Consider the following 57,671-nt stretch of genomic DNA (forward strand, 5'->3'; position numbering starts at 1 on the left):
ACAGGCTGATCTCCTGGGGATCGCAGCTTGACACCTGGTTTGCATCGCACGAGAGCATCATCGTGAAACCTCCTGCCTTGAACATAGATGGTTCACTTGAGAACTTTGTTGACGGCGTCCTTTGCCTGTCCGAGCTTCTCCTGCGCCTGGCCAGCCAGTTTCTCGGCCTTGCCTTCTGCCTGAAGCTTGTCGTTGCCAGTGATCTTGCCGGCTGCTTCCTTGATTGTGCCCTTGGCTTGACGGGCGATACCTTCGATACGGTTATTGTCCATGACGAACTCCTTCCATCGTTAGAGGGTGCCGCTGTTGGTAACGGCATGATGGTAAGGTAGTTCGGGAAAATCACAGTTTGCAGAGCAATAGCTACTAGTTGAACTGGTACAAACTGACCTATTTTCGCGTTCGGCTGCGGTTATTTTTCCCTATGGCCGGTAAAACCGCGCTCGCGTGCCCAGATCACGGCGGCGGTGCGGCGGTTGACGCCGATCTTGCCGTAGAGTGAGGCGATATGGTTGCGGATCGTATGCTTGGACAGGTTCAGCCTGTCGCTCATTTCCTTGTCGCTGCATCCATCGCAGATCAGTGACAGGATTTGCTCCTCGCGCTCTGTGAGATCCTTGAGGGAGGCTGAAGACGTTGTGCCGCGGGAGTTCTGACGCAGCCCCGCCAGCCGCTCGACAACCGTCCGGCTGAACCAGGATGTATCGGTCATGACGCTTTCGATCGCTTCAATCAGTTCGTTCTCGGTTCTACGCCGCTCAGTCACGTCCTGTATCGCCCAGATGACGCAGAGCTGATCGTTGATCTCGGCGCGTTCGGCGGAAACGATGCATTCTGCCAAACCGCCACCGGAAAGATTCATGCGCATGTTCTCATCGCGGATGGGAATGTTGTCCTTCAGCCGCCTTTCGAGATCGCGGCGCGCGCCCGCGTCCTCCCACAGCCGCAATTCGCTGGCCGTCTTGCCCACGACTTCGGCCTCGTTGCGTCCGCACAGGACCAGAAACGCGTCATTGACTTCCATCAGAACGAAGTCGTCCAGCCTCGAAATCGCTGCCGGGACAGGCGACAGGCGAAAGGATTTGAAGAAGCGCTCCTCGCTCTGTCGCAGAGCGTTCTGGGCTTTGCGGCGGCCGTCCAGATCGGCGAAGGTGAACAGCATGCACGGTTCTTCGGCAACGGCGATCGTTTCGCCGGCCACGATGACCAGCCTGTCGCCGCCGGGGATGGGAATGAGCGCCTCGCGCTGACGGATGAGCCGGCCATCCTCCAGCTTTTTCAGGGCGTCCTCGCCTGTATCGCACTCGGAAAACAGTCCGAGTTCCTCGACACTGATGCCGATGATCTCTTCACGGCTGAACCCGGTCATCTCAAGGAAACCCTGATTGACGCGGATGAAACGCTTGTCCTCCAGCCGGCATATCAGTCCCGGCGCCGGATTTGCATTGAAGGCGCTCTCGAAGCGCGCCTCCGCCTCAAAACGCGGCGTTTCGTCCCGGATGATCAGGACCAGAACATCGGGTTTTGCGCCAGCATCTTCAAGAACGAGGCCACGCACCGTGTGGACCCAGCACTCCGCTTCATCGCCGCTTGGCGATATCTCTACCGTCACATCTTCGAAGGTCTCGCCCGCCAGAAGCCGTTCAAGCGGATATTGTCCCTCGTCGAGCAGGTGGTTGTTGCGGTATCGAAGCGTGAAATTTCGCCGATAGGCAGCGGCATCCTCCCCAAGCTCAGGCATCGCTTCTATACGGTGCATCTGAAGGGCGGCCTTGTTGGCCCAGGCTATCGTTCCGTCGTTTTCGAGCAGGATCAACCCGTCGCTGAGGCCAGCTATGAGGTTTTGCAACACGAGCCGGTTGATCTTGGGAATGTTTACGCTGTCGTCCATGTTGCCCCCGGTATTTCAATGCTTTGTGCCCGCTATAACGCGCGGTTCCGCCAAGCGTTGCAGGGCAGGCGTGTCGCATGGCCTTCGCGCATGGTTTGCGATGCCGGTTGCTTGCTCTCAGGTCCATTTGAGCTACTATGCGCTGATGGCGGGGAGGCCATTCTACAGGAGGGTTCATGAATTACCGGTCTTTGAAACGGCGTATGGTGTTGAAACTTGCGGCTACGGCTGCTTCTTTTTGCATGATGGGACTGACGGCGAGCGCGCAGGGTTTTCCTGATCGAACGATTACGCTGGTCGTTCCCTTCGCGGCAGGTGGCTCAACCGACGTGGTTGCGCGCGTCATCGCACAGAAAATGGGTGATGAGCTTGGTCACCAGATCGTCGTTGAAAATGTTGCCGGTGCTGGCGGTAATCTCGGTGCCGACCGTGTCGCACGCGCAGAGCCTGACGGTTACACGATCCTCATGGGCACCGTTGCGACCCATGCCTTGAACCCGCTCATTCTCAAGACAAAACCTTACGATCCGCAAAAGGATTTTGCCCCGGTCTCGCTTCTGGTCGTGGTTCCCAATGTGCTTGTTGTCAATCCGAAGCTGAACGTCAACAGCGTCGCGGAATTGATCGCGCTTCTGAAAGCCGAACCCGACAAATATGCCTATGCCTCTTCCGGCAATGGCACGCCGCTGCATCTTTCAGGGGAATTGTTCAAGAGCATGACCGGTGTGAGCATGCAGCACGTTCCCTATAAAGGTGCCGGCCCCGCGCTCAACGATCTTCTCGGCAACCAGATTTCGATCATGTTCGACAATCTGCCGTCGTCGTCCGGCCACATCAAATCCGGCACATTGCGGGCGCTTGGCGTAACGACTGCCGAGCGGGCGTCATCATTCCCGGATCTGCCGACCATTGCCGAAACCGTACCCGGTTATGAAACCTACACGTGGAACGCGCTGTTTGCGCCTGCCGGCACACCGGCCGATGTGGTGGACACACTGAATGCGGCGGCCAAGAAAGCGCTTGCCGATCCTGGTGTGGCGGCCCGCATGGCCGAATTCAGCGCCAAGATCGTCGGTTCTTCGCCCGATGAGCTGAAAAGCCACGTTGCGGCCGAAATCGCCAAATGGGAACCGGTCGTCAAGAACGCAAACGTCCAGATGGATTGACCAGATATGTTCTCGCCGCGCACCGGAGCCTGGGTGCGGCGGGAAGCGCCACCACGCAAAAAAAACGTGGCCGAAGCTTTCATTGGCATCGGCCACGTTCGTTGCCGTCACACCAGCTGATGTGTCGTTTTCGCATCACTTGCCATAAGGTTGCAATTACCCGGTTGGCAACGGCGAACAGCTCAGGTACAAATTTCTCACCGCGTCAGATCGAACATAGGGAGGCGTTGCATGACATCATCATTCATCAAGTTCCTCCCGCGTGGAATGAACCGACACTAGGTCATTTCCATTCGTGGCCCGCCCCGAGCGCGCCCCACATGCGGTTTTGTTTTCCTTCATAGCCCGATTGATCTGACGGGATCATTTTTTGTTTTCCGCCCGGGCTGTGCCATCCAACTTCCGTTTTTGAGGACCGGTTGCCGAACGCATGGCGCCGTGCTGGTTAAAATGTCTCGCAAGAAGCTCGATTTCCGCGCCGATGCCTATCGCCATGTGCTCGGCTTTGTTTTCCACCATTGGACCCACCGGCGGGCATTGGTGGGCTTTATTGTTGTGCTGGTGATTGCCAGCACGCTGGCCGAAGTCATGGTGCCGGTTTTCTCCGGCCAGATCGTCGATGCCATTGCCGGGGGCAACGGGGCTGACCGGGCGCTGCGCGCCTTTGTCGTCGTCGTGGCGCTGGGCTTGACCAGCGTAGTCCTGCGCTGGTTCGTGTTTAACGGCATCATCAGGCTGACGCTGAAAACCATGGCGGATGTGGCGAATAACGGTTTCTACCGGGTGCAGCGGTTCTCAACCGACTGGCACGCCAACAGCTTTGCCGGTTCCACGGTTCGCAAGATCACGCGTGGCATGTGGGCGCTTGATTCACTCAATGACGTGCTTCTTATCGCCCTGTTGCCCTCCATCGTCATGCTGGTGGGCGCCACCGTCGTGCTGGGTAGTTACTGGCCGATCATGGGCTTGATCGTGGGCACGGGGTCGCTGATCTATGTCGGCGTCACCGTGTTGCTCTCCATGGGCTTCGTATCGCCGGCGGCAAGACTTGCAAACGCCTGGGATACCAAGCTTGGTGGCGCGCTGGCAGATGCCGTCAGCTGCAATTCGGTGGTCAAGGCTTTTGGCGCCGAGACCCGCGAAGAGGCGCGGTTGCGCCATGTGCTGGCCAAATGGGACAACCGTACGCGAAGGACATGGAAACGCGGCACGCTGAACGGCACGATCCAGGGCTTCATGATGGTGTCCATGCAGGCCGGTATTCTGGGAACAGGCCTTGTCATGTGGCAGCAGGGACTGGCGACGCCGGGCGACATCACCTTCGTGCTGGCGATGTTCTTCGTCCTGCAGGGCTATCTGCGTGATGTCGGTCAACACATCCGTAATCTGCAACGTGCCGTCAACGACATGGAAGAGTTGGTGTTGCTCGACAAGATGCCTTTGGGTGTCGAAGACAGGCCGGATGCCAGGCCGATCAGGATAGAGAAGGGCGAAATCGTTTTTGACAACGTCACTTTTCAATACGGCGCGCATCCCAGCCCGCTCTATCAGGACTTTTCAGTCACCATCAGGTCGGGTGAGCGTGTGGGGCTGGTCGGGCATTCGGGGTCGGGAAAGACGACATTCGTCAAGCTTATCCAGCGGCTTTACGACGTGAATTCCGGCTCGATCCGCATTGACGGCCAGGACATAGCCAAGGCAAAGCAGGCAGACCTGCGCAGCCAGATCGCCATCGTGCAGCAGGAACCCATCCTGTTCCACCGCACGCTGGCGGAAAACATCGCCTATGGCCGGCCGAGCGCCTCGCGGCGTGAGATCGAGCAGGCGGCGAGGCAGGCAAGCGCCCATGACTTCATCATGTCCCTTCCCAAGGGCTATGAGACGATGGTGGGTGAGCGCGGCGTTAAATTGTCTGGCGGGGAGCGGCAGCGTGTCGCCATTGCCCGTGCCTTCCTCGCGGATGCACCGGTGCTGATTCTGGACGAGGCGACATCGAGCCTCGACAGCGAAAGCGAAGTGCAGATCCAGGAGGCCATGGAGCGCCTGATGGATGGCCGCACCACGCTGGTCATTGCGCACCGGCTTTCCACCGTGCGGGCGCTTGACCGTCTGCTGGTGTTCGACAAGGGCAAGATTGTCGAAGAGGGCGACCACCAGGCGCTGATCCGTCTGAACGACGGCATCTATCGCCGGCTGTTCGAGCGGCAGGCGCTGGAACTGACCAAGGGTCTGGTGGCTTAAAAATGAAACGCCGGGGCAATGCTCCGGCGTTTTCTTTTACGCGGCCTCCCAACAAATGCTCACGGTCGAACACTTAGCTAATCGACGAAGTTTCCCTTGCGTTAGAGCCGTACTACATGATAGTTAGCAATATGACTAAGCATTCGCCCGAACTATCGCTGATCTTTCAGGCTCTGGCCGATCCGACACGCCGGTCTATTCTAACGAAGCTCGCGCAAGGGCCTGCCCGCGTCATGGAATTGTCCGCTCCCACGGGGCTGCGCTTGCCGACCGTGATGCGGCATCTGTCGGTACTGGAGGAGGCGGGGCTTATCCGCACCTCAAAGGATGGGCGGGTGCGCACCTGCGCTATCGTGCCCGAGGCTCTGGAGCCGGTGCGGACATGGCTTGATGAACAGCGGGCCATTTGGGAGAGCCGGCTCGACCGGTTGGAGGCATTTGCAATGCAGGCTGCGAAGGAGCGCACGGAATGATGTCGAAACTCAATCAGGACGGCACCCGTGCTGAACCCCATCTTGGCGATGGCCGCTTTGCAACACTGAGCTTCGAAAGGGTGGTCGCTGTTCCATTGTCGGTCCTCTGGCAAGTGTGGACGTCGCCTGCCGCGCGGGCTGTCTGGGCAGCGCCCACGCCCGCCGTGACCGTGGAGTTTCTGGAAGCCGATACCAGAGTTGGCGGACGCGAAGTTTCGCTCTGCAAGGTCGATGGGCAGCCTGATATTCGCTGCGAATGCGGGTGGCTGGAATTGCAGCCAGCCTTGCGCAGCGTCAATTACGAGGTGGTGTCGTCCGGCGACGTGACGCAGTCTGCGGCGCTGGTGATCGCTGATTTTTCGGCGACGGAGCAGGGCAGTCGCGTTGTCGTAACCGTGCAGCTTTCCTCATTGGCTGCGGATATGCAGGCGGATTACCGGCAGGGCTTCGGTGCCGGTCTTAACAATCTGACCGAGGTGGCCAGACGAACAATGGTGCTGGAGCGAACGATAAGGGCGCCGCGCAACATCGTCTGGAAGGCCTGGATGAATTCCGAGACGCTGCCGCAATGGTGGGGACCGGAAGGGTTTTCGTGTCGCACGAAGAGGATCGATCTGCGAACCGGCGGCGAGTGGGTGTTCGACATGATCGCACCTGACGGCACTGTCTTCCCGAACCATCATCGATATATCGAGGTCAGGCCTGAGGAGAGGATCGGCTACACGCTGCTCTGGGGCGAAAACGGGCCGAAACATGCCGACGCCTGGGCTTCGTTCGAGGATCAGGACGGCGCGACGAAGGTCGTGCTCGGCATGGTGTTCAGCACGGAAGCCGAGTTCCAGGACGCGAAGGGTTTTGGGGCTATCGAACTGGGTCAGCAGACGCTCGGCAAACTGGAACGCCTTGTTTTCGCATCGTAATCGCACCGGGACTGAACTTCGACAGGGGAATGATACCCTCTCGATGTAACTGGATTATCGGCCCCGCGTTCCTGCCCTCACGGTGGTTTTCAGATTGCGTTGACGGCAGAAATCGTAATTTGCATCACCCTGTTTTCACCGTTCCACACACAGCAAAAATTAAGGAGATTGCGACACTGATGTCTCGACTACCTTTTGGAGAGTGATGATGCAGTCACGACGTTGGCGTGTGATAGCCGTGGGGATATTTCTGGCCATAGTCGGCGCCGCGCTGCCCATTGCCGCCATGGCCTGGACGTCCTTGCGTGTCGCCATTCAAAAAGAACTCTTCATTCTCGACCTCGTTGCCGAAAGATCGCTTGTTCGTGCCGGAAATACATTCAGGCAAGCGCAAGGGGCATTGGAAGCAATTGAAACGGCGCACCCTCCCGCATGTTCGGATCAGCATATTGCACAAATGCGGATGGTGACGATCAACGTCCCCTCAATCGAGGAGATTGGCTATTTCGAAAACGGCTTCATCAAATGCACCTCCTGGGGCCGCGCCGCTGGCGACGTAGCCAAATCCCATGTCGACTACGTCACACCGGACGGTCTTGAAGTGACGTTGCGTATCCAACCCGGCATCAGCCACGGCGACCAGATGACGAGCCTGCATCTCGGCCACCACAACGGGCTCGTCGCACCTTCGAGATTTGCTGATATTGTGCTGCGGGACGGGATGTCTCTCGCGATCCTCAACGATAAAGCTGCGGTCATCAGCACGCAGAACCTTCCCGATACAGGGGTTCTGGCCACGTTGCCGACAAAAGAGGGGCAGGGCACGACGGACGCATGGCTTTATTCGGTGGTAAAGGAGAACGCGCTTACGGCGGTGGTTCTCGAGCCAAGGGCGGCGTTGCGAACGAGGCTGGTACGGGAGTTGACTATCCTTTTGCCCATCGGCGCATTCATTGCGCTCTTTATCGTCGGCATCGTCATCTGGATGTCGCGCAAGCGGTTGTCGCCGGAAACGGAACTGGAAATCGCAGTCCAGAACCGTGAATTCATCGTCCACTATCAACCGATCATCGAACTCAAGACCAATATATGCGTGGGCGCCGAAGCGCTTGTCCGCTGGCGGCGGCCTGATGGCACGCTGGTGAGGCCAGACCTCTTCATTCCGCTGGCGGAAGAAACAGGGCTGATAGAGCCCATCACCGATCAGGTCGTTGAAGCCATTATTGCAGATCTTGGTACCATGCTCGTTGGGGATCGCAGCGCACATATCGCCATCAATCTCTGCGCCGAAGATGTAAAATCAGGCCGGATACTAGACTTCATCGATCAACGCCTTGTCCGCGCGGATATACGCAAGGAGCAGATATGGCTTGAAGCGACCGAGCGCGGTTTCATCGACATTGACGCGGCGCGCGTGACGCTGGACAGAGCACGCAAGGCCGGGCATTCCGTGGCAATTGACGATTTCGGAACCGGCTATTCCAGCCTTCAGTATTTGCAGGGACTGCCGTTGGACGCCCTGAAAATCGATAAGTCCTTCGTTGATACGATCGGCAGGAACACGGCAACCAGCACCGTGACGCTCCATATTATCGAGATGGCGCGCGAGCTTGGACTGTTTTCCGTTGCGGAAGGTATCGAGAGGCCGGAGCAGGCGGCCTATCTGCGGGAACATGGTGTGGATTTTGGTCAGGGCTGGCTGTTTTCCAAGCCGCTTCCAGCCGAGGAATTCATCGCCTTTCACCGTCGGAACAAGTCGACATACGGCTCCGCTCCCGAGGTCATTCAGGTCGCGTCGGTCTAGGTTGAGCGAGACCTGAGCGTCTTGACGCTACCCGTCGCTATCCGGCCAATTCTTCCGTAATGACTTCGAACCGCTTCAGGATAGCCGGCCCGAAGGCTGTGGACAGGGCGACATCCGTCGCATCTCGTCCTGTTGCCATCAAGATGCGTCCGATGCGGGGCCTGTTGTGACGGGCATCGACGGTATACCAGCGGCCGCTGAGATAGACCTCGAACCAGGCGCTGAAATCCATCGGGTTGGAGTCTTTCGGCACGCCGATATCACCGAGATAGCCGGTGCAATAGCGAGCGGGGATATTCATGCAACGGCAGAGTGTGATCGCAAGATGTGCGAAATCGCGGCAAACCCCGGTCCGGTCGATGAAGCCGCCATATGCGGTCCTGAGCGGATCGGCTTTCTCGTAGTTGAAGACAATATGGGAATGCACAAAATCGAGGATCGCCTGCACACGGGGCCAGCCGAGCGGTGTTGCCGAGAAGTTTTTCCAGGCGAAGTCCGCCAGGCGGTCGGTATCGCAGTAACGGCTGCCTAGCAGGAAAACTAGAACATCGTCTGGTAAATCCTTGATATCGTGCTGGAAAGCGTTTTCAGGAACCGGATCTGGCAGGCCGCCGTCATATATGTCGAACCGCGTCGAGATCGTCGTCACACCTGGCGGTGCGGTTATGCGGCTGCAGGCGTTCCCGAAGATATCCATATAACCCCAGGCCTCGATCGGCCTGTCGAATGTCAGCACCTGTTCGGAGAGCAGATCTGCGCGCCGGCTGGGGTGGAGATTGAGAACAAGCAGCATTGCCGTCTCATTCTCGCATTCATAAGCAATATCGAACCCGGCGCGAATCTTCATTCAGTACATCCTTTATGAGCCATCTTGATGTTGTTCACGCTGAAACGCTTTCACGTCGGGCGGGCGGTCATGCATCATCAAGGCGCGGCATTGTAGCCGCGCCCGCCTGTGATTTCACTTTACCGGCGGTGAAGCCTTGCCGAGTTTTACGGAAGGTTCCCGTCCCCAGACACGCAGCTTGCCAAGGTTCGACACGAAGCCAGCGAGGCCTTCCTCACCTGGGAGGATAATCGTGCCCTCGTCAAGATCGCCTGCGATACCCGCCTTTTCCAGCAATGGCAGCGCCGACTGGTCGTAACCTATGAACTTGCAGTGCTGGAAAGCATCGGCCACGAAGTCACGCGCCGTCGCCTCGTTGACCAGATCGTCTATCCCCTCGGCAGAAGTCAACAGTGCAACTGCATCGAAGAGAACCGATGGCCCGCCGTCGATCATGTGATGGGCCTCAATCCAGCTCCCGTCTGAGGCGGTGACGCCACCGACCTTCGGGGCTATCAATTCGCAGACGGCTTTTTCCTTGGTAATCGCCGACATCAGGCCGTTCAGTAATTTGGCGTCGACACCATCGGTGACGACTATACCAAGCTTGCGGCCTTCGAAGCGTTTCGGACCACGCTCAACGATGCTGAGCGCTGGCGAGGGTTCCAGATCCTGACGTGTCGGCATAGCCGCATCCGCCGGCTTCGGCATGGACTTGAAACCTAGCTTCTGCGCGACGGTGTTTGCCAGCGTCTCGTCGATGTTCATGAGATGCGACACCATGCGCTCGCGGATCACGGCTGTTTCCACCTTGCTCAGTTCAAATGTCAGGGCTGCCGCGATGTGACGCTGTTCGGGCGGGGTCTGGCTGATATAGAACTGTCTTGCCTGGCTGTAGTGGTCGGCAAAGCTCTCGGGGCGCAGCCGCGCCTTGATCCCCTGTTCTTCTGCCGGAAAATGACGATAGCCCCGGCTCGGCGACTCTCTCGGGCCTTCACCGAACGAGTTCGGCTGGTAATTCACCCTGCCAACAGGATTGCGCATGGCCATGTGGCCATCCTGCTGGAAATGCGCGAAGGGACACTTCGGTGCATTGATCGGCAGATGGGTGAAGTTTGGCCCGCCAAGGCGTTTCAGCTGGGTGTCGAGATAGGAAAAGTTGCGACCCTGCAACAGCGGATCATTGCTGAAGTCGATACCCGGCGGCACGTTCTGCGTCATGAACGCAACCTGCTCGGTCTCGGCAAAGAAGTTGTCGGGCATACGGTCGAGCACCAGTCGTCCGACCGGCTGCGGCTTCAGGATTTCCTCGGGGATGATCTTTGTCGGATCGAGCACGTCGAAATCGAAGCTGTCGGCAAACTCCTGATCGAAGAGCTGCACCTGCAGTTCCCATTCCGGGAAATTGCCGGACTGGATCGCCTGCCACAGATCGCGGCGATGGAAATCGGGATCGGCGCCATTGATCTTGACCGCCTCGTTCCAGGCGACCGATTGAAGCCCGAGCTTCGGCTTCCAGTGGAACTTGACGAAGGTCGATTGATCCTTTGCGTTCACAAGACGGAAGGTATGAACGCCGAAACCCTCCATGAAGCGGAAAGACCGCGGTATCGTACGATCCGACATGGCCCACATGACCATGTGCATGCTTTCCGGCGTCAGGCTGATGAAGTCCCAGAAATTATCATGGGCCGTCTGCGCCTGCGGAAAAGCCCGGTCAGGTTCCTGCTTGGCGGCGTGGATCAGGTCGGGAAACTTGATGGCGTCCTGAATAAAGAAGACAGGAATATTATTGCCGACGAGATCCCAGTTGCCTTCCTGTGTGTAGAGCTTCACTGCGAAACCGCGCACGTCGCGCGCAAGGTCAGCTGAGCCCTTGTTGCCCGCAACCGTCGAGAAACGGACGAAGGCTGGTGTCTTTTCGCCGGCGCGCTGCAGGAAATCCGCCTTTGTGTATGCGGAGAAGGACTCGTAAGTTTCGAAGAAGCCATGCGCGCCGTAACCGCGCGCATGCACGACGCGCTCGGGAATGCGCTCGTGGTCGAAATGGAAGATCTTTTCGCGGAAATGGAAATCATCAACGACGAGCGGCCCGCGCGGCCCGACCCTTAGAGAATTTTGGTCGTCCGCGACCGGCCCCCCTTGAGCGGTCGTCAGCACCGGCGCGTCGTTTTCGGCTGTCTGATGCAGCTCGCCGCCAGCACCGCGCTCCAGCTTCTGGTCATGGATCGTCACGGTTTCGGTCTTGTCGCTTGGTGATGTGGATGTGGTCTTGGCCATGGTGTGGCTCCTGAAATTGGAAGGGGCCTATCCGACCCGGAAATGAAAAAGCCGCCCTAAAAGGCGGCCTAAGCTTGGAAGGGTCCCCGCACGGTCTTCGGCAGAGCCTTCAGCACTTGCTGTTCGGCGAGACAGATGTCCTTGAGCGTATCGAGGAACAGGTCATGCAATGTAGTTTCCGCAGGCATGTGGGAATCCGATCAACTTTGAATGATGTACTTGGACAACCCCTGAGTGGAGACGATGTTCCTGCTCCCGGAAAAGAATTCACATTCCGGTCCGCGGTGGCATCACAGCGATGCCAGTAACCGGTTGAATAGGCGGACGTTCCTCATCCGGCAGAGATAGTTCGGTGGCGCTTCGACGATGATGGAACGGCAAGGCCTGCAAATTCTATTTTCAGATTGGCGGAACCATGAGGCCCGACATGTTGTTTCCCTGTCGAGCCTGCACTGAAGGCTACAACGAGGAAAAATCATGAAAAAGCTTCTTTTAGCCGCCGCGCTTCTCGGCGCGTCGACCCTTGGCGCCTTCGCTCAGACGTCCACCGCTCCAGCCACCGATGGCAGCAAGCCTGCCGTCGCTACGCCAGACACCAAGAATGCGACTGCGCCTGTGGAAGGCGCAAACAGCTTTACCGAGGAACAGGCGAATAAACGCCTTATGGACGCCGGATATGCCGAGGTGACCGGTCTTACGCTCAACGACAAGGGCGTGTGGCAAGCCAAGGCCTCGAAGGACGGCAAGTCCGTAAACGTGGCGCTCGACTATCAGGGCAATATTGTCGCTAACTAATTCAATCTTTGGGAGAATCCTATGAAGACCGTTACCGGACTTTTCGACGACTACTCCGATGCCAGCGCCGCCGTTACTGCACTGGAACAACGCGGCGTGCCGTCTAAAGATATCAGCATTGTTTCCAACAATGCAGACGAACGCCATGGCAATGATACAAAAGCTGCCGAAGGCGCAGGCACGGGTGCCGGCATCGGCGCTGCCGTCGGTGGTGTTGGCGGCCTGTTGACAGGCCTTGGCATCATGGCAATTCCCGGCGTCGGACCGGTGGTTGCGGCAGGCTGGCTTGCCGCGACGGCGGCAGGCGCTGTTGCCGGTGCCGTTGCAGGCGGTGCCGCCGGCGGCCTTATCGGCGCGCTGACGGACGCCGGCGTTTCCGAAGACCATGCCCATGTTTACGCAGAAGGCGTTCGCCGGGGTGGCACGCTCGTGACCGCGAAGGTCGAGGACAGCCTTTACACGGACGCCGAGGAAGTCCTGCGCCAGTCCAACTGGGTTGATCCGGACAAGCGGCGCGCGGCCTATGCCGAAGACGGTTGGTCACGGTTTGACGACACGCTCGATCCTTATGAGCCCACTGAAATCGAACAGGAACGTCTGCGTTACAGACGCTAAGCGTTAGAAACAGGGAAGGTCGGCATGTGCCGGCCTTCTCTTTGATAGCCTCGGGGCAGGTGAAAGTGCCGGTCATTGCAACAGCTGGATGGTCGATCCCCAAGACTGTGGCGCAGCGTTTTCCCGAAACGGGAAGTGGGCTTAGCCGATATGCTGCCGTATTCGACGGCGTCGAGATCAACTCCACCTTTTATCGCCACCACCGGCCAACGACGTTCGAGCGTTGGGCAAATTCGGTGCCCGATGACTTCCGCTTCGCCGTGAAGCTGCCGCGCGAGATCACGCATGAGCGCCGGTTGCGGGAAATCGGACAAGTCTTCAAGGCATTTGTTGGGGAACTTGCGGCGCTGGATGGCAAGCTTGGACCCTTATTGTGCCAGTTGCCGCCCAATCTCGCATTTGATGTCTCCGACGCGGAGGCCGCGTTTGATACTATGCGTCAGACCTTTCCCGGCATGCTGGTACTCGAACCGCGTCACACAAGTTGGGCTACGCATTCAGCGCAAGAGGTTCTGCAACGCTATGCCATTGATCGTGTGCTGGCCGATCCTGCACCGGTCTGGCCGGCCAGTGATTTCTCCGAGCCGCCCAAATATGTGCGGCTGCACGGCGCTCCCCGGATTTATTATTCCGAATACAGCGCCGCCGAAATCCTCTCGTTTAGAAAACGCCTTTCCGCCGAATCCTGGTGCGTTTTCGACAATACCGCCTCCGGTGCCGCAATAAAGAACGCGCTGGCAATGCTCGACGATTGCGCAACCACTAGACGGTGCGCAGACTGAAATCATGTTTCAACAGCTGGCAAAAGCGCATGAAGGCGTGACGCCTTAAAGCTGCCTTCGTGCAGTGCCGATCGCGATAACAGGGCCGGTCGCCTGACCAGTTGGTGATCCACCGAAGGGTTCCACGCTGATAGCGAAGGTCGTGCCTTCCGAAATGTTGCTACGCATATCCGCCGGGATAATGAGATCGCCATTCGTTCCGGGCTGGAAGACACCGAGCGAGCGGGTCTTGCCGCCATCCATCACAAGCCACAATTCCAGTGATTTCTCATCGGCCTTGCCGGTCGCAACCGGTATAATGTGCATCCTGCCGGTCTCTGCATCATAGGATGCAAGCAGGTTGACCTGGCTGTCCGTTGTCGAAAGTTCGGCTACCAGCGGAGCTGTGCCCTGCCATTTTTCGGGAAATGCGGCGTAAACGATCGCTGCCACGGCAGTCGCGCTCGTGACGACCGATATCCATCGCCAGAAGGATGCGGAACTCCACAGGCTGCCATTGGCGTTGCTGGTCTTGCTGCCGAACAGGCGTTCTTCAATGCGAGCGAGAATGGCCGCACTCGGCGCCTGTTCTTCGTAATCCACGTTGAAGTCTGAAAATTCGCTTTCCCAACGGTGGACCAGCTGCGCGAAGACCCTGTCGTCCTGCATGCGCCGCTCGACCTCACGACGCTTTTCAAACGGCAGCACGCCGAGCACATATTCGCCAGCGAGGATTTCGTCGCGCGAATGCATGCCCTCGCTGTTTTCGCTCGTGGTCATCGCTGCATGCACTCTCTGAGTTTGAGAAGGCTTCGCCGCAGCCAGGTTCTGACCGTGTTGAGTGGCACCCGCAATTCTTTGGCGAGTTCGATATAGCTCAGCCCTTCGATATAGGCACGACGCACCGCCTGCGCATGAACGGTTTCAAGTTCCTGCATGCAATTGTCGATCCTGCGACCCTCATCGGCCAGAACGACCTGCTGCTCCGGATTGCGGATGCTGTCATCGGCAAGGTCATAGGCTTCGTCAATGTCGTCGCCCACGGGTTTGCGAGCCCGGATCGTATCGATCGCATGGTTTCGGGCGATTGCGGCGAGCCACGTCGACGGTGTGCCGGCGCTTGCTGCAAATGTGAGGGCTCGTTGCCAGATCTTGATATAGACTTCCTGAAGCGCTTCTTCGGCTTCGGTCCTGTCACGCAGGATTTTCAGGCAGATCGCATAAAGCTTCGGGCTGGTGGCTTGATAGAGGGAAACGAATGCCGAGCGATCGCCCATGCCGACGCGGTTTATGAGCGTTGCTATCTCTGTACCCTGCATTCGAACATCCCTTCTTGCGCCTCCTATATAGGGTTGTCCTTTGTGGGAAGGCAAGGCATGCGCGAAATGAAGTTCACGTCTTCCCGGCCAAAAATTGGCCGGGTGGAAGCAGGCGGCAGGGATGGTCGCTGTCATAACACACCTGCCGGATTTTGCAGTGGACCGACCAGCCGTACGGTGACGAGGTAGCCGATGATGGCAGCGGCTGCGGACACGAAGGTGCCCCACAGAAGATCAGCGATGGTCAACGTCGTGGACCAGCTTTTCAACGTTGCCTGATTGGTGAGATCATATGTGGCATAGGCCATGAAGCCGACGGCTGCACCATAAAGCAACGCGGTCGTCCACTGGCCTGATATGAGGGCCGGACGAACCGCAAGAAAGGTCAGTCCGGCCGCGTAGATGAGATAAAAGATGATCGCCGGGGCCAGTCGGAAGTTCTCAGCCAGAAGATCGCCGATCGCCGGGCGATAAAGCCGCGACGCCATGGTGCTTAGCCAGATGAAGTCGATCACCAGAAAGGCGATGAGGGTGAAGAAGTAGGCTGAGATATAGGTCTTCATCGGTTTGTCCTTTCCAGAGTCTAGTTGATGCGGGCCCAGGTAATGCCTTTGCACAGGAGACCAGCGACGATGCAGCCCTTGGTGGTCATGCTGTTGCCATCAACCGTCACGGTTATCTTGTAGGATTTGTCGCGTTGCGGATCGAAGGCAGTACCCGAATAGACGCCTGTTTCATCTGGCTTTATGGTCATGATCAGCCGGTCACCGGTCTTTTCCTCGGGCGTGCCCGGTTTGATCCAGGTATTGGTGGCGCATATATTGTCGCCACACGGCGCGATCAGCACTTTCGCGTTGCCGTCACCGCGCGCCCAGTTTCCGTCGATGTCGGCTGCTCCGGCACCAGAGGCCGCAAGCATCGGACCCAGGACGGATGCGATTATCAAGGGATTGATTTTCATCGTCTTTCTCCGCAGTTGTTGCCCCGCTTTATTTGTGCTCGATCGTGTAGAAGCCAACATTGATGGTTCCCTCGGTAAAGCCGGCTTCGCAGTAGCAAAGGTAATAATCCCAGAGCCGCCTGAAGCGATCATCGAAACCCAGCAGCGAGATTGTCTGCCAGCGCGCATGGAAACGCTGGCGCCATTCCGCCAGCGTGCGGGCATAGGACTGGCCGAAAAGCTCGGTATCGTTGAGGCTCAGACCCGCTCTGCCGATTGCTCTTTCAAGGGCTTCGTCAGATGGCAGGAAGCCGCCCGGAAAGATGTATTTCTGGATGAAGTCAGCATTTCGCCGGTAATTATCGAACCGGGCAGGTTCAATGGAGATGATTTGCAGCACCGCGCGCCCGCCGGGTTTCAGGCAGCGCTTCAGTGTTTCGAAATAGCTCGGCCAATAGGCCTCACCGACCGCTTCGAACATCTCGACGGAAACGATGCGGTCGAACTTGCCTTCGACATCGCGGTAGTCCTCGAGCCTGAGATCGATATGCTCAGCCTTGTCGGTTTTCTCCGCTGCCGCCTTTGCCCAATTCAACTGAGATGGCGAAAGGGTGAGGCCGGTAACGTTGGCATCCGCCTGGGTCGCGAGGTGGATTGCAAGCGCGCCCCAGCCGCAGCCAATCTCCAATACGCTCTCACCGCCGCTCAATTGCAGCTTGTCGACGATGCGGTTGAGTTTTTTGAGTTGGGCCGCCTCAAGCGTTGGCGTCGTATCGTCGAAAATCGCCGACGAATAGAGCATCGAGGAATCGAGCCATTGCCGGTAGAATTCGTTGCCGAGATCGTAATGGGCCTCGATGTTGCGGCGGCTGCCGCGCTTTGTATTGGCGTTCAGCCGGTGGCCAAGGCGATTGATGAGGCGCATGGGCAGGCTACCGCGCGTCGATCCCCCGAAAGCGTCGTTGTTCTGTGCCGCAAAACGGATCAGGGCGGTCAGATCCGGTGTGGACCAGTCGTCTTCGATGTAACCCTCGGCAAAACCGATGTCGCCATTGAGGATGAGCCGCCGTAGCGCGCGCCAGCGATGGAGAACAAGCGTCGCCTCGGTGCCCTCATGTTCCCCGGATTTCTCAATCACGCCGCCACCGGGAAGCATGACGCGCAGTCTGCCTTTGGAGACGTTGTTCAAGAGCTTGGCCATGAGCCAGCCTTCGGGACCGGTGCGTTGCCGCATCTGCGTGTTTTCCAGCGATAGTTCGTTGAGATTGTCAAACGGGGTCATGAAGTTTGGCCTCGATTTGCGATGGTGATGGGTGAATGAAGGAGACAGGGGCAGAAGGTGGACGCGGTCGTTTTCTCAACCGCACACCCTTGAGCCATATTTTAAGTGCTTCCCAATGGATGCCGGCAACAACCTTGAGGGTAAGAAAGGGGATGCTGACAAACGCCTTCAGCAGCGCGCCATCGGTCAGCTCGACACGCCGCGCCAGATGCCTTGCAGTCAGGACTGGCCCCTCGTCGTCAAATGTATCGATAACGATCTTCAGCTTGTCGCCGGGTGGAATGACCCGGAATACATAACGGAGATCCATGTCCATGAAGGGCGAGACATAGAAGGCCTTGTCGCAGCGCTGGACGATCTCGGCCGCACCTTCGGTCTCCACCGGGATAAGGTAGGAATGCCGCTCGCCGAACGTATTGTCGACTTCCCAGAGAATGGCTTTGAGAGACCCGTTCCGGCCGTGGCAGAAAAACACGCTGAGTGGATTGAAGGCCCAGCCAAGGATGCGCGGCATGGTGAGCAGACGGATCGGACCACCATCGACGGTCATGCCTGCGGCCGTCATGGCGTTTTCGATCTGGTTGCGCAATTCCATCTTGCTCCCGTCGCCGCGGTCCCGGCGGTGAAAGGAAAACAGGTTGAAACGATCGACGGAGAACAGCCGCAGCTTACGGTCAAGCGCATCAAGTTCATCAAGGTCGAGAAGCAGCGAGTAAATGCGATAGGCGAGCCGGTGCGCTTTCGGCTTGAAGCGCGCATGCATGACATGTCCGGGAAAAAGGGCGGAGGAGAAATGAGACGTCATGGGATCGCCTCAACGAGTTTGATCGTTCTTTTCCGCGAAGCCAAATTCAGACGGACGATCCGGCCGCTATCATCGGTAACCTTCCAGGGCCTTGACAGGCCGCCCAGATCCTCGGCGACGGCAAGCCCTGCCTGAATGCCGTCTTCATGAAAACCCGAGCCAAAATAGGCGCCGCAGAACCAGGTGTTTCTCAAACCCTGCAAGGCCCACAGTTCCTGCCTCATCTGCTCGGTGCCGGCATCAAAAACAGGATGGTGGTAGGTTTCCTCGGTGATGATTTTTCCCTTTTCCGGTTCGCGCGTCGGGTTCAGCGTTACGAAGGTGTCAGGGATTGCACCCAGAGGCTGAAGCTTGTTCATCCAGTAGGTGATGCTCGGCTGCCCCGTTTCAATGCGTGTATCGGCCACATAGTTCCAGCTTGACCAGGCGGTGCGCCTGCGGGGCATGAAACTGCTGTCCGTGTGCAGTACCGCCCTGTTTTTCGTATAGCCAAACGCGCCGAGAATGCGCCGTTCGGCTTGCGTCGCGTCCGTCAGCATCTCCAGCGCCTGATCTGCGTGTGTGGCAATCACCACATCGTCGAACCGTTCGAATTCGCCGTTAGTGTTGGCGATCTCGACCCCGTCCGCCAGGCGGTGGATGCGCGTCACAGGTGTCGAGAGCCGAATGCGATCGGCGAATGGCGCAGTGAGTCGTTTCACATATTCCTGGCTGCCGCCAACAACGGTGCGCCAGACGGGCCGGTTGCGCAGCAACAGCAGGCCGTGATTGCTGCAGAACTTCACGAAATGTGCTGCCGGGTAACGGCCGACTTCCATGGCCGGGGTAGACCATATGGCTGCTGCCATCGGGTAAAGATGATCGTTGCGAAAGGCGTCGCCATAGTTGTTTTGAGAAAGATACTCATCGAGCGACATGTCGCCCATCATCGGCAGATCGCGCGGGGCATTGCGATAAAAGCGCAAGAGGTCGGCAAGCATTGCCCAGAAGCGCGGTCTGACGGCATTTCTCTTTTGCGCCAAAAGGCCAAAGCCAGAGCCGCCGGAATATTCGAAACCGCCATCATCCAGTGAAACGGCAAAGGACATGTCGGATGCCGCGGTCGTCACTCCCAGCGTTTTGAAAAGTGCCGTCAGATTGGGATACGTCACCTCATTATAGACGATGAACCCCGTATCGACAGACACCACACCTTGTTCAGTTTTGAACGTCACGGTGTTGCTGTGGCCGCCGACGCGGTCCGCAGCCTCGAAAACCGTGACATCATGCCGTTTCGACAAAAGCCAGGCCGCAGACAGACCGGAAATGCCTGTTCCGATCACGGCGATGTTTCGCCGGCTGTCTTTTCTTTTGGCTTCGGTATCGAACATGGTTCCTCGCTATTGCATTCACAATTCAGTTTTACGGCCTGAGACAGATACGAGGGAGCGGATCGATAAGTTTCAGCGGCACACAAATTTTTCAGAATTTTGTCAGGCGCCTGAAACTCTTTTGCCGTCTCGCCCGTAGTTGCCACTAGAAACTTGGTCTGAAGTCCTTCGAATACAGTGAGCGGAATGGTGATGATGTCTGTTGTGGTGGCCCTTGCCGTGCTGATGTCGCTTCTGATGGCAGCAGCCTGGGCGTTGCAGCGTTACACAGGATCGAGTGGCTGGATTGACACCGTCTGGTCTGCGAGTGTCGGGCTCGGCGGCGTGGTTGCCGTCTTGTTTTCCGATGGAGATAGCTGGCGCCGGGGAGCGGTTCTCTTTCTTGTATTGGTGTGGTCGCTGCGGCTCGCTGGACACATCGGCATGCGGACGAGGGGAGGTGGCGAAGATCCACGTTACGCGAAGCTTATAGAAGAATGGGGCAGCAATGCCTCGTTGCGGCTTTTCGCTTTTCTCCAGATCCAGGCCGTTGCCGCCTTTGTGCTGGTTCTCGCCGTCTATCTTGCCGCCAGCAATCCTTTGCCATTTCCAAGCATTATCGATGTGATAGCGTTGATCGTCGCGGCTGGTGCGCTTGTCGGCGAAGCGACCTCCGATGCACAGCTTTCACAGTTCAGAAAAACCCCGGAGGCCAAAACTGGCGTTTGCGAGACTGGTCTGTGGCGTTATTCGCGTCATCCCAACTACTTTTTCGAGTGGCTTTTCTGGTGCGGCTTTCCGTTGTTGGCCATCCATGCGCAGCCGTGGTCATGGCTGTCGCTTGCTGCGCCAGCCATGATGTACTGGCTGCTCGTGCACGTCTCCGGCATTCCCCCGCTCGAAGAACACATGCTGAAATCACGCGGAGAGAAATTCCGCGCCCTGCAAAACCGCGTCAACGCCTTCTTTCCGGGGCCACGCAAGAATGAGGACACGCCATGAACATGCTCGCATTCGCCATCAATGCTGCCGAACGCGCACCGCTGAGTGACAATATGACGCTTGCCGGCATCGACATGCTCTGCGCCCGTACCAAACGGCGACTTGCCGGCGTTCCGGCGGCGGAAGAAAATGCTTTTGTGTCTGATATGGCGAAATTTCCCGTCGCCACGCACACCGACGAGGCGAACAGGCAGCACTACGAGGTGCCGGCTGAATTCTTTGCAATCGTCCTTGGCGCGCAAAGAAAATATTCCTGCTGCTTTTATTCCAATGCTCAGACAACGCTGGATGAGGCTGAAACATTGGCGCTGGAAGAGACCGTTTCCCATGCGCGATTGCAGGACGGGATGAATATTCTCGAACTCGGCTGTGGCTGGGGTTCGCTCTCCCTTTATATGGCCGGCCGGTTTCCCAATGCGCGGATTACGTCCGTTTCAAATTCGGCTTCGCAGCGCGAATATATAACCAAACGTGCAAATGAGCGTGGCCTGTCGAACCTCTCGGTGGTGACGGCCGATATGAATGATTTCACCACTGACGAGCGTTTCGACCGTGTCGTATCGGTGGAAATGTTCGAGCACATGTCGAACTGGCAGGCATTGTTCGAGCGCGTCCGCTCGTGGCTGACGCCCGAGGGCAAGTTTTTCCTCCACGTCTTCAATCACCGGGATCGATCCTATCGTTTCGATCATGGCAACCGGGCAGACTGGATCGCGCAGCATTTCTTCACCGGCGGCATCATGCCTGCCTTCGATCTTCCTCACCGTTTCCCGGCGCAGTTCACCGTGGAACAGGAGTGGCGCTGGTCGGGATCGCATTATCGCCGGACGGCCCTCGACTGGCTTGGAAATTTCGACCGGGAGATCGACCGTATCCGACCGATCCTGCAGCGGGTCTATGGCAACGATGCGCGCTTGTGGGAACGTCGTTGGAGACTGTTCTTCCTCGCGACGGCAGGTCTTTTCGGGCACGAAGACGGCAAGGTCTGGGGCGTTGGACACTACCTCATGGCGCGCGTCTAGATCGCTGCAAACACGCGCATGCGAACCCAATCCGGCGCCGCTTCGCCCTTCGTCGCGATGCGGCGAAGGTGTGTCCTCGGTTGGCGCAGGCCGCTGAGGCCGGCGAAGCGGGAAAAATGGATATGCGATTGATTGTGCATGATTTGATCGTGCAAAATTTGTGTATTTCATTCCTGTTTGCTTAACCCCGTTTTTTGAAATCTGCGAAGTTCGGCGACCTCGTCTAGCTTCCGTTCGGCTTTTGCATCAAGGAGCGGGCTCGCCCCGTAGTCCAAGCCAAGGGTCAGCATGCCTTTTCAGAAAACAAAAGACCGAGAGGAATATTCGCAGCATCTTCTTCTCCTGTGTCGAGTTGCAGCCTGGATGGGCGTGGCGCTGGCGACTGGCTGGTTCGTGTTTTTCATTCTCACAGAAAGATGGGGCATTGCGCTCAGTCTCCTCATTCTGGGGGTTGCGATCGTGCCGTGCTGGCTGACTTGCCTGGTGGGCCACTTTTCCCTCGGACTCATCCTGGCTCAGAGCGCCTGCATCCTTTTCGTCTGCTGGTATTCCGTCGCTATCGATGTCTCCGACGATACCGTACCGAGGACGACGCATCTCTACCTGCTCGTCATCATCTTCGTCGGCTACATGAATTTTCAACGCCAGCGTTCCGCCGCCCAGTTTCAGGTCATCGCGGCAAGTCTCGCGGCCTTTGTTTATTTCTGCGCGTCCGCCGCGCGGTTTTCGTTCAGTACTCCCATGCCGCAGGATGTGCGCAGCATCAGCGCCTGGTTCAACAGCGTTTTCGCAGCGTTGATGCTGTGTGGCGGTGTCGCCGCCATGCAGGCGCAGTTTCGCAGTCATACGAAAAAAGCCCTGGAACTGCGCTCCGCGCTTTCGAATGGCCAGTTTGAACTTTTCTATCAAGCGCAGGTCCGCGCAGACGGCACGCTGCTTGGCGCAGAGGCGCTGTTGCGGTGGAACCACCCGAAACGGGGATACATCCCGCCAGCCGATTTCATCGCGCTTGCGCAGCAAACCGGTTTCATGCCGACAATCGGCGCTTGGGTCATTGCCGAAGCCTGCAAGACACTTGCGAGATGGCAGGAGAACCCGGCAACCCAGAATCTCACCTTGTCGATCAACATCACTGCCGATCATTTCGTCGACGCGGGATTTTCCGGGCAGCTTCTTGATGCCGCCTCGTCTCAGGGCATCAAGCCACAGCTTCTAAAGCTGGAGCTGACCGAGAGCGTTTTCCTATTCGACATAGAGGCAGCAATCGCGAAAATGAAGCTCCTTGATCGTTCCGGCTTTACGATTTCACTCGACGATTTCGGCACTGGCTACTCCTCACTAAGCTACCTGCGGCAATTGCCGCTCAAACAGATCAAGATTGATCGCAGCTTCGTGACGGGGGTGACCGAAAGCGGGCGTATGGCGACAATCACGCGAAACATCGTCCAGATGGGGCACGACCTTTCACTGGAAGTTCTGGCCGAAGGCGTGGAGACCGAGGCGGAGCTGCGGATGATGCTGTCCTACGGCTGCCGATTGTTTCAGGGCTATCTTTTTGCGAGGCCGACGAGCCTCGTCGAATTCGAGCAATATGCCGCCCGTCCTTCGTCCTGACCGGACGTTTTGCGATAGGCTGAGGCATCCGGATCGAATTCAGTGGCGTGCCTGCCGGCAGATCCGGGCGTCGAACAATGTACCATTCGTCGGGTAGAGCTATCTTGCCCGTCAGGATCGCAACCGATCCGCATCATTTCGTTGGTTCGCATGATCCCAGTAGCACTACCCTCCGTCGAAACGCTGCTTTTGCTTGCCTTCCTTCTTGCCACGACACTGGTCTGGGGTATCTGGACAGTGGTGTTGGTTGCACGATACGCAGGAGGCCGCTGGGCGCGCCCGATGATGCTGCCCTATGGTCTGGCGACCGCCATTGCGATTTTTACACTTTGGCAGTTCGGTAATTTTTATCTCCAGATGCGTGCCTATGACAGGGAAATGGCGTCTAGCTATCGCCCGGAGCTTGGGGAGCCGGTGCGCCTTGGCCAGATCGACATGCCCAAAGGCACGAAACTTGAACTGGCCGTGGCCGACACCAGGGAATCCTTCAACCGCGCGGTCTTCCCCCATCCCGTGCGGGTCGCGAATGTCGATGCCGTCGAGATCGCCCGCTATATCGCGATAAAAACCAACGGGAATTATGAGACCGTCGGCTTTGTTCCGGAGACGATGCGGGTGACGGGAAACGGCGTGACCCTGCAAAGTGGCTGGCGCTGCGATGCGGCACAACCGGTGGAGTTCGACCTGAAGGCTGACGGGGATGTATCCGCTTTCAGCCGATGTGTCCTTGCCGACGGGAATATCGTCGACGGCATTGTCTTGCCGAAGGGCACGTTTCTGCGTGCCTCCTCCGGCAATGTCTATACTGACGGTTTCGTTGATTCCGACAGGTGGGTTCTCGAAACGCCCACGGGCCAGGCTATCCGCATTGATGATTTCGCTCTTGAGGATGTCACGCTCGCCCTTGATGGCGAAAGAAAACTCTATGAAATCCGAAGCGCGGTTTTGTCGAAGGAAGCAACAGCGGGCGCGCTCCACTTCGCAGCCGGTAGTGGAATTCGCCTCAATCCCCGGCACATCCGGACTGATTATCCCGGTGCATGGTTGATAACACCATCTCCTGCGTCCACCGGTTCTGAACCGGTGTCGCCTCGGTCAAGCGTGCTGAACAGAGGCGGAGAGCTTCTGGCCACCCTTTCCGACTAGCGCATTGGTGGACCAGATACTCTGAACGATCTCGATGGAGGTCTCTCTTGCGATCAGGTGCCCGCGACCCCAGATATCGCGCATTATTGAAAGTGCGCATAAATGAACCCTGAGACCTACCTACCGATAAAGACCGACCGGCTGATCCTTCGTAAATTCCAGGCCGCTGATCTCGCCTCATACGCCGATTACCACACGCGCGATGACGTCTACCGTTTCCTCTATGCCGCACCGCCTTCGGATGACGCGGTGAAAACGCAATTCGCAGCGCTGCTCGAGGCTCCGTTTGAAGAGGACGGCGATACGTTGCGACTTGCCGTTACGCGCAGTGACGATGACACGTTGATCGGCGAAGTCCTGCTTAAAATTGCGAGCAAGGCAGCTTTGCAGGCGGAAGTCGGTTATGTCTTCAATCCTGATTTCTCAGGTAAGGGATATGCGACGGAAGCCGTCCGGGCCATGATAAGCCTCGGCTTCGAGACGCTCGGATATCACCGGATTTTCGCGCGGCTGGATGCCCTGAACCACGGATCGATCGGCGTTGTTGAACGCCTTGGCCTGCGGAAAGAAGCGCATTTGATCGAGAATGACCGGTTTGCCGGCGCCTGGGGGGACGAATTCATCTATGCCACCCTGAAGAGGGAGTGGGCGTCTAGCCCGTGACCTTGCGCAGGTGATGATTATGTCGGGTTTGAAGGAAATTGTCGGTGTCTCAACTGGTCTTGATCCTCGGCGATCAATTATCTTTCTCCCTATCTTCGCTGGATGGGGTCGACAAGACGCGCGACACGATCCTGCTTTGCGAGGTAATGGCGGAGGCTACCTATGTCGGCCATCACAAAAAGAAGATCGCCTTCATCTTTTCCGCCATGCGCCACTTCGCCGAGGAACTGCGTGGCGAAGGATACCGGGTTCGCTACACGCGCATTGATGATCGCGACAATGCGGGCTCCTTCTCCGGCGAGGTGCAGCGGGCGTTAAACGACCTGACCCCTTCCAGGATTTGCGTCACCGAGGCTGGAGAATGGCGCGTCAAGTCAGAGATCGAGCGCTTCGCCAGTACCTTCAATATCGAGGTCGATATCCGCCCTGATCGGCGCTTTCTTGCCAGCCACGACGAGTTCGAGCGCTGGGCGGCCGGGCGCAAAAGCCTGACGATGGAATATTTCTACCGGGAAATGCGTCGCAAGACTGGCCTGTTGATGAATGGCGAAGAGCCGGTCGGTGGACGCTGGAATTTTGACTCGGAAAACCGCAGCCCCGCCAAGCCGGACCTGCTGAGGCCAAGACACCCGGTCTTCGCACCGGACAGGATAACAAGGGATGTCATCGACACCGTCGAGCGGCTGTTTCCCGACAATTTCGGCAAGCTTGAGAACTTTGGTTTCGCCGTCACCCGCGCCGATGCCGAGCGGGCGCTCAGTGCCTTCATAAACGATTTCCTGATGAATTTCGGCGCCACGCAGGATGCCATGCTGCAGGATGACCCGTATCTCAACCACTCGCTTCTGTCTTTTTACATCAATTGCGGGCTGCTGGATGCGCTGGAGGTCTGCAGGGCGGTGGAGCGCGCCTACTACGAGGGCGCGGCACCGCTCAATGCCGTCGAGGGTTTCATTCGCCAGATCATCGGCTGGCGGGAATATATGCGTGGCATCTACTGGTTTGCCGGGCCTGACTATGTCGACAGCAATTTCTTCAAAAACGACAGGCCGCTGCCGGGCTTTTACTGGACGGGCAAAACCCACATGAACTGCATGGCGACCGTTATTACGGAAACCATCGAAAATGCCTATGCTCACCACATCCAGCGCCTGATGATCACGGGAAACTTTGCCCTTCTCGCCGGCATTGATCCGAAGGCCGTTCATCAATGGTATCTCGAGGTCTATGCGGATGCCTATGAATGGGTTGAGCTGCCGAATGTGATCGGCATGAGCCAGTTCGCCGATGGCGGCTTTCTCGGAACAAAGCCCTATGCCGCAAGTGGCAACTACATCAATCGCATGTCGGACTATTGCAGTAGTTGCCGCTATGATCCCAAGGAGCGTCTCGGTGACAAGGCCTGTCCATTCAACGCGCTATACTGGGATTTTCTGGCCCGCAACCGTGAAAAGCTGAAATCCAACCATCGGCTGGCGCAGCCCTATGCCACATGGTACCGGATGAGCGAAGACGTCCGCCATGATATCAGGGCAAAGGCGGCTCTGTTTTTGAACCGCCTGAGCTGACGCGGCTCTTTCTCTGTTTTTGCCGACGGCGGGATACCCGATCAGAGCTGTCGCTGCGCATGTCTCAGTCATGACGCGGCTCGTAAAACCAGCTCCGCGTGGTACCGACAGCGCCGCCGGTCCATGCGGCAATAGTGCCAATGATGAGAGCGGCGAAGGCGAGCTATCGGAAACGACGTGAAGCCTGCCGCGTTTCTCAGCTTACTTTAAACTATCACTTACCAGCCGTAGCTGAATGTCAGGCCGCTGCCGTTGTCTCCGTTCTGCTCCACGTTGGTTTCGGTGTTCCGCCCATACTGGAAAATGCCATAGGCATTGTTATTGCCGTTTTGCTGCAGCGTTGCGGAATGGCCGTTGCCCCGCTGCCGGATAAAGCCGAGATTGCCGCGACCGTTCTGGGCGATGCCTGCCGCATTTCCCCGGCCCAATTGCCGGATGTCTGCGTCTTTCAGATCGCGATAAAGCGAGTAGGCGCGCAGCCCGGTTGAGAACAGATCCCCATCCCCGGAATTGCCGGGCGCGAGGTCAAAGGAAATGCGGCCACCGGCATGGGCGGGAGCCGTAAATCCGAGCGGCGCAAGGCCTCCAACAAGCAGAGTAACGGTGAGAAGTTTCAACACGTTGCGGGTCATTCTGATCTCCATTCTGTCAGTGCCCTTGCCGATGATCCACTCTCGCATCCTGCAACTGAACCCGAACGGAATTGCCCATTCACATGTCGTTCAGTCGCTGCACGATGATCAAAGAAAAGGGCGCTCAACCGGCGCCCTCTCTGGTGGAAATGTATGGTTTAAGTCAGCCTAGTCGCCGCCAACCTGCTTCGTGCAGCTGAAGTGTCTGCCATCGATTTCGAGATCGAGCACGGCCTTGTACTGCGCTCCCTTCGCGCCAAGCGTTACCGAACTCAGAAGTTGCGAACGCCCGGCAGCGGCATCAAAGCCGCCGCCCTGGTTGATGACGGAACTCCCGCTGCCTCCTGAATTTTCGACGTGAAAGGCATAGGTACCTCCAGCACCGGTGTTGCCCTTTGCGAAGGCCTCCAGCCTGACCATGCCCGCCTGTGGTGTTGCCTTGATCTCGCAAAGCTTGCCTTCGCTCAGGTCATTTGCGGTCGACATGGCTGCAATGGCGCCGAATGGAAGCAATGCAACGGCAAGGATAGCCGCCAGGCGGCGTGGATGTGTGACGCTGTAGGGCATGGCTAGTCTCCTTGATGATCTGTTGACTTGATCTCGACCAGTTGCACGTCAAGGCCTGCGGCGGCTTACGGGCAGGCCTGTACGAAGGCCGCGACATTGTCATTGCCGCCCTGGTTCACATTGGCGCTGCAGCCACGGCCAACCTGAACACCGGCCGCGATGTTGCCGTTGCCGTCCTGAGTCAGGATGGTGGTGTGGTTTGAGCCGAACTGGCCGATGCCCGCCACGTTGCGGCTGCCGTTCTGATAGGTTGAGCCGTAATTGTCATGCCCCTCCTGACCGACAGCCGAAAGGTTGTGACGACCATATTGATGGCCGACGATCCGGTTATAGCCGCCGTTCTGGTAGGTGCGGATCCGGTTGCCATAACCTTCCTGTGCGCCACCGGCAGAGTTCGACCAGCCATATTGTTCGATGCGCACATCGTTGGCCATGGCGGGGGCCGTGGCGGTGAAGCCAACGAGAGCGGAGAGTGCAATTGCAACGAAAGACGTACGGATCATGACTGTCTCCTCAGGCGGATAAGACCGCGGTTGAACGTCTTTGTTGTAGACGGTCCCGTTGGAACGGAAGCTGAAGAGATTATTCAGTCGTGGTTCATTGGCGGGGTATGGTCCCAGCGTCGCAACAATGGTGACGAACATGATAAGTTTTCTTGGCAGGATGAAACCAAATTGGCTCGCCTTTCGTACATGGCTTGCGCCGTCAGTGTTCAGGCGAAAAGGGAGACGAATCTGGGTCCGATGGAGCTTCAAAGCCGCGCTAGCCAGCCCGCAAATGCAGGGTCTGCTGCAAGAGATGATCTGACACGAGCAACCATAACCGTTGCCTGGGTCATCATCCTCAACAAGCCATTTTATCCGCTTTACGTGTGGTATCTGGTCGATGACGGAGCCATGGCATCGCTTGTCACCCTATTGTCGGTGCCATTCTTTCTCGCGATACCATTCCTGGCGAAAAAATCCCCTTTGGCCGCGCGCCTCGCTCTCCCTTTGGTGGGAACAATCGACACGCTGTTTGAAACCAAAGTATTTGGCCAGGCTTCTGGCACCGAATTTTTCTTCGCAGCCTGCATCATGCTTGCAGCCATGTCGTTCCGCGCAGACGAGAAGCTCTGGCAATATGCGATGGCAATCCTCGTCTTCATCGCTTTCTTTTTCTCGCGGACGTTTCTGGGCGCGCCGCTGCAATCCTGGTCGGCAGATGATCTTGCAACGCTTCTCAATCTGAATGCGTTCTCTGCCGCCAGCCTCATGGTCTTTATCGCCCTTAGATATGCCGGCATTTCACGGCGAACCGAAATATGAACAAGAGCCGTGCCATCGACAGGAGGAGTTTATGCTTAGATATTGTAACCGCGTGATTGGTGCCCTGACATTTTCGCTGTTTGTGTTTGCCGGTTCTGCGGTTTCCGCAGCCCCCAAACCAGTTGCCGTGGGTCTCGATCATTACCGCGGTACCTGGCTTGAAATCGGCCGTACACCCATGTTGCTGACAGACGGATGTGTTGCAGGATATTCCACCTATCGGCAGGGAGCATCGGCGGATGAAGTGCTGATAGAAGATGGCTGTCGAGCGGGAAATCCGAATGGTCGCCTCAAGACGGTGAACGGCGTCGGTAAGATCGAGGATTTTGGATCAACCAATGCGAAGATGCGCGTTCGCTACCCTCTTTTCATCACATTCAATTATTGGGTTTTCTACAAATCGCCTGATAAGTCCTGGTTCATCAGCGCCAACCCGTCGACCGGCGATGTGTGGATCTACGCCCGCAACATCCCGTCCAAAACCAAGCTCAATAAAATGATCATGAAAGCACGTGAGCTTGGCTACGACGTCAGCAAGCTCGAGTTTCCGGTCCAGAAATAACAGCTGATGGAGCGCATGGATGATGCAGTCGCTTGAAAATGGCTACAGGGCGATCGTCTTGGGCGCATCCGGCGGCATTGGTGGAGCCCTGTTGTCGCACTTCGAGGCCGACCCTCGTTGCGCGTTCGCCTTGCCGCTCTCGCGAAGCGTCGATGGTCTCGACATAACGAACGAAACCACAGTGCGCGAAGTTGCCGCCCGTCTGGAGGCTCAGCGCGGCTCCTTCGACCTGATATTCAACGCAACCGGTGCCTTGACGGTCGATGGTGCCGGTCCCGAAAAGTCGATAAGGGCGATCGACGAAGTCCACATGGCGAGGCAGTTTGCGGTCAATGCCATAGGCCCTGCTTTGCTGCTCAAGTATTTCACCCCGCTTCTGCGCAGAGACAGGCGAAGCATTTTCGCCTCCCTGTCCGCGCGCGTTGGCTCGATTGGCGACAACAGATTGGGCGGATGGATCTCCTACAGAGCATCCAAGGCCGCTCAAAATCAGATCATCCGAACCGCAGCCATCGAAATCGCCCGCACAAACCCACAGGCCATCATCGTGGCGCTTCATCCCGGAACAGTCGAAACAGAGCTGTCCCAGCAATTTTCGAAGGGCAAAGACTTGTTCACCCCGCAGCAGTCTGCCGCGCGCCTGATGGAAACAATCGATGGTCTCACACCGGCACAAACAGGGCAGTTTTTTGCCTATGACGGTTCAAGGATCGAATGGTGAGTGCCGGCATTCGTTGACGGCCATCATACCGCTGAAACTCTTTCCTGGTTGTCTCGTGATTTGCTCACTTCCACAACGGAGTGTCCGGCTGAGGAGGCGCGCAATTAGCGTCGGGGCTATTGAACAAGAGTAATTTACGATGCAAAGGCGCCCTTGTTGGAACGACCTAATAAGGTTTTGTTGAAAAGAATCGCGACGCTCGCAATCCCGAATCGACCTTGCCCCTCCAGCTGCTACGACCTTAATTCTCAACTGCTCTTAGGCAACATATCAAGCCGACTTACCTAATGCCCCAAGTACCGGGCTCGAGGTCTTATTAGCTTGCCATCGAGCTTTTGCTCCAGAGCATGCGCGACCCAGCCCACAGTTCGAGCAATCGCGAAAAGGGCCAGAGCTGAACCGCGGGGAAGATTTAAGCTACGGCGCAGGCTGACAAGAGCGACATCACAGGTCGGTAATTGTCCGGCGGTCTCGTTCATGACTTGCAACAGTTCGTCCCGCAGTGCTCTAGGCGGCAGATGTGGAAGCAAACCGCTCGCTCTTGGATCCCCTTCCGGATAAAGCGGATGGTGAAAGCCAGGAATTGTTTCACCTCGCCGGAGACGTTGATCGATCACTCGCTCAGCATCCCCATACTGCTCCAGCTCATCGAAAAGCAATTCGACAAGGCTGGTCATTCCACCGTGCAAGGGCCCACTCAGGGCGGACAGTCCGGCGTTCAGACAAGCACCGAGGGACGCGCCTGTGGACGCAACGACGCGTACGGCAAATGTCGAGGCATTGAGTTCATGGTCGGCCTGCAGAACGAGGGCGCGACGGATAAGATCTGCGCCTATACTGTCCGTCTGCCAGGCATCAGCAAGAAACAGGTGAACTGGCTGCTTGTCCGGCTGACGTGAGGCGCAGGCGGCAGCTGTGGCTCGCAACATGTTAGCGGCGCCAGGCCATAGACGGCGATTGTCGCGCTGCCAGGCGGTGAGGCGGCCAGCTTCAACCAAAGGAAGGAGCGTCTGACACCGCTCCGTGAGCGGCAGCTCCCGGGCGTGGTCGAGGACAGCGTGTGGCCATGGCGATGGAGCGGCCTTTATGTCAGCGAAAGGATCATCGTTGCCGCAATCCCAGAGTAGTCGCGCAATGTCCTCGAGACATGCATCCTGTGAAAGTGTTAGGGCGTCTCGGCCACGATAGCGCAACTGGCCTTCGGCGATCTCGGTAATTGAGGATTCCAGCACTGGCAGGCCCCAGTCCAGCGCGGTCGCCGCCACCTGTTTCGGCCGCCGACCAACGGCCTTTCTTTTCTTCAAGGCTTCAATGTCATTTGCGCTGTAGCGCCTGCGACGGGGGTCATCCGGCGAGCCGCTGGTGCGGATCAGTCCACGGCTCACATATGCATAAAGTGTTGCCCGGCTTATGCCCAATTCGGAAGCGGCGTGAGCGGCTGTCATGAATTTGTCAGAATGGTGCATGGCGTTCTCATATTGATTATATGAATCAAGATTGACGATATATATGCGCTGCAGCATCTTCAAGGCCATTCGCATTTAACTGAGGAGAATGACAGTGTCCGCAATACCCGCTTTCGTTGGCCGCATTCCGGCTTCCGGCCTTGATGAAGTCGTCGCCGCCGAAACAATCCTCAGTCACGTGGATGGACAGGCGGGTGAACTGATCATTCGCGGGCATCACTTGGCGGAACTGGCTGACTGGCCTTTCGAGCAGATGCTGGAACTCCTCTGGGACGGGCAGACCCCGGAGGTGATGACTATGCAGAGCATTCGAGTTAAACTGGGAGGGGCACGGCAGCGCGCGTTCGACCTCATGCAGCCTTTGCTTCCTGTCCTGCGCAATCTTTCCTCTGTCGAGGCGTTGCGCCTTCTGTTGTCTTCTTTACCAGACGAGGAAAGCACTCCGCATCACGTGATGGCTGTTGCGGCCGTTCCGGTCTTTGCCGCGGCCATCGTCCGAAGCAGGCGGGGTCTTGTCGCGATTGCGCCCGATGCCATGCTCTCCTTTTCAGCCGACTTTCTACGCATGATATCCGGCGCTCAGGCATCGCCAGATAAGGTGCGAGCGCTTGACGCATACTTGACCACGGTTGCCGATCATGGATTGAATGCTTCCACCTTCAGCGCGCGGGTTATTGCCTCGACGGGGGCGGGGCTTTTTTCATCTGTGGTTGGGGCGCTTTGCGCCTTGAAGGGGCCTCTCCACGGCGGGGCGCCGGGTCCAGTGCTCGATATGCTTGACGCGATTGGATCTGAGGCAAACATAAGTCCTTGGCTGCGAGCTGCATTGGCCCGGGGCGAGCGCTTGATGGGCTTCGGCCACCGGATCTACCGCGTGCGAGATCCGCGTGCAGACGTGTTGAAGGGGGCTGTGTCGGCTCTCGCGGACGGCTCCGATCGTATTTCCTTTGCGGGTAAGGTGGAGGAGGAGGCGCTTGCGCTTCTAAAGGAAAAGAAGCCCCTGCGCCCACTGCAGACAAATGTAGAATTCTATACGGCGCTTGTACTGGAGGCCGTTGGTTTCCCCCGCGACAGTTTTACGAATGTCTTTGCAGCAGGACGAATGGCGGGCTGGACAGCCCACGTGCTGGAACAGGAGCGCACCGGACGGCTCATCCGGCCACAATCCCGCTACATCGGCCCTCAACCAAGAAGAGATCATTGTGTCGGGGTGATGCAAGTTACCGCAAACTGACACATCGCCTTTCGAGAAAAGGTAATTGGCATTCAGCCACGTTCGGCTAAATGCTCCTATTTTCAACCTGAACGAGGCGTAGTTATATCTAAAGCGCAACACGCGCCCGACGCCTCGACGACGTTGCGGATGACAGTGATCTGCGGAAAGAGATTGAAGCTCTTGAAGGCCATACCGACGTGATCGGGTTATGGCGGAGATGCTTTTCCGAAGCCTGAAAAGGACCCTTCATATTAGGATATCGCCCAAACGCGCCAATTATCCACGTCCAGCGGAGCGCCTACAACCATGAAAATAAGCGCAAAGCAGATAATCGCAGTGGGCCAGAAATCCGTCCCGTCCCACGACCACTGCCAGAAATAATATCCCTCGATATGAGGTGGATTCATGTGGACTGAAACTTCATAGCCTCGTTTTTCGCGGCCATGAAAATGTCCAGCAGTGAAGGCGAGGCAAATGATCGACGATGTACCCCAGGATAAACGATCCGAAAAAATCGCGGCGGTAGCTGCTGCCCTGAGCGGAGCTTCGACAATGTAACCTACCAAATGCTAGTTTTCTTGCCGATAGTTCCAGTTCATTCCACCTTCTTTGGGGGGGGTAAAGTTTGGAGTCGTCACGCTTCAGAGCGTCTGAGTTTCGTAAAGTAGAGCTTCGCTCTGTCGATTGTACACGACGCTGATTTGAAGAGATGCGCCCCAAGGGCGCGTCGCGTGCGGTGCGGGGTGTCGCCAACGCCATATGCATTGCATACCTTATAATCAATGAATTTACTAATATTGGGTTGATCCAAGGGGAGCTTTGTTGCATTCAAGCTATCTAGGATTGTGAGAAAAAGTAAGGCATGTCGGTTGAAATCATAGGACGATCCGTCCGTACCCCATCGGCTCGAAACGCAGACGAGTTATTCCAGTTGTTGAAGGACGAGCGCTGCGTTGTAACGAGTGTTCCCGAAGACAGGTGGAGCCACGCCCGGTTTTGGCATCCCGTTGCGGGTACACAAGGAAAGGCATATACTTTTGCCGCTGGCGTGATCGAGGACGTCTATGATTTCGATCCTGCGGTTTTTAATCTGACTGCCCGTGAAGCCACATATATGGATCCACAGCAGCGCGTGATTCTACAACTGGTCTGGCGCGCGCTGGAAGATGCCTCCCTAACCATTCCTATGCTGCAAGGGGAACGTGTCGGCGTTTATATTGGCGCCTCAAGTTTGGATTCCGGAAATACGTTTATCGAGGATCCCGCCTCCGGTAGTCCGTATTTTATGACCGGTAACACCCTGTCGATTATTGCTAATCGTATCTCCCACGTATTTGGGTTGAACGGACCTAGTTTGACCATCGATACGGCATGCTCATCCTCTCTTGTTGCGTTGGATCAGGCTGTCCGCGCACTTCGCAGCGGCGAGATAGATACCGCGATTGTTGGTGGCGTGAATGTTCTCGCTCACCCCTTTTCTTTTGTCGGCTTTTCTCAAGCTCGTATGCTGTCGCCTGAAGGGCTGTGTCGAGCGTATGGTGAGGGTGGTCAGGGCTATGTCCGATCTGAAGGGGGTGGAGTAGTTGTTCTGCGAACAACTGAAAGAACGAGATCCAACCGGGACCGGAGCTATGCGACTATCCTTGCGACGGGACTCAATTCAGCCGGTCGTACCAACGGCATCTCGTTGCCATCGCGTGAGATGCAGGCGGCTCTTCTACGTGACGTTTATGAGCGTCACGGCCTCGATCCGAATGACCTCGCCTTCATCGAAGGACACGGTACCGGAACCAAGGTTGGAGACCCAGCGGAGCTGTGGGCTATTGGAACGGAACTGGGGCTAAAAAGAAAGCAGAAGCTGCTAGTCGGGTCTGTTAAGTCGAATGTTGGTCATTCAGAACCAGCTTCAGGGATGTTTGGCCTGATAAAAGCAATTCTTGCGCTTGAGTATAATTTTCTTCCCGCCTCGCTTCATTCGGCCGAATTAAATTCCGAAATTGATTTTCAAGGGTTAAATGTCGAGATCAATCGATCCGGCTCCTCGTTGCCGCGCGGACAAAAGCCGCGTCTTGCCGGCATAAATTCCTTCGGCTTCGGTGGTACGAATGCACATATCGTGCTTGCTGATCCTGGTGAAGCTGAGGCTGCTGATAAGAGCGCCTTGCCCTCTGGTCCTTTTATGGTGAGCGCTCAAACGCGTTCTGCCCTCGAAGGTCTGTTGCAAAATTATGTGCAGGAGTTGAAAAGCGACCGGCCGGATCTTCGTGAACTTGTCGCCGTATCGGCGGTAAACAGAACGCGCCATAGACATCGCTTTGTAGTTGATAGCGAAGAACCTGAGGTGGTTCGCAAGGGCGCCGAAGAGTTTCTTGCCGGATCATCAACGGGCTTTGGTCGCGTTGGAGAAGCTCCCGCTGGAGAAACCCGGATTGCATTCGCGTTTTCCGGAAATGGTTCGCAATGGATTGGTATGGCGCAGGACGCCTACCGGTACGACAGGGGTTTCTTTGATCGCTTTAACGAAATTTGTGCTGCCTTTAAACCCTGGCTCGATGTTGATCTGGTGTCATTGTTTGCGTCGCAAGACCTTGCTGGTTCACTACCTGACACAAGGATCGCCCAGGCACTTTTGTTCGCAATTCAGGCAACCCTGTCAGATCGGCTGATTAGCCGAAACATCAAGCCTTCTGTGGTGTTTGGACATTCGGTTGGTGAAATTGCAGCTGCTTATTGTGCAGGAGCACTGCCTCTGGAACACGCGGTCGCAGTGGTGGCCGTCCGTTCGCGTCATCAGCATGCGCTTTTCGGCGAGGGGAAAATGGCCGCTGTTGCTCTGTCTGCAGACAGGGCACAAGAAATTGCGCGCGGAAACGGTCTTTCCGGAATTGAGGTTGGCGCGATCAACACGCGTTCATCTGTTACGATTTCTGGTCCGGTCAGTGAGATAAAGGCTTTCAAGGAAATTGGCCGCAAGGAGCATATCCCCGTCCACATACTCGACATCGACTATCCGTTCCATCATCCGGTTATTGATCGTGAGCGGGACGCCTTCCTGTCTGATCTCCCTGCTTATCAGCCACGGTCGTCGGGGGAGATAAAGTTTATCTCGAGTGTTACCGGGACTGTCGAGAATGGCGATCAACTTGATGCCGTTTACTGGTGGAGGAATGTTCGCGACGTCGTTCGTTTTGCAGACGCAACGGCAGAGGCGCTCGGCCAAGGATGCAATCTCTTTATCGAAATTGGCCCTCGTCCGATCCTTTCTTCGTATCTGTCGGAGAATGCGCGTCAAGCGGGCACATTTGTTTCCATTGTTCCGACGCTGACGCGACCGGCGCTGAGCAGCAACCCCTTGCCCTATATCGTGGCGCAGGCCGTATCTTGTGGTGCTTCTGTTTGGACGGACGATGTTTTCTCTCGTCGCGCCGACGTCGCGTTACCACCCCTACCGTTCGAGTTGCAATCTCTACAAGTGTTGCCCACGTCCGATAAAGTGAACCTGCTTGGTCGTGGTGACGCTGAAAAGGCTTATACATTGTTGGGGTGGCGTACAGACCCCAATGCGGCCTCGTGGAAAAACCATATCGATGCGAACCTGTTCCCAGATCTCGCGCAGCACGTCGTCGATGGAAAGTCTATTCTGCCCGGTAGCGCGTTTATAGAAATCGCAGTGCAGGCCGCACAGAATTTTTTCATGACGCCAGATGTCGAGGTCAGAAATCTGGAGATTATTCGGCCGCTGGAACTACACGAAAACAGGCTGGCTGAACTTTCCACCGTGATTTCGCCTGAGACAGGTCAACTTGAAATTCGATCTCGTGAGTATCTAAGCGAGGACGATTGGAGCATTAACGCGGTAGGCAGGATCCGCAAGCCGGTCGCGGAGTTTGCTCGTCACACTCCTCAAGCCGCTGGCAACATATCGGATGCCCGGACAATCGACGGGAGCGCTGCCTACAGAACCGCAAGACAATTTGGCCTCGATTACGGCGTTGACTTCAGGCTTCTGGAAAATGTTCGTGTATCGCCTGATCGCAAGCTTCTCGTACGACTTTTCGAGGCGCGCAGCCCAGCCCACCCCTATCTGTCGTACAATCTGAATCCAATTTCCATTGATGCGGCATTTCACGGTCTAGTCGCCTTATTCGCGGATCTGACAGGCGATTTGTCTGGCGCGCCTTATATTCCGGTGAGATTTGGTGCAATTCGATCGCGAGCGGGCGTGGCCGACATACGTTCGGCGCAGATTGAGATATTACGGGCGTCGCCATTTTCGTTGAAAATTCGCGTGGAACTACTCGACGCACAAGGTGAACTGGTTGCAAGCCTAGATGATTGTCGGTTCAGACGCACTTTCCTCAAAGTCCATCATAACCTGGAAACCGTGTCTTTTCACTACGAGCATATAGCTAGCGCGCACGATTCGTCTCACGACGGGCTTTTGCCTAGCCTTGTTCCCCAATACGAGGCAACCGAGACTGCTGTCTCAGCCCTTATGCTGGACGCTGCAGTTTATCGGGCATCGTATGATATTGCGCAAAAAGTCCAGGAATCTTTCGGCAGCATCGATACGACAATACTGAATGGACGTCCTTCGTTCAGGGCATATCTGGCTAACTGCTTCTTTAATCTTGAGGATTACGGGTTGGCAACGTTTGAAGAAGAACGTTGGCAGCTCGCTTCGTATCCGGATTTACCGGCTTTTGCAGACATCATACGCGAGTTGATCGCGGAATTTCCCGAAAACAGTCCGGCTGCAATCCTGGTTAACGACGTTTATCATTTTGTCATGAGCAGTCTCGATCTGTTGGTGACAGATGGAGAAAGCGCCGAATTGACGGACTATGAAGCGCCGGAAGCGACCGTCGATCATTTCCAGAATGGCACGACGATCGCGCGCAAACGGATTGACGAAGCATGCCGTCTGGTCGAGGCCTTTCTGGAGAAGGCGGCTTCCGAACGGCCGGGCTTGGTTATCGCCGAAATTGGTGCAACTTCGGTCGCTGTCAGTGCGCGTCTGGCCAACCTTGTCGAGCGTTACGATGCAAAGCTTTTGATTTTCGAAGATGACGAAAATCTCAAAAGCACTCTCGAGGTAGGGTTTGCAAAAAATCCGCGTGTCGATGTCGTGGATTGTAGTGCCGGCTGTTTGAGCCGACGCATTGATTTGGTCGTCAGTGCTAATGGGTTCGTTCTTGGGCGCCTGAAGGACAGTGAAGCGTTAAATTCGGCACTTATTACAATCGCGAAATCGGGCGCCGAGCTTTGTTTTGTCGAACATCAATACGCTTTGATTGCGGATTTCGTCTTTGGGCTGAGGGAGGGGTGGTTTAGCCAAAGCGTTCTGTCGGAATTGCCAGTCGGAAAAATTCTGCCCAATGAGGAAATGCTGGAACGGATTGGTGAGCTTGGTTTTGCCAACGGTGCCTTTACTCGGGCCGATTTTCATGACGGATCGCTGACAATCCTGACTGCGCGCGGAGAGAGCACCATTGATGAATATCATCAACTGCGAACACGCAAAAGTCTTTTGACGATCAAGCCGAAAGACACGCCGTTTACTTATCTGAGTGCAAATAAGTGCGTCGAACTTGAGTGCAGCTCGGATTTGAGCGTTGAGGCTTTGCGAGACGCCTTGGCTGAAGTAGGGACCGTTGAACTTGATGTTGTATTGGTTTTACCCGAGGGTTCAGATGCTGCGAACCATTCGTCGAGCCTTCAGGGTTACATTTGTCTTCTAAGCGACATGGCTGAAATTCTGCGGCATTACTCCCCAGGGTTTGAGAAACATTCGCCGCGACTGATTATCGTTGCGCCCGGCGGGTCGCCCGCGAATAGAACCTACGCAAACGCCGTCAATCATGCGATTTGGACGTACGCGCGCGTCCTGCAGAACGAGTATGACGAGATCGAAGTTGTAACGATTGATGTCGCAGGCAGCGTGCTGACTGAAAAGCTCTGGAACCAACTCCTGAAATTGCATGAGCAGGGGGAAAACGAGCTGCTCTACGATGCCTTCGATGGATCGTGCCAGTCATTAAGAGTAGTTTCGGGTCCCTTTAAACGTGCAAAACAGCGTGTGCGGACGTTTCAAGCCGCCTCCATCGTGCAGCGATCGGCTGGCCGCATTGAGACTATCGAATGGCAGGAGAATACATTGCCGGTGGCAGGTTCCGGTGACGTTGTTGTGGAAGTCGCAGCGACGGGGCTAAATTTCCGCGATGTTATGTGGGCCATGGGGATGCTTCCGGAAGAAGCACTCGAGGACGGGTTCGCAGGCGCCACCATTGGCATGGAGTTTTCTGGGAGAGTTCTGTCGGTCGGAGACGATGTACGTCATATATACCCGGGAGACAGGGTGATGGGCATCGGTCCGAACGCGTTTTCGACGCATGTCGTGGTCCCTGAAAAGGGGGTGACGCGTATTCCGGACAGCATTGATCTTATCGAAGCGGCGACGCTCCCCGTCACGTTTTTGACGGCCTATTATGCGCTTGTCCAACTAGGTGGATTGCGTGCCGGCGAGACGGTTCTCATCCACGGTGCTGGAGGTGGTGTCGGACTTGCCGCCTTGCAGATCGCGAAGCTGAGAGGCGCGAAGATCATCGCGACGGCTGGTACCGTGGAAAAGCGGAATTTGTTGGCAACCCTCGGCGCCGACTTCGTTTTCGATTCTCGTTCCCTAGAGTTCTTCAACGATGTCCTGCACGTTACGAATGGTCTGGGCGTGGATGTTGTAATCAACTCTCTCTTCCAGGAAGCCATGGAGCGCAGTCTGGAACTTGTTAAACCGTTCGGACGCTTCCTGGAGCTAGGAAAGCGGGACTATTATGCCGATCGTAAGATAGGTTTGAGACCGTTCCGTAAGAACATCTCCTATTTTGGCATCGACGCGGATCAGTTGTTGGTGGCGGCGCCGCACATCACCGCAAAGATATTCGAAGAAATTTCAACCCTTTTGGCGGAAAAAGCGCTTAAGCCGTTGCCCTATCGCGCCTTTTCATATGATGAGGTTTCTACGGCTTTTCGCCTGATGCAGAGCGCGGGCCACATTGGGAAAATCGTTGTCACTCCGCCTGAACGCGGAAAAGAAACCGTCGTGCAAGCGCGCGGGTCGGATTTTCGGGTGTCACCTGGCACCTATCTGGTCATCGGTGGCATTGGCGGGTTTGGTCTTGAGGCGGCCAATTGGCTGGCGGAGAAAGGTGCCTCACATCTTGCTCTTGCGACGCGCAGAGGCACTTTGGATGAAGAAACGCGTGAAGCCATTGCGCGCTGGCAAGAAATGGGGGTCAAGGCTTCTGTACATTCTTGCGATGTCACGAATGAAGTGCAGCTCAGCTCATTGTTGGCAGATTTGCGTAAAGTGGCCCCTCTGAAGGGCGTCGTACACGCGGCCATGGTGTTGGACGATGCATTGATCTCAAACCTAAGCCGTGAACGAAACCAACCTGTGGTTCACACCAAGGTCGAAGGCGCAGTTATTTTGGACAAATTGACAGACGCAGACGATCTCGATTTGTTTCTGCTGTTCTCGTCCGCGACCACGATGGTGGGGAATCCTGGGCAGTCCAACTATGTCGCCGCGAATGGATATCTGGAAGGTCTTGCGCGAACCCGTCGCCTGCGGGGCAAACCTGCCTTAGCCGTGGGGTTTGGAGCGATCGCTGATACCGGGTTCTTGGCTCGTAATACGCAAGTGAACGAATTGTTGTCGAAGCGGATCGGCAAGACGGCGCTCCAGGCGCGTGATGCCATGCGTTTTGTCGAGGAGTTTCTCATTGCTATGCCCGCTGACGCCGACGGCGCCACAGTGATGATTGCCGACATCGACTGGGCAACGGCGGCAACTTTGAAAACGGTAAAGCAACCTTTGTTTTCGGCAGTTTCGAATAGTCAGGTTCACGAGCGGATTTCCGTTGGTGAACAGATGGATCTCCATTCGGTGGTGGCCGGTAAGTCGATCGAGGACGCAGATGCAATTCTGCACTCGCTGATCGCGGCCGAGTTGGCCTCAATCCTGAAAATGGCTGAGAACAATATCACTCCGGACAAGGTCCTTCGCGATATTGGTCTCGACAGTTTGATGGCGATGGAACTTGGAACGAGTTTTCAGCAAAAAACCGGAATCGATCTTCCGCTGAGCACTATTTCTGACAGCACAACCGTCAGCGCAATCGTCGGAAAGCTTCGCGAAAAGTTGGTTAGCCGCCAGTTGCTGAAAGACGATGCCGATGATGATTTGCTGGAAGGCTTGGCGAACAGGCATAGTGTTCAGAAGCTTCAGGAGGCCGTTCAGTGAGCGCGCAAAACGGTTCGGGTAGTGGCGGGGCAAAACCGATGCTCTCGCCCGGGATGCTGGAGAAGCTGCGGGAACAGCGCGGCCAGGGCGAAACAAAACGCGATCTCAGGACGACGGAGAAAATTGCGTCTGCACGGAAAAAAACGCGTCGAGGTTTCGAGGAGCATCCTGCCTACAAGTCCCTTCAGATACAGAAGGCTGTTGCCGAATTTGCGGGGGTGAAAAACCCCTTTCACCGGTCGCATGATGCCGCTGCCGGGGCCGAGACTATGATTGACGGGCGAAAGCTAATCAATTTCGCCTCCTACGATTATCTCGGGACGAATACTCATCCTGAAGTTCATGAGGCGGTGAAGAGCGCCGTTCAACGATATGGAGTTTCATCTTCGGCAAGCAGATTGGTCGCCGGTGAAAGACCGCTGCATGTTGAACTGGAAAAATCTATTGCGGAGAATTATGGCGTCGAAGCCGCCGTTTGTTTTGTAAGCGGATATCTTACAAATCTCTCAGCTATAAGTTGCCTTATGACGCCGCAAGACCTCATCATTCATGATGAGTTTATTCATAATAGTGCTCTTACAGGTGCACTGTTATCCGGTGCGAAGCGGTTGATTTTCAAGCATAATGATATGCGGGATCTCGAACGCATTCTCTCCGGTGCCGCTCAGGACTATCGAAATGTCCTCGTGATCGTCGAAGGGGTCTACTCCATGGACGGCGACATTGCCGATCTGCCGGCCATACTGCGCCTTCGCTCCGAATATCCTTTTTGGCTGATGGTCGATGAAGCGCATGCTCTCGGCGTGTTGGGAGCGCAGGGACGGGGAACCTTCGAGCATTTCGGTATAGATCCGACAGAAATCGACATCTGGATGGGGACACTATCCAAAACGACATCGAGTTGTGGGGGGTACATTGCGGGGAACCAGGCTCTGGCAGAAATTCTCAAAGGGCACGCGGGTGGTTTCGTTTATAGCGTGGGATTGGCTCCTCCTTTGGCCGCCGCAGCGCTTGGCAGTCTAGCTGTCTTGCGACGAGAACCTCAGCGCGTTCAGCGGATTTTTCGCAATGGCCAACTGTTCCGTGATGCCGCGAAAACCAGAGGATTGAATGTTGGTACGAGCGCTGGTTTTTCTGTCGTTCCAGTTATCGTCGGGGACTCTCTACGCGCCGTAGAGTTGAGCAATCGGCTTTTTGAAGCGGGTATTAATGCCCTGCCCATCATTCACCCTGCCGTTCCTGAACGCTTGGCCAGAATCCGGTTCTTTTTGACGAGTGAACATACGGAAGAACAGATTTTTCAAGCCGTTGAAACGACAGCAACTCTCCTGGAGGAGCTTATTGAGCAAAATATCTCAGCAGCATCTTTGAATTTGGATGAGCTGCAGCGCCTTGTCATAAATCGTTGAGGCGGGGCTAAATATGCACGCAATCATAACGGGTGGCTCAAGTGGTATCGGTTTGGAGATCGCCCGGCTATGCGTCTTGAATGGCTATGACGTATCGCTGGTCTCAAGAGATGAAAACGCGCTCCATTTGGCGTGCGAAACATTGCGGCAGATTGGACGGGGCAGGGTGAATGCCGTGTCGGCCGACGTTAGGCGGATGGATTTAATCAGCGAGGCAATCGAACAGTGCGAACGCCTGTTCGGTACTTGCGATTTGCTAGTTACTTCTGCTGGCGTGGTTGAACCCGCATTTTTTGAAGAGCTGGATCCGTCGCATTTTGAAATGCAAATGGACACCAATTTCTCAGGAACGGTCAACGCTGTCCGGGCGATTTACGCCGGGATGAAAAATCGTGGAAGGGGGAGCATCATGATGATTTCCTCCGCCGCCGCTCTTATCGGTATTCCGGGATATTCTGCCTATTGCGCTTCCAAGGCTGCTTTGGCTGCGTTTGCCGAGAGCCTTCGCAGCGAGGTCGGCCGTGGAATCTATATCGGTATAAGTTTCCCGCCCGATACATGCACGCCACAGTTGCGGAGCGAGTTACCGAAGAGGCCGCATCTCGCCGAGGCGTTGATAGGAAAAACACACCCCTGGTCTGTGGAAGTCGTCGCTCGCCAGATCTTCGACGCTGTTACCCACGGCAGGAGCGAAGTCCATTTTGGTTTTAAGCTGAAGGCTTTGGCATTGTTGGGCGGCTTTATAAAACCCGCCCTGTACTGGCAGTTGAAGCGATCCGTCTCGCTTGATTTGAGGAAATGTTGACCGGGATATCGGTCATCAATTTATCCAACTGAAGACGCCGACATTGAAGAGCAATATCTCTCATAGGAATTTCATTGACGCCTCAAGATCATCCAATTCTGCTGACATCGCTGTGTTTTATTGCTGCGGCTGTTGTTGTATACGCTACAGACAGTTTTGCGTTGCCTACAGACGCACGCAGGAAATATTCCCCCGTTAGGAGCCGTATTCGTTTTCTTGTTGAGAGCAGTGCTCGCTTGCCGGTCATTGCACTGGTATTTGCGTTCTTTTTTGTGATTTCATGGCGACCTATCTACGCGGCACATGCAGTGGCCAGTTACTTCGTTATTTTCACCGCAATTTCTCGCGTGAAATTCATGTTCATTCGCGAGCCTTTGCTGTTTTCTGACATCGCACTGGTTCTCGACGTCTTCAAATATAAGACGATTTTCTACGCGACAAAATTCAACGTCATTTTCTGGATTCTCGCAGGTGTATATGTTTTTGGTGTGTCGACGCTGTATATGGCTTTCGAACCGACGGTACTTCCATCAAGACACCGGGCATTTTGGGTTTTGTTCGGGTGCTTTGGCTATATCGGCTTGATAAGCCTTCTGTTCGTCAAGCGCGTTAACCGTATTGCCGCACGACTATCCGAAGCGTTGCTCGTAAATCTTAAAGTTAGGCCAAATACCGTTCGTTTTGGCACTTTTACCTCAGTTGTTCTGCACTTCCTCGTCTGGCTCGGCAAAAACCGTGACACGTTGGTGAAAGAGATTTCTGAGGGCCTGCATCGGGCGATCCACGAATTGATTGATGGCGAGCATCACGATGCTCCGCTTGTTATCGTTTGGCAGTCGGAGTCGTTCTATGATCTGCGCCATCTCGGCGACAACCAACTCGAATTGCCAACGGTCGACAGGCTGAAAAAACGGGCGGCGCAATCGGGCAGACTTACCAATGTGTTCGAAGGTGGCTATACGCTGCGAACAGAGTTTGCTGTCCTCAGCGGATTGAAGCCTGAGGCGGTTCACGTCGACGCATCTTACCCGTATTTGCGCGCGGGACACTACGCGGAATTGGCCTGGCCGAATAAATTGTTGCGCAACGGTTGGCACACGCAGTTCATTCATCCCTACGACCGAACCTTTTTTATGCGGCATAAAGCGTTGCCACTTTTAGGTTTCGAGCATCTGACTATGCTGGACGAGTTCGATCATCAGCCGACAATTAACGACCCTTATGTGTCAGATCACGATTTGACGCATAAGGTATTGAAAACGATAGAGGATATCGGCGATGATAAGCCGACGTTTGTTTTCGTTGCGTCGATGGCGAACCATGGCCCATGGGAGACTGGTCGCTGTGAAGGGCTGACTGAGCCCGTCGAGATATATCGGGAACTTCTGCAACGCGCTGACGACGCTCTTGGAGCCCTGGTTGTAGCGCTTGAGGCATCGCAACGGCCCGTCTGGCTCGCTTTTTACGGAGATCACGCTCCGTTGCTCAAAAGCTATGCGGACCCGTTCCCGGATCCGCGTACCGACTATTTCGTCGTTCCCTTAGGGACAGCAGGTACGAATGCAGGCTCACAGTTGAATGTGAGGGAGGAGGCGCCCTGGAACTTGATCGAAACGATTCTGCTTCATGCGAAATTGTACAAAGAGAGATTTGTATGAGTGACCTGCCTCAAAAAGACAGGAAGAGGGTTTTCCTGTTCTTGCAGGGACCCTCATCATCATTATTTTCCAGATTGGCAGATCGTCTCGAGTGCGCTGGTCACAAGTGTCTACGCATCAATTTCAATGCTGGCGACTGGCTGTTCTGGAGGCGGTCAGGTGCTGTCAACTACCGCGGAACGTTGTCGGCGTGGTCTAAATACATCGATGCCTTTCTAGATGACTTCAGCGTCACCGATTTGATACTTTTGGGAGAAGAGCGCCCCTATCATCGTCCGGCAATCGAAGCTGCCAAAATGCTCAATGTGGCCGTGACCGTTATCGAGATGGGCTATCTACGGCCAGACTGGGTAACCGTCGAAAAAGACGGCATGTCATCGAATTCCCGGTTCCCTAATGATCCCCTTGAGATAAGGCAAGCGGCGGTAGGACTTCCTTCGCCAGACTTTTCGCGAAAATTCAACCAAAGCTTTCTGACGGAGGCTGCGCTCGACCTATCATACAATCTTCCAAATGTGTTCTTCTCCGCGTTGTACCCGGGATATCGACGCCATGGTCTTTTCCACCCCATCGCCGAATATGCGGGTTGGGTCGGGCGAATTTTAACGTCATCGCGGGAGCGCGGGGAGACTGAGAAACTCGTAGATACGGTTATTAAATCAGGCCGGAGTTTTTTTGTGTACCCGCTTCAGCTTGAGACCGATTATCAATTGAGATCTCATTCGCCGTATTCGACACAAATAGAAGCGATCGAGGAGATCATAACGTCCTTCTCGCGATATGCACCGGATGATGTGGAACTAATCGTCAAGCTTCACCCACTGGACAATGGCTTGATGAAGTGGCGGCATGAAATCAGCGAAACTGCAAAAAAGAACGGTGTCGAAGCAAGGGTGCATTACATCGCGAGTGGTGATCTACTCAGATTAACCGAGGCTAGTCGTGGCTTGGTAACGGTGAATTCGACTGCCGTGCTGCATGGTTTGCGGCATGGCGTTCCGGTTAAGGTGCTGGGCTGTGCCGTGTATGATGTTGCTGGCGCAACACACCAGGGGGCGCTGGATGATTTCTGGCGGCTGCCTGAAAAGCCGGACATGGCGTTGATAGAGGATTTTTTTAAACTTCTGGCTGCTGCTATCCACGTCCGTGGAAACTTCTACTCGAGGAAAGGCGCCATTGCTGCAGCGGATGCGATCGCAGGACGGTTACTAAAGGACGAGATCAATGTCCCGGGCGGAGACTGCGGGTTTGTTCCACGCCGCCGTCCCGAAAAGCGACAGGACGCCCAACCACTGGCGGCGTTGTAACAATGGCACATATGGCAACAAAGAGTTGTTGTCCAATTGCCCAGCCATATTTTGTGGTCTTCATTAATCTGGTGTTGAGGTTAAAACGTCATGGGTTTATGCAACCGGGTCGAGTGTTGTAATTGTTCGACGTTCGTCTTGGAATACGAGCATTTCTGGGGATATTTCGTTTGCGTTTTCTGGTGAATTCGAAACTTTTTCGCAACTGCTTTCTGGTCGTTTCGACAATCGGTATTGGCGGGTGCGATACGTTGCCAAGCGCCGGGCCGACCGCTGACGAGATAAAGGGGCAGGCCGGCAAACCGGCAATGGTGAGGGGCGATTCCGTCTCCACGGTCTTTGATGTCGTGGATGTAAGTCACCGATCTGCGCAGATGGTCGCGAATTTCTCCACGACAACTCTCCACAGGCGCTTCGGTATTGGTGGTGCCGCCAAGCGCGTTGTGATTGGCGTCGGTGATCAGCTCAAGATCTCAATTTTCGAAGCCGGTGCGAACGGCCTGTTTTCGAGTTCTGAAAACAAGCAGACGGTTTTGGATGTGGTTGTGCAGCCAGACGGAACTGCTGCAATTCCCTATGTTGGTACTGTCAAATTCGCAGGCGTAACTCTCGAAGAGGCGCGTCAGAAAATTCTCTCGGGCCTGACCAATAAGGCGATCGAGCCAGACGTCCTTGTTACGAGTGTCGGCACCAGTTCCAGAAATGTCACCGTGTCTGGAGCCGTGGGGCGACCTTCTATGGTTCCGATGAGCCTTACGGGTGAGACTATTACCGAGGTGATAGCAAAGGCCGGCGGTCCGAGTGCTCAACCTTATGAATCTTATGTGACCGTGGTTCGTGGCCGCGCGACAGGCAGTGCGCTTCTCAAGACGGTCATCGAAAATCCGACCGAGAATATTTACGTCCAGCCTGGCGACCAGATATTTGTGACCAAGGATCCGCGGACGTTTACCGTTCTTGGTGAAGTCAGCAAGAACAGCCGGATTGAATTCGGTGCCAATGATCTCAATATACTGGAAGCCGTGGCAATGGCGGGAGGCGGGGCGTCCGATCGCTCCAATGCTGCCGGCTACTTTGTGTTCCGATATGAGGAACCAGAAATTGTAGCGGATCTTCTTGGTGCCGAGCGTTTCCGGCAGCTTCGCGAAAAGGGCATGAACCCGAACAGCGACGGACGCTATCCGTTGGTTTACCGCCTGGATATGACGCGTGCCGACAGTCTTATCGTCGGACAGACGTTCCCGATAAAGAGCCGCGACGTTATTTACGTTTCCCGACACCCTGTTGTCGATTTGGATCGCTTCTTGCAACTCGTCGGGCGTCCGGTGGGAACGGCATACCAGGTTAGAAATCTTATTGATTAACCTTTCTTCTGCTCTGGTTGAGTGTCATAAATATTGCAGATCGTGTAGAGAATGCGAAAGGCAGACAGCTCCCGTCGGTATGAGCGCCTTTTCTATGGTTCGAGTGAGATCCGGAGGTGCCGGGAGTGTATTATCTGAAGGCTCATATCCGAGTTGTTGGCGCTCTTCTTGTCCGCGAGATGTCAACGCGGTTTGGCAGCAAACCCGGCGGATATATCTGGGCGATCATCGATCCTGCGGGCCACATAGCTTTCATGTCGCTGATTTTCATGGCGATAACGCATACACCTGCTCTCGGTAAAAGTTTTCCGCTTTTCTTTGCGACCGGTTACCTCGCTTTTCAATTCTACGCTGCAATGGCAAGTTTCTTGAACGGTGCAATAAAGGCAAACCGGACTTTGCTCAGCTATCCCAATGTCGCGCCTATCGATACTGTCGCCGCGCGCTATATTCTGCAAGCAGGCACAACTTCAGTTGTGTCCTTTTGCGTCCTCGGTGTGATCCTGCTGACGGTAGATCAACCAGTTTATCTCAATTGGCCCGCAATTATCGAGGCGGCGTTCGCGGCGACCATGCTTGGGTTGGGGACTGGCATATTCAACAATGTTGCGGCGTTGCGGTTTCCGCTTTACGAACAGGTTTTTAACATCATCAATCGACCAATGTTTCTGATCTCCGGCGTTTTTTTCCTGCCTGACGCGCTCCCCGGACCGATCCGAGATATCGTTTTGCTTAATCCGCTAGTTCATGTTGTCATGTTGTTCCGAAAAGGGTTTTATCCGGAATATAGGGCGGAAATGATGAATATGACCTATCTCTATTCCTTCGCGCTATCGATCCTGTTTATGGGACTTCTTTTGTTCACACGATCAGCTTCCGTGTTGAGGAGCCGATGATCAGATTAGAGCAGGCGACAAAATATGCACGTGTCAAAGGTTTCAAGAAACCGATCATAGAGAACGCGTCGCTTGTCATAAATCGCGGTCGAAGCATTGGCCTGCTGGGTCGCAATGGTGCCGGCAAGTCGACTTTACTGCAGCTCATCGCCGGATCGCTGCAGCTGGATCGGGGAAGAATTGTCCGCAGTGGCCGCATCTCCTGGCCACTTGGATTTCAGGGCAGCTTTCAGCCGAGCATGTCGGGTGAGCAGAATGTTCGCTTCGTGGCGCGTATTTATGGCGTCGATACGGACGAGTTGGTCGAATATGTCGAAGCGTTTGCTGAGTTAGGCCCCTTTTTCAAAGCGCCGGTCGGCACATATTCTTCTGGGATGAAGGCCAGACTTGCTTTCGGCGTCAGCATGGGCGTCAAATTCGACTACTATTTGGTTGATGAGATAACAGCGGTTGGAGACGCCAACTTCAAGCAGAAGTGTCACGAGGTTTTCCAGCATCGTTTGCAGGACTCCGATGTGATAATGGTTTCTCACAGTACGGGAACGATCCGCGACTATTGTCAAAGCGGTGTCGTTTTAGAAAATGGGAAACTGACATATTTCGATGATGTCGAGGATGCGATCCGCGTTCACGGCCGCAATATGAAAGGAAGTGGAAAATGAGCGACGATAAACAGCGTTCCAGCAACAAGGTGGAGAGCGCTCAACTTCCTGTAAAACGTACCAGTGCCACAGTGATCGACAACCTGCTCAAGGTTGATCTGAAAGCAGAGCGGGACAATACGTCACGTCAGGCGAAAGCACCGGCGAGTAAGCGCAAGAAGCTGGGACGCTTGAAGTTCCGTCATGCCGTGATTGCAGGGGGCTTTCTATTCGCTGTGGCGCTTCCCACAACGGTTGCCGGATTATACATGGCATTCGTCGCGGCGGACCAATATCATAGTTCGGCTGCTTTTGCTGTGCGCAGCATCGATGGCAAAGCCAACAGCGATATCCTCGGCATGTTCACTCAGAGCGCGGGCGGCAGCACCACTGGGGCTGACTCGTATATGCTCCTCGATTACATTCGTAGCGAGCGCATGGTTGAAGCCGTTTCCCAGACGATCGATCTCGAGAAGGCCTTCGCGCGCCGGGGGATGGATTTCTTTTATGCGCTTGAGCCGGGTCTCCCTATTGAGAAAAAGCTCGCCTATTGGAAAGATGTGGTGAGGGTCAACTACGATCACACTTCGTCGATACTCAATGTCACCGTCAAGGCATTCGATCCCGAGATCGCGAAAGACATTGCGTTAGCTGTGATTACTGAGAGCGAACGACTGATTAATGATTTATCACTCAACGCTCGAAATGGCGTTCTGAAGGCGTCACAGGATGAGGTTGCGCTTGCGGAGGGGCGGCTCTCGGCCGCTCGCATCGCATTGCGTAACTTCCGGGATGTGTCGCAGGTGGCTGATCCGGTGGAGGCCGCAAAGCTCGCTGCGCAGCTTGTAGGATCGCTTGAGCAGCAATTGACGCAACTGAAAGCCGAGTTGACGGCAGCACTGACGCGCATGGCGCCAAACTCGCCACGAATTCGTGTCATTACCACGCAGATCGAAAGCTTGGAAAAGCAGCTGGCGCAGGAGAAACAACGTTTCGGTAGTGGCAGTACCGGGAATATTCAGTCGGGCGATGTTGCCACCCGGATATTGCAATACGAATCTCTGGAAACCGAACGGGAGTTTGCGGAGAAAGCCTACACCGCAGCGCTTGGCGGGCTGGAAAAAGCCCGAATGGATGCCAACAACCAGCAGCGATATCTTGCAACCTTCATTGAGCCAACGCTGTCGCAGTTGGCGCAGTACCCCTCACGCCTTCTGAGCGTTGCGCTGGTGTTCTTGGGCGGCTTGTTTCTGTGGGGCGTCGTAACCATGGCTTACTACAATATTCGTGATCGCAACTGACTTATGGATGGCTACCCAAAAGATCTGTGTGATCCGCTGGCGGTGCGTGCAGACTTGCTTGCACGGCAAGGTGCTGTCATCGCGTTTCACATGAAAGCTTGGAAACACCCGTTCCTGCGACAATTTTTCCCACAGAAGCGTTTCCATTTTGTGCCATTTCAGATCACCGAGGTAGCATTTCGTCGTAAAATATTGCCGTTTCTCGAGGCGAGGGATAAGCCGGTTGTCTTCGTGTGGAGCAACAACCTTCCGTCCTTTGTCGCGCAAGAAATCGAGCGTCTCGGTCTTCAGGTTTACTTCATGGAGGACGGCTTTATACGATCGCTAGAAGCGCACGCCGGGTACTCGGTGCCGTTTTCCCTGTCGCTGGATAGCCGCAGGCCGTATTTTGATAGCCGGGGCCCTAGTGATCTGGAGCAAGTTCTCTTGAACTACGATTTCGACAACCATCCTACGTTGATACAGCGTGCGCGGAACGGCATCCGCCGTATATTGCAACAGAGGTTGACGAAATATAACGGTCGTCTCGTGTCGCCCGGCGCGCAGCGGGATAATCAGCAGAGCCTATCTCAACGGGTGCTCGTTATCGGCCAGGTGGAGGAGGATGCCTCCATTCGTTATGGATGCGATAGTCCATTTTCCAATAATGATCTTGTGCGTTTGGCCGCGCGTGAGAATCCCGAGGCGGAGATTGTCTACAAACCGCACCCGGATGTGCTTAGCAAGATGCGTCGGCAGGTTTCGAACCCGGACGATGTGGCGCACCTGTGTACTGTCATGCAGGGGCAGGTTTCTTTACCGGATGCGCTTGATAGTGCAGACCATGTCTACACGATTACGTCCCTTGCAGGCTTTGAGGCCTTGATGCGGGGAAAAAAAGTCACGACCGTTGGCGCTCCGTTCTACGCTGGCTGGGGTTTGACGGATGACAGGCAACCCCTGACCCGTCGCGGTAGAGAGCTCTCGGTGGAGGCTCTTTTCGCCGCAGCCTATATCTTGTATCCTTTGTATTTTAATCCCGGCACCGGCGATACTTCCACGTTTGAGGAAACGATAGATAGTCTCGCAGATCCGCAGGCAAGGGCCCGGGTGTCATTGGCCGGAAGGGTTAAGTGGCAGCCTTATGGCACCTATGGCCTTTTGGGATGGCGTCATCTGTTGACGCCCATTGTCGCCCGCGTGGTGGCGAAGGTGGGAAATGAACGGGACGTTGTTCAGTACCGCAGTAATCCAGCTGGATTCTTTAGCGAGCTGTCTGATGCTCGCTTCCGGATGATAGGACGAATAATATATCCGTGGAATAATACCTGGCCGTGATGGGTGACCTCCATAACGTGCATTGACGCCGTACTACGCAAAAAAAATTCAGCTCAGCGACCGATCGTGTCCCGTGGCGTGGTGTAGCTGGATTTCGTAGCCATCGGTGATTTCCGGTAGGGTCGGGTTGCTTAGAGCCAACCTGAGGGACACCAGCGGTGACCGACGACATGATGAACCTGCGCTCGCTCGTTGAGAAGAGCGCTGATGCCGATTTACTCCGGGAGATGATCGGCTTTGCCGCCGAGAAACTGATGGCGCTGGAGGTCGGCACAAAGACCGGCGCGGGCTATGGCGAGAAGAATGGTTTCCGATTGGCCCAGCGCAACGGCTATCGCGACCGGGACCGGGGGACACGGGCGGGCACTGTCGAACTGCGCATTCCCAAGCTTCGCACTGGCAGCTATTTCCTGAATTTCCTTGAGCCGCGCCGAATGGCCGCAAAGGCCCTGACTGCTGTCATTCAAGAAGCCTATATGCAGGGCGTTTCGACGCGATCCGTCGATGACCTCGTCAAGGCCATGGGGATGAGCGGCATCTCTAGAAGTCAGGTATCCCGCTTTTGCGAGGAGATCGATGAGAAGGTGAAGGCCTTTCTCGACAGGCCCATCGAAGGGGAATGGTCCTAACTGTGGATCGATGCGACCTACCTCAAAGTTCGTCGCGGCGGGCGCATCGTCTCTGTCGCCGTCATTATCGCGGTGGGCGTCAACACTGACGGCCGGCGCGAGGTGCTCGGCATGGAGATCGGCACGTCCGAACCCGAAGCGATCTGGACGGAACTCCTGCGCAAGCTGACCAGGCGGGGTTTGCGCAGCGTAAAGCTTGTCGTCTCCGATGCCCATGAGGGTATCAAGGCAGCCGTATCGAAGGTGCTCTGAGCCACTTGGCAGCGCTGCCGTGTCCACTTCATGCGCAATGCCTTGGCCCATGCCGGAAAGAGCGGGCGGCGCGTCGTATCCGCCTTCATCGCCACAGCCTTCGCTCAGGACACGTCGGAAGCGGCAAGCACTCATTGGCGCAACGTCGCCGACCAGATCAGACCAAAGGTACCGAAGCTCGCCAGTCTCATGGACAGCGCCGAACAGGACGTGCTTGCCCACATGAGCTTTCCCAAGCAGCATTGGGCCAAACTTCACTGGACCAACCCGATCGAGCGTCTCAACGGCGAGATCGAGCGGGCGCACTGAGGTCGTCGGCATCTTCCCCAACACCGACGCCATCGTCAGGCTGGTCGGTGCCTTGCTCCTTGGAGCAAAAAGATGAATAGGCCATACAGCGATCCCATTACATGACCCTGGAGACAATCGCCACGATGAGCGATGATCCGCTCATCAGCATGCCAGCAGCAGGCTGACATTCATCCGCCCCTCTGGGATGAGCCATGGTCGTATAAGCTAGACCACGTCGTGGGACACGATCCAGCGGCCTGATCCTGGTCTTTATACCTTAGAGTTTCCCATTGTCGTAAAACCGTATCAATAGCGAAATAATAGCTAAGAAATTTTCTTTTGACGACTTGCCGCTTGCGCCTTGTCGTGCGCTCGCTGGAAAGTAGGAGAGATGATGGATAGCTTGCCTGCGCTAGTAACTGCGTCGATTTCATTGAATAGAAAATGGCGCGAGCTGAATTCATCTCCGCCAAAAGCGTCTGACATCTCTGCTATATATGCTAGCTTCCATCAAGATTTTCACGAAGAAAATAACCGGTACAAGTCTAGTAACTGGTTGGCGGACCACCTTGAATATATTTTTGGCAAAAAAATTGGTTCTCTTTTTGAGTTAATCACGGGTAATGGTCGCTTCGCTCGGAGAGCAGCCAGTAAAATTGAGCGAGTTTATGCAATCGACTGGGCAAAGGTGCCTAGTATTGGCGATCTGCCTCCCAATGTGGGTTTTGTCCAACAGGATGTAGCCGCAGGACTGCTCCCTCACAGTGATCTAGTTTGTTCAGTAGACGTCTTTGAACACATTCTTCCAGACGGTATTGAACATGTGATTGAGACCGCATTCGCGTCGTCCCGGAAGCAATACCACGTCATTGCTTGTTATGACGATAGCCATAGCCATTTCACCGTCATGCCACCTTCGGCATGGTTGGCGCTCTTTCGCCAGTTCGATGAAACTTGCCGGCTACAACATCTTGAAACTCGGCGAGCAGACCCTCGTTAGGTCGTCTGCACAATCACCAATCTGTAAAATCCAGCTTTCCATAAAAATGGCAATGAATATGACCAGGAAAATTACCGCTATAATTCCCATCGGAACGACCGATTTTGAGTTCTATAAGCAGCGCCTTAATTTGAGGCGATCCCACAATACGGACGGCGTGACAACTCTGATAGTTGATGATGGCTCACCTGACAACGTGGCGCTGGAAGTTAGAGACTATTGTGATTCCTTGGGGTTTGACTATGTCCGGACGAGCGCTAGGAATACCTCTTTTTCGTCGGCTCGCGCTCGAAATGTAGGTATTCAGGCAGCGGAAACCGAATGGATTTCGCTGGAAGATGCGGATGTCATCTACCAGAACGACTTCTACCAAAAGGCCGTAGATCACCTTCAGCTATTGGACACGGATACACCGTTTAATTTTCTGACCGTTCCAACCGTCTATCTCAAAAATGAAATTTCCACGACCATATTCTCAGCCGGTTTGCTTCCTCAGCACATAAGAGAGATACAAACAGCTTTGGCCTTCGAGAACCCGCGAGGTTCGCATAGCAATAGAATAATACAGCACTTCGCCCCAGCCTCTGGGATATTTTTACTTAGGCGTAAAACTGCATTGATAGCTGGCGGATATGATGAACAGTTTATTGGGTGGGGCGGTGAAGATAGGGATTTCGCATTTCGTTTGCTTGCTCTTGGCGGGTATGGCCAGACTGTTGACTTGCCCGAAAACTTTTCGTCGACCAAACCCTGGAACCTGAATGACACGGTCGTCTTCGAGGGCTGGCGGTCAATATTCCGTACGAATGGTGATTACTCCCTCATGCTTGGGCTTTGCGGGTACCATCTTTTTCATGAAACGCTCGAATGGAAAGCTGACACTTCAAATCAGAATATTCAGTTTGCGAGTGAGAAGGCTAAGAAGCTATACTCAAGCAAAAGAATAGAGCCAGTGGCAGATGTTCGACTGCCACCCGATGTCATCTTGGGGCGCAACCCTCATATCCATAATTCGCAATTGTTTTATGTTGTTCCAAATCCCTTAGTAGTTGATGAAGCGCCAAGCGTAGCTCCATCGTTGTTTGCTGAGCATCTTCTACAAAAGAAACCTCGTTCAATTATCATGTGGAATCCCTACGGGAGCTCGTGGCGACTGGAATTATATAAGACGTTGCGCGCAAGCAAAGCTCCCATTGTTGTGGCGGAACGAGGTGCTTTGCCTCGTTCATTTTACTTCGATACGGGTGGGCTTTCGATTGAGAGTTATAGCTACGGGGAGAGAAATTGGGAGAAGGGGATCTCGGCACAAGAGCAAGAGGATGTCGAAAGGTATATACATGATCTTCGTTTCGGCTCTTCTGCCCTGGAAGCCCAAAATGGTCGCGTGGGAGCTGGGATGCTCCGCCTACAGCTTGGATTAGATCCAAGAGACAAGGTAATTGTAGTGCCTCTACAGTTGTTCGACGATACTGTGACCACCTACTTCAGCGAACCAGGTAGAACTTATGAGAGTTATCTCGGAGAGGTTCGGAAAGTAGCAAAACAATTGCCCTTCGGATGGAGGCTCGTCTACAAAAATCACCCACTGGCGCGCGAGAAATATTCGATTGATAACGCCATAGTTGCTGATGAGGCCCATATTAACGATCTGCTCGAAATTGCAGATGGTATTATTGTCTTCAATTCAGGAACAGGCGTTCTCGCCATGGCATTCGAGAAGCCCGTGTTTGTGTACGGAAAAACGTTTTATCAAATAGATGGTGTAAATAGTATTTTTGTGGATTGTGATAAACTCATAGGTGTTATCATCGCAGGTTTGCCAAAAGTTGACAGTACAAAAGTGAAAATGTTTTATCATTATCTTACAACAAAATTTTACAGCTTTGCTGATGTTGCAAACTCGATTAAAAAGCAGACTGAAAAATCTAATCGGGTCGTTTTGCAAAATTTATTCTACACAGACATTAGGTTTCCGGGATTGCCGTCAAGGAAATGGAATGGAAGGAAATTTGAAATTCGGACGTCGTTTCTTTATGACCGTTTCAGGCATGCCGATTACGCGAAAAAAAACATCGAAGGCAAAGGGGATTTTTCGGTCCCGCGTGAGATAGTTTCTTCACAACCTTCAGCGGTATTACTTGAGAATAATACTTCATCTAACACTCCAGTTATCGAACTTCAGATGGCGAGGTATCGGAGGTCGTTGATTCCTATTATCCGGTCATTTATTCGTGTTTTAGGCAATCGCCGTGATGATGTTGCAAAATTCAACGCTAACCCGGTTGGCTACTTTGCTAGGCTGAAAAATCCCTTTTATAGACGAGTTGGAAGAATTCTCCTGGGCTCTTAACCGTGTTAGGGCCTTGTAGATGGTTCAGAGAATTTTTGAGGAATTTGCGTCCAGTGATGTTTGAGCGATATCGGATGGTGATTTGGCCCAAACGCTGCTACGAGAACTTTGCCAAGCCCCCTCTGTTTCGGCGCGGTCGTCTCCTCATGGCGTCTCCTGTTCCTGGCATCTAAGCCGAAGTCAGGTAGAAATTCTACTTATCCTAGGTGTGCAGATTTCCCGAGCCTCCTCTCAGTTCAAGTTGCAGTCCGAGCCATAAAAAATGTGGAATCCTTAGCCGGATCGCCTTGAGTAGGCTGACTGTTGTCATGTAAATGTCATTTATCTGTCACAAATGGCAATTGGGCATAAGATGGCGACTTGGGGTGTTCGGAAAATTCGGCGCTTTCCTGCTAGGGAAATTGCGAAGACCGCGGGTAGCTTCGGAGCTATAGCGGGAATAGTCTACCGCGCGGTTGATTGGCGCGGGAAGCTGTCTGATTTTATTGCTGATCCTCAAAGTGCGATCCTGGGTTTGTTGCCACGGGACGTTTTGCTGCCTCTATTGCGGCGGTCCGGAGGGCCACTCGTTACCGTAGTGGTCGCGACACGAAACAACGCTGAGACGATAGTTTCTTCTTTACAATCTCTCACTCGACAGACGCACTCCCACATCGAAATTATTGTTGTGGACGATGCTAGTAGTGACAACTCGTGCGATCTTATACGAGCAATTGCAAAATCAGACGAACGCGTGAATCTCCTTTCCAATAGACGGCAAATGGGGACTGGGTACAGTCGAAACTTAGGGCTTTTGGCCGCAAAAGGGGAATATGTCACGTTTCAGGATGGAGACGACATCAGCCTACCGACCAGGATATCAGCGCAATTAAGTGTATTTTCCAAATTTCAGGGGAAAGTGCTCTCCTTATGCAACTATGTGCGTGTTGATACGCATGGTGACAGCTTGGAGATAAATGACCGCCGAGTAATGAAATGCATCATTTCCATGATGTTCCCACGCAAAGAGATTTTGGAGCGCGTGGGTTTTTTTATGGATGGCACGGTAAGTGAGGATTCCGATTTTTACGAGCGTATAAAAATTGCGTTCGGAGCTGATTGTGAAACTCTCGTCTTCAGAACACTCTATCACGCGCTTTTTCGACAGAACTCAAGCTTCTTCGATCAGATGGAAATCAAGAAGATTGAAAGAGGCC

At 55.1% G+C, this 57,671-nt stretch carries 49 protein-coding genes and 2 pseudogenes (2 of these 51 running past the window's edge); 32 read left to right on the top strand and 19 right to left on the bottom strand.

Going from position 1 to position 57,671, the window contains the following annotated elements; translation table 11 throughout:
• The 3 genes from ACQZ6D_RS22720 to ACQZ6D_RS22730 all read right to left on the bottom strand — a co-directional run.
• On the bottom strand, nt 1-61 hold the 5' portion of the coding sequence (locus ACQZ6D_RS22720) for a BON domain-containing protein (protein WP_004431370.1). 263 nt of this gene lie to the left of the window's left edge; 61 of the gene's 324 nt are visible here — the first part of the coding sequence; it begins with the start codon at nt 59-61; its stop codon lies beyond the left edge, outside the window.
• A 31-nt stretch (nt 62-92) separates the two neighbouring features.
• Nucleotides 93-272 (bottom strand): CsbD family protein, encoded by a 180-nt coding sequence (locus ACQZ6D_RS22725; RefSeq protein ID WP_004431371.1) that lies wholly within the window; start codon nt 270-272, stop codon nt 93-95.
• A 140-nt stretch (nt 273-412) separates the two neighbouring features.
• A complete protein-coding gene (locus tag ACQZ6D_RS22730; protein ID WP_448730028.1) occupies nt 413-1,891 on the bottom strand; it encodes a PAS domain S-box protein in 1,479 nt (492 codons plus the stop codon).
• Nucleotides 1,892-2,067: 176 nt separating this feature from the next.
• On the opposite strand from ACQZ6D_RS22730, the gene ACQZ6D_RS22735 reads away from it, so the two are divergent.
• The 5 genes from ACQZ6D_RS22735 (at nt 2,068) to ACQZ6D_RS22755 (ending at nt 8,495) form a co-directional block, all read left to right on the top strand.
• Entirely contained in the window at nt 2,068-3,057 is a 990-nt protein-coding gene (locus tag ACQZ6D_RS22735) for a Bug family tripartite tricarboxylate transporter substrate binding protein (RefSeq protein WP_025594897.1), read from the top strand.
• 450 nt (nt 3,058-3,507) lie between these two features.
• Nucleotides 3,508-5,298 carry an ABC transporter ATP-binding protein gene (locus ACQZ6D_RS22740; RefSeq protein ID WP_060642592.1) on the top strand — a complete coding sequence of 597 codons (1,791 nt, stop codon included), beginning with the start codon at nt 3,508-3,510 and terminating at the stop codon, nt 5,296-5,298.
• A gap of 131 nt (nt 5,299-5,429) precedes the next feature.
• Entirely contained in the window at nt 5,430-5,771 is a 342-nt protein-coding gene (locus tag ACQZ6D_RS22745) for an ArsR/SmtB family transcription factor (protein ID WP_025594895.1), read from the top strand.
• Nucleotides 5,768-6,691 (top strand): SRPBCC family protein, encoded by a 924-nt coding sequence (locus ACQZ6D_RS22750; RefSeq protein WP_448730027.1) that lies wholly within the window; start codon nt 5,768-5,770, stop codon nt 6,689-6,691. The genes ACQZ6D_RS22745 and ACQZ6D_RS22750 overlap by 4 nt, the downstream gene beginning before the upstream one ends.
• A 208-nt stretch (nt 6,692-6,899) precedes the next feature.
• A complete protein-coding gene (locus ACQZ6D_RS22755) occupies nt 6,900-8,495 on the top strand; it encodes an EAL domain-containing protein (RefSeq protein ID WP_448730026.1) in 1,596 nt (531 codons plus the stop codon).
• Between the two features lie 37 nt (nt 8,496-8,532).
• Here ACQZ6D_RS22755 and ACQZ6D_RS22760 read toward each other — a convergent pair whose 3' ends face one another.
• The 3 genes and pseudogenes from ACQZ6D_RS22760 to ACQZ6D_RS22770 form a co-directional block, all read right to left on the bottom strand.
• Nucleotides 8,533-9,342 carry a transglutaminase-like domain-containing protein gene (locus ACQZ6D_RS22760; RefSeq protein ID WP_448730025.1) on the bottom strand — a complete coding sequence of 270 codons (810 nt, stop codon included), beginning with the start codon at nt 9,340-9,342 and terminating at the stop codon, nt 8,533-8,535.
• Nucleotides 9,343-9,456: 114 nt separating this feature from the next.
• Nucleotides 9,457-11,601 carry a catalase gene (katE, locus tag ACQZ6D_RS22765; protein WP_111803121.1) on the bottom strand — a complete coding sequence of 715 codons (2,145 nt, stop codon included), beginning with the start codon at nt 11,599-11,601 and terminating at the stop codon, nt 9,457-9,459.
• An 86-nt stretch (nt 11,602-11,687) separates the two neighbouring features.
• Nucleotides 11,688-11,789, bottom strand: a pseudogene (locus ACQZ6D_RS22770) (DUF892 family protein); the annotation flags it as partial.
• Nucleotides 11,790-12,078: 289 nt separating this feature from the next.
• On the opposite strand from ACQZ6D_RS22770, the gene ACQZ6D_RS22775 reads away from it, so the two are divergent.
• The 3 genes from ACQZ6D_RS22775 (at nt 12,079) to ACQZ6D_RS22785 (ending at nt 13,793) form a co-directional block, all read left to right on the top strand.
• Complete coding sequence (locus tag ACQZ6D_RS22775) at nt 12,079-12,396, top strand: PepSY domain-containing protein (RefSeq protein WP_111796632.1); 318 nt, start codon at nt 12,079-12,081, stop codon at nt 12,394-12,396.
• Nucleotides 12,397-12,417: 21 nt separating this feature from the next.
• Entirely contained in the window at nt 12,418-13,011 is a 594-nt protein-coding gene (locus tag ACQZ6D_RS22780) for a general stress protein (RefSeq protein ID WP_013761044.1), read from the top strand.
• Nucleotides 13,012-13,076: 65 nt separating this feature from the next.
• On the top strand, nt 13,077-13,793 hold the full coding sequence (locus tag ACQZ6D_RS22785; protein WP_111803207.1) for a DUF72 domain-containing protein: 717 nt from the start codon (nt 13,077-13,079) through the stop codon (nt 13,791-13,793).
• Between the two features lie 45 nt (nt 13,794-13,838).
• Here the strand turns inward: ACQZ6D_RS22785 and ACQZ6D_RS22790 are convergent, their stop codons facing one another.
• The 7 genes from ACQZ6D_RS22790 to ACQZ6D_RS22820 all read right to left on the bottom strand — a co-directional run bounded on the left by ACQZ6D_RS22790 (nt 13,839) and on the right by ACQZ6D_RS22820 (nt 19,488).
• On the bottom strand, nt 13,839-14,552 hold the full coding sequence (locus ACQZ6D_RS22790; protein ID WP_111803120.1) for an anti-sigma factor: 714 nt from the start codon (nt 14,550-14,552) through the stop codon (nt 13,839-13,841).
• Nucleotides 14,549-15,091, bottom strand: coding sequence for a sigma-70 family RNA polymerase sigma factor (locus tag ACQZ6D_RS22795; RefSeq protein WP_004431393.1), 543 nt, complete (start codon nt 15,089-15,091; stop codon nt 14,549-14,551). Before ACQZ6D_RS22795 ends, ACQZ6D_RS22790 begins: the two co-directional genes overlap by 4 nt.
• A gap of 131 nt (nt 15,092-15,222) precedes the next feature.
• Nucleotides 15,223-15,654, bottom strand: a complete 432-nt coding sequence (locus ACQZ6D_RS22800) for a DUF2177 family protein (protein WP_004431395.1) — start codon at nt 15,652-15,654, stop codon at nt 15,223-15,225.
• Nucleotides 15,655-15,674: 20 nt separating this feature from the next.
• Entirely contained in the window at nt 15,675-16,052 is a 378-nt protein-coding gene (locus ACQZ6D_RS22805) for a DUF2147 domain-containing protein (protein WP_019566744.1), read from the bottom strand.
• 28 nt (nt 16,053-16,080) lie between these two features.
• The gene (locus tag ACQZ6D_RS22810) at nt 16,081-17,313 is read right to left on the bottom strand and encodes an SAM-dependent methyltransferase (RefSeq protein WP_111803119.1); all 1,233 of its coding nucleotides are present in this window, start codon (nt 17,311-17,313) and stop codon (nt 16,081-16,083) included.
• Nucleotides 17,300-18,118 (bottom strand): DUF1365 domain-containing protein, encoded by an 819-nt coding sequence (locus ACQZ6D_RS22815; RefSeq protein WP_111803118.1) that lies wholly within the window; start codon nt 18,116-18,118, stop codon nt 17,300-17,302. The genes ACQZ6D_RS22810 and ACQZ6D_RS22815 overlap by 14 nt, the downstream gene beginning before the upstream one ends.
• Nucleotides 18,115-19,488, bottom strand: coding sequence for an NAD(P)/FAD-dependent oxidoreductase (locus ACQZ6D_RS22820; protein ID WP_111803117.1), 1,374 nt, complete (start codon nt 19,486-19,488; stop codon nt 18,115-18,117). The genes ACQZ6D_RS22815 and ACQZ6D_RS22820 overlap by 4 nt, the downstream gene beginning before the upstream one ends.
• A gap of 192 nt (nt 19,489-19,680) precedes the next feature.
• On the opposite strand from ACQZ6D_RS22820, the gene ACQZ6D_RS22825 reads away from it, so the two are divergent.
• Together ACQZ6D_RS22825 and ACQZ6D_RS22830 are read left to right on the top strand one after the other, a co-directional pair.
• A complete protein-coding gene (locus ACQZ6D_RS22825) occupies nt 19,681-20,469 on the top strand; it encodes a DUF1295 domain-containing protein (RefSeq protein WP_065661970.1) in 789 nt (262 codons plus the stop codon).
• Nucleotides 20,466-21,491, top strand: a complete 1,026-nt coding sequence (locus ACQZ6D_RS22830) for an SAM-dependent methyltransferase (RefSeq protein WP_111803116.1) — start codon at nt 20,466-20,468, stop codon at nt 21,489-21,491. Before ACQZ6D_RS22825 ends, ACQZ6D_RS22830 begins: the two co-directional genes overlap by 4 nt.
• Here ACQZ6D_RS22830 and ACQZ6D_RS22835 read toward each other — a convergent pair.
• Nucleotides 21,488-21,631 (bottom strand): hypothetical protein, encoded by a 144-nt coding sequence (locus tag ACQZ6D_RS22835; protein WP_174006401.1) that lies wholly within the window; start codon nt 21,629-21,631, stop codon nt 21,488-21,490. The two genes, ACQZ6D_RS22830 and ACQZ6D_RS22835, sit on opposite strands and share 4 nt — an antisense overlap.
• 148 nt (nt 21,632-21,779) lie before the next feature.
• On the opposite strand from ACQZ6D_RS22835, the gene ACQZ6D_RS22840 reads away from it, so the two are divergent.
• The 4 genes from ACQZ6D_RS22840 (at nt 21,780) to phrB (ending at nt 26,482) form a co-directional block, all read left to right on the top strand.
• Nucleotides 21,780-23,105 (top strand): putative bifunctional diguanylate cyclase/phosphodiesterase, encoded by a 1,326-nt coding sequence (locus ACQZ6D_RS22840; RefSeq protein WP_448730024.1) that lies wholly within the window; start codon nt 21,780-21,782, stop codon nt 23,103-23,105.
• 150 nt (nt 23,106-23,255) lie between these two features.
• Nucleotides 23,256-24,251: a hypothetical protein gene (locus tag ACQZ6D_RS22845; protein ID WP_111803114.1), complete on the top strand. Its 996-nt coding sequence runs from the start codon at nt 23,256-23,258 to the stop codon at nt 24,249-24,251.
• 102 nt (nt 24,252-24,353) lie between these two features.
• On the top strand, nt 24,354-24,914 hold the full coding sequence (locus ACQZ6D_RS22850; protein WP_111803113.1) for a GNAT family N-acetyltransferase: 561 nt from the start codon (nt 24,354-24,356) through the stop codon (nt 24,912-24,914).
• 44 nt (nt 24,915-24,958) lie between these two features.
• Entirely contained in the window at nt 24,959-26,482 is a 1,524-nt protein-coding gene (gene phrB / locus ACQZ6D_RS22855) for a (6-4)DNA photolyase (protein ID WP_448730023.1), read from the top strand.
• 218 nt (nt 26,483-26,700) lie between these two features.
• Here phrB and ACQZ6D_RS22860 read toward each other — a convergent pair whose 3' ends face one another.
• From ACQZ6D_RS22860 to ACQZ6D_RS22870, 3 genes are all read right to left on the bottom strand, one after another.
• A complete protein-coding gene (locus tag ACQZ6D_RS22860) occupies nt 26,701-27,114 on the bottom strand; it encodes a curlin (protein WP_162685982.1) in 414 nt (137 codons plus the stop codon).
• Between the two features lie 168 nt (nt 27,115-27,282).
• Nucleotides 27,283-27,681 carry a curli-like amyloid fiber formation chaperone CsgH gene (gene csgH, locus ACQZ6D_RS22865; RefSeq protein WP_111783920.1) on the bottom strand — a complete coding sequence of 133 codons (399 nt, stop codon included), beginning with the start codon at nt 27,679-27,681 and terminating at the stop codon, nt 27,283-27,285.
• A gap of 65 nt (nt 27,682-27,746) precedes the next feature.
• Nucleotides 27,747-28,184, bottom strand: coding sequence for a curlin (locus ACQZ6D_RS22870; protein ID WP_013761025.1), 438 nt, complete (start codon nt 28,182-28,184; stop codon nt 27,747-27,749).
• Nucleotides 28,185-28,214: 30 nt separating this feature from the next.
• Between ACQZ6D_RS22870 and ACQZ6D_RS22875 the strand changes: the two genes are divergently transcribed.
• The 3 genes from ACQZ6D_RS22875 to ACQZ6D_RS22885 are packed head-to-tail and all read left to right on the top strand — an operon-like array spanning nt 28,215 to nt 30,271.
• Nucleotides 28,215-28,988 (top strand): hypothetical protein, encoded by a 774-nt coding sequence (locus ACQZ6D_RS22875; protein WP_448730022.1) that lies wholly within the window; start codon nt 28,215-28,217, stop codon nt 28,986-28,988.
• Between the two features lie 31 nt (nt 28,989-29,019).
• Nucleotides 29,020-29,550, top strand: a complete 531-nt coding sequence (locus ACQZ6D_RS22880) for a lipocalin family protein (protein ID WP_448730125.1) — start codon at nt 29,020-29,022, stop codon at nt 29,548-29,550.
• A gap of 19 nt (nt 29,551-29,569) precedes the next feature.
• Complete coding sequence (locus ACQZ6D_RS22885) at nt 29,570-30,271, top strand: SDR family oxidoreductase (protein WP_162687007.1); 702 nt, start codon at nt 29,570-29,572, stop codon at nt 30,269-30,271.
• A gap of 284 nt (nt 30,272-30,555) precedes the next feature.
• Here ACQZ6D_RS22885 and ACQZ6D_RS22890 read toward each other — a convergent pair whose 3' ends face one another.
• A complete protein-coding gene (locus ACQZ6D_RS22890) occupies nt 30,556-31,794 on the bottom strand; it encodes a citrate/2-methylcitrate synthase (protein WP_448742092.1) in 1,239 nt (412 codons plus the stop codon).
• Nucleotides 31,795-31,831: 37 nt separating this feature from the next.
• On the opposite strand from ACQZ6D_RS22890, the gene ACQZ6D_RS22895 reads away from it, so the two are divergent.
• Nucleotides 31,832-32,971, top strand: a complete 1,140-nt coding sequence (locus ACQZ6D_RS22895; protein ID WP_448730020.1) for a citrate synthase/methylcitrate synthase — start codon at nt 31,832-31,834, stop codon at nt 32,969-32,971.
• A gap of 233 nt (nt 32,972-33,204) precedes the next feature.
• Here the strand turns inward: ACQZ6D_RS22895 and ACQZ6D_RS22900 are convergent, their stop codons facing one another.
• Nucleotides 33,205-33,519, bottom strand: coding sequence for a hypothetical protein (locus ACQZ6D_RS22900; protein ID WP_236759172.1), 315 nt, complete (start codon nt 33,517-33,519; stop codon nt 33,205-33,207).
• A 296-nt stretch (nt 33,520-33,815) separates the two neighbouring features.
• Here ACQZ6D_RS22900 and ACQZ6D_RS22905 point away from each other — a divergent pair, with 296 nt between their 5' ends.
• The 14 genes and pseudogenes from ACQZ6D_RS22905 to ACQZ6D_RS22970 all read left to right on the top strand — a co-directional run.
• Nucleotides 33,816-41,255, top strand: coding sequence for a type I polyketide synthase (locus tag ACQZ6D_RS22905; protein ID WP_448730019.1), 7,440 nt, complete (start codon nt 33,816-33,818; stop codon nt 41,253-41,255).
• A gap of 38 nt (nt 41,256-41,293) precedes the next feature.
• Nucleotides 41,294-42,664: an aminotransferase class I/II-fold pyridoxal phosphate-dependent enzyme gene (locus tag ACQZ6D_RS22910; RefSeq protein ID WP_448730124.1), complete on the top strand. Its 1,371-nt coding sequence runs from the start codon at nt 41,294-41,296 to the stop codon at nt 42,662-42,664.
• Between the two features lie 13 nt (nt 42,665-42,677).
• On the top strand, nt 42,678-43,469 hold the full coding sequence (locus ACQZ6D_RS22915; RefSeq protein WP_448730018.1) for an SDR family NAD(P)-dependent oxidoreductase: 792 nt from the start codon (nt 42,678-42,680) through the stop codon (nt 43,467-43,469).
• A gap of 74 nt (nt 43,470-43,543) precedes the next feature.
• Entirely contained in the window at nt 43,544-45,127 is a 1,584-nt protein-coding gene (locus ACQZ6D_RS22920; protein ID WP_448730017.1) for an LTA synthase family protein, read from the top strand.
• Entirely contained in the window at nt 45,124-46,434 is a 1,311-nt protein-coding gene (locus ACQZ6D_RS22925; protein ID WP_448730016.1) for a capsule biosynthesis protein, read from the top strand. The genes ACQZ6D_RS22920 and ACQZ6D_RS22925 overlap by 4 nt, the downstream gene beginning before the upstream one ends.
• A 179-nt stretch (nt 46,435-46,613) precedes the next feature.
• Nucleotides 46,614-47,798 (top strand): polysaccharide biosynthesis/export family protein, encoded by a 1,185-nt coding sequence (locus ACQZ6D_RS22930; protein ID WP_458575403.1) that lies wholly within the window; start codon nt 46,614-46,616, stop codon nt 47,796-47,798.
• A 125-nt stretch (nt 47,799-47,923) separates the two neighbouring features.
• Nucleotides 47,924-48,694, top strand: coding sequence for an ABC transporter permease (locus ACQZ6D_RS22935; protein ID WP_448730014.1), 771 nt, complete (start codon nt 47,924-47,926; stop codon nt 48,692-48,694).
• On the top strand, nt 48,691-49,356 hold the full coding sequence (locus ACQZ6D_RS22940; RefSeq protein ID WP_149916263.1) for an ABC transporter ATP-binding protein: 666 nt from the start codon (nt 48,691-48,693) through the stop codon (nt 49,354-49,356). Before ACQZ6D_RS22935 ends, ACQZ6D_RS22940 begins: the two co-directional genes overlap by 4 nt.
• The gene (locus tag ACQZ6D_RS22945; RefSeq protein WP_448730013.1) at nt 49,353-50,636 is read left to right on the top strand and encodes an RkpR, polysaccharide export protein; all 1,284 of its coding nucleotides are present in this window, start codon (nt 49,353-49,355) and stop codon (nt 50,634-50,636) included. The genes ACQZ6D_RS22940 and ACQZ6D_RS22945 overlap by 4 nt, the downstream gene beginning before the upstream one ends.
• 3 nt (nt 50,637-50,639) lie before the next feature.
• Nucleotides 50,640-51,953, top strand: coding sequence for a capsular polysaccharide export protein, LipB/KpsS family (locus ACQZ6D_RS22950; protein ID WP_448730012.1), 1,314 nt, complete (start codon nt 50,640-50,642; stop codon nt 51,951-51,953).
• Nucleotides 51,954-52,111: 158 nt separating this feature from the next.
• Nucleotides 52,112-53,310 (top strand): annotated as a pseudogene (locus ACQZ6D_RS22955) (IS256 family transposase).
• Between the two features lie 209 nt (nt 53,311-53,519).
• Nucleotides 53,520-54,125, top strand: a complete 606-nt coding sequence (locus ACQZ6D_RS22960; RefSeq protein ID WP_448731726.1) for a class I SAM-dependent methyltransferase — start codon at nt 53,520-53,522, stop codon at nt 54,123-54,125.
• The gene (locus tag ACQZ6D_RS22965; RefSeq protein WP_448730011.1) at nt 54,073-56,475 is read left to right on the top strand and encodes a glycosyltransferase; all 2,403 of its coding nucleotides are present in this window, start codon (nt 54,073-54,075) and stop codon (nt 56,473-56,475) included. Before ACQZ6D_RS22960 ends, ACQZ6D_RS22965 begins: the two co-directional genes overlap by 53 nt.
• Nucleotides 56,476-56,827: 352 nt before the next feature.
• Nucleotides 56,828-57,671 carry the 5' portion of a glycosyltransferase family 2 protein gene (locus tag ACQZ6D_RS22970; protein ID WP_188352059.1) on the top strand. The gene runs 152 nt beyond the window's last position, so the window shows 844 of its 996 coding nt (coding positions 1-844); it begins with the start codon at nt 56,828-56,830; the stop codon falls past the right edge of the window.

This window comes from Agrobacterium sp. 22-3639C2, assembly GCF_053522105.1.

Bases quoted from the DNA above. Each gene is read 5' to 3' on its own strand.
- ACQZ6D_RS22725 (WP_004431371.1), bottom strand. From the start codon at position 272: ATGGACAATAACCGTATCGAAGGTATCGCCCGTCAAGCCAAGGGCACA.
- ACQZ6D_RS22730 (WP_448730028.1), bottom strand. From the start codon at position 1,891: ATGGACGACAGCGTAAACATTCCCAAGATCAACCGGCTCGTGTTGCAA.
- ACQZ6D_RS22735 (WP_025594897.1), top strand. From the start codon at position 2,068: ATGAATTACCGGTCTTTGAAACGGCGTATGGTGTTGAAACTTGCGGCT.
- ACQZ6D_RS22740 (WP_060642592.1), top strand. From the start codon at position 3,508: ATGTCTCGCAAGAAGCTCGATTTCCGCGCCGATGCCTATCGCCATGTG.
- ACQZ6D_RS22745 (WP_025594895.1), top strand. From the start codon at position 5,430: ATGACTAAGCATTCGCCCGAACTATCGCTGATCTTTCAGGCTCTGGCC.
- ACQZ6D_RS22750 (WP_448730027.1), top strand. From the start codon at position 5,768: ATGATGTCGAAACTCAATCAGGACGGCACCCGTGCTGAACCCCATCTT.
- ACQZ6D_RS22755 (WP_448730026.1), top strand. From the start codon at position 6,900: ATGCAGTCACGACGTTGGCGTGTGATAGCCGTGGGGATATTTCTGGCC.
- ACQZ6D_RS22760 (WP_448730025.1), bottom strand. From the start codon at position 9,342: ATGAAGATTCGCGCCGGGTTCGATATTGCTTATGAATGCGAGAATGAG.
- katE (WP_111803121.1), bottom strand. From the start codon at position 11,601: ATGGCCAAGACCACATCCACATCACCAAGCGACAAGACCGAAACCGTG.
- ACQZ6D_RS22775 (WP_111796632.1), top strand. From the start codon at position 12,079: ATGAAAAAGCTTCTTTTAGCCGCCGCGCTTCTCGGCGCGTCGACCCTT.
- ACQZ6D_RS22780 (WP_013761044.1), top strand. From the start codon at position 12,418: ATGAAGACCGTTACCGGACTTTTCGACGACTACTCCGATGCCAGCGCC.
- ACQZ6D_RS22790 (WP_111803120.1), bottom strand. From the start codon at position 14,552: ATGACCACGAGCGAAAACAGCGAGGGCATGCATTCGCGCGACGAAATC.
- ACQZ6D_RS22795 (WP_004431393.1), bottom strand. From the start codon at position 15,091: ATGCAGGGTACAGAGATAGCAACGCTCATAAACCGCGTCGGCATGGGC.
- ACQZ6D_RS22800 (WP_004431395.1), bottom strand. From the start codon at position 15,654: ATGAAGACCTATATCTCAGCCTACTTCTTCACCCTCATCGCCTTTCTG.
- ACQZ6D_RS22805 (WP_019566744.1), bottom strand. From the start codon at position 16,052: ATGAAAATCAATCCCTTGATAATCGCATCCGTCCTGGGTCCGATGCTT.
- ACQZ6D_RS22810 (WP_111803119.1), bottom strand. From the start codon at position 17,313: ATGACCCCGTTTGACAATCTCAACGAACTATCGCTGGAAAACACGCAG.
- ACQZ6D_RS22815 (WP_111803118.1), bottom strand. From the start codon at position 18,118: ATGACGTCTCATTTCTCCTCCGCCCTTTTTCCCGGACATGTCATGCAT.
- ACQZ6D_RS22820 (WP_111803117.1), bottom strand. From the start codon at position 19,488: ATGTTCGATACCGAAGCCAAAAGAAAAGACAGCCGGCGAAACATCGCC.
- ACQZ6D_RS22825 (WP_065661970.1), top strand. From the start codon at position 19,681: ATGATGTCTGTTGTGGTGGCCCTTGCCGTGCTGATGTCGCTTCTGATG.
- ACQZ6D_RS22830 (WP_111803116.1), top strand. From the start codon at position 20,466: ATGAACATGCTCGCATTCGCCATCAATGCTGCCGAACGCGCACCGCTG.
- ACQZ6D_RS22835 (WP_174006401.1), bottom strand. From the start codon at position 21,631: ATGCACAATCAATCGCATATCCATTTTTCCCGCTTCGCCGGCCTCAGC.
- ACQZ6D_RS22840 (WP_448730024.1), top strand. From the start codon at position 21,780: ATGCCTTTTCAGAAAACAAAAGACCGAGAGGAATATTCGCAGCATCTT.
- ACQZ6D_RS22845 (WP_111803114.1), top strand. From the start codon at position 23,256: ATGATCCCAGTAGCACTACCCTCCGTCGAAACGCTGCTTTTGCTTGCC.
- ACQZ6D_RS22850 (WP_111803113.1), top strand. From the start codon at position 24,354: ATGAACCCTGAGACCTACCTACCGATAAAGACCGACCGGCTGATCCTT.
- ACQZ6D_RS22860 (WP_162685982.1), bottom strand. From the start codon at position 27,114: ATGACCCGCAACGTGTTGAAACTTCTCACCGTTACTCTGCTTGTTGGA.
- csgH (WP_111783920.1), bottom strand. From the start codon at position 27,681: ATGCCCTACAGCGTCACACATCCACGCCGCCTGGCGGCTATCCTTGCC.
- ACQZ6D_RS22870 (WP_013761025.1), bottom strand. From the start codon at position 28,184: ATGATCCGTACGTCTTTCGTTGCAATTGCACTCTCCGCTCTCGTTGGC.
- ACQZ6D_RS22880 (WP_448730125.1), top strand. From the start codon at position 29,020: ATGCTTAGATATTGTAACCGCGTGATTGGTGCCCTGACATTTTCGCTG.
- ACQZ6D_RS22885 (WP_162687007.1), top strand. From the start codon at position 29,570: ATGATGCAGTCGCTTGAAAATGGCTACAGGGCGATCGTCTTGGGCGCA.
- ACQZ6D_RS22890 (WP_448742092.1), bottom strand. From the start codon at position 31,794: ATGCTGCAGCGCATATATATCGTCAATCTTGATTCATATAATCAATAT.
- ACQZ6D_RS22905 (WP_448730019.1), top strand. From the start codon at position 33,816: ATGTCGGTTGAAATCATAGGACGATCCGTCCGTACCCCATCGGCTCGA.
- ACQZ6D_RS22910 (WP_448730124.1), top strand. From the start codon at position 41,294: ATGCTCTCGCCCGGGATGCTGGAGAAGCTGCGGGAACAGCGCGGCCAG.
- ACQZ6D_RS22915 (WP_448730018.1), top strand. From the start codon at position 42,678: ATGCACGCAATCATAACGGGTGGCTCAAGTGGTATCGGTTTGGAGATC.
- ACQZ6D_RS22925 (WP_448730016.1), top strand. From the start codon at position 45,124: ATGAGTGACCTGCCTCAAAAAGACAGGAAGAGGGTTTTCCTGTTCTTG.
- ACQZ6D_RS22940 (WP_149916263.1), top strand. From the start codon at position 48,691: ATGATCAGATTAGAGCAGGCGACAAAATATGCACGTGTCAAAGGTTTC.
- ACQZ6D_RS22945 (WP_448730013.1), top strand. From the start codon at position 49,353: ATGAGCGACGATAAACAGCGTTCCAGCAACAAGGTGGAGAGCGCTCAA.
- ACQZ6D_RS22950 (WP_448730012.1), top strand. From the start codon at position 50,640: ATGGATGGCTACCCAAAAGATCTGTGTGATCCGCTGGCGGTGCGTGCA.
- ACQZ6D_RS22960 (WP_448731726.1), top strand. From the start codon at position 53,520: ATGGATAGCTTGCCTGCGCTAGTAACTGCGTCGATTTCATTGAATAGA.
- ACQZ6D_RS22965 (WP_448730011.1), top strand. From the start codon at position 54,073: ATGAAACTTGCCGGCTACAACATCTTGAAACTCGGCGAGCAGACCCTC.